The following is a 57,671-nucleotide window of genomic DNA, read 5'->3' on the forward strand; positions in this document are numbered from 1 at the left end:
CGGCATCGTCCGCGCGTGCGGTGCCGCCGGCCGCGGCGGCCGCCGCCAGCGCCGCCGCGCCGGCCGCGCCCACGCTGGCGCAGCAGCTCGCCGGCCGGGTCGCCGAAGGCTGCGCGCTGAACCTGCAGGGCCGCCATGCCCAGGCCCTGGCGGTGCTGGAATCCGCACTGGAATTTCAACGCAGCGAACCGGCGCTGCGCCACAGCGACGACTACCGTGTCGGCGTACTCGCCGCCGCCATCGCCCGCCACGGCGCCGAACCCAGCGCCGATACGCAGGAACGCCTGCAGCACGAACTGACGCGGGAGTCCTGGCTGGGCTCCGACGCCGCCCGCGCCGCCTGGCGCGAACAGGCCGCCGCGGCCGCGCGGCTGGGCGTAAAGCCCGTGCAATGAAGCCGGGGCTGCGCCCGGCAAGGTCGGCGCGGGGGCCGGCGCACGGGGGCGGCCGGCGGAGTTCCCGGCGCGTCTGCCTCAGTGGTAGCCCGCACCTTCGCTCACCTTGCCGCGGAACACGCGGTAGGAATATGCGGTGTAGGCCAGCACCGCCGGCAACATGATCGCGGTGCCGACCAGGGTGAAGTTCAGGCTGGAAACGGGTGCGGCGGCCTGCCAGATGCTCAGGTGCGGCGGCACGATGTTCGGCCATACGCCCAGCACCAGGCCGAGGAAACCCAGGCCGAAGAAACTCAGGCTCAGTACGAAGGGCGCCAGCTCGCGGTTGCGCGTCACCGCGAACCACAGCGCGACGGCATTGGCCGCGGTCAGCAGCGGCACAGGCGAGAGGTATAGAAAGTTCGGCAGGGTGAACCAGCGCTGCATCAGCTGCGAATCCAGGAACGGCAGCGACACGCTGACCAGGAACATGCAGCAAATCACAATCATCATCAGCGGCCGGGTCAGGTCGAAGGCGATGCGCTGTACGCGGCCTTCGGTCTTGAGGATCAGCCAGGTCGCGCCGAGCAGGGCGTAGCCGAAGATCAGGGCCACGCCGGTGAGCATGGCGAAGGGGCTGAACCAGCCCAGTGCGCCTTCCACGTACTTGCCTTCCTTCAGCGGCATGCCTTCGACCAGGGCGCCGAGGATCACGCCCTGGGCGAACGCCGCCGCCAGCGAGCCCAGATGGAAGGCCGCGCCCCAGACCCAGCGCGAACGTTCGGCCTTGAAGCGGAATTCAAACGCGACGCCGCGGAAGATCAGCGCAATCACCATCAGCAGTATCGGCAGGTACAGCGCCGACAGCAGCAGCGAATACGCCTTGGGAAACGCGGCGAACAGGCCCACGCCGCCCAGCACCAGCCAGGTCTCGTTGCCATCCCAGATGGGCGCGGCGGTATTCATCATCAGGTCGCGCTGGTGTTCGTCGTCGGCGAACGGGGAAAGTATGCCCAGGCCCAGCACGAAGCCGTCCAGCAGCACGTACATCAGCACGCCGAAGCCGATGATGAAGAACCACACCACGGGCAGCACTTCCTGCAGGCTCATGCGTTTTCTCCCACCGGCGGCGCGGCGGACAGCGGCCGCGCCGGCGTCGCCTCGGGTTCCACCCGCGGCGGCGCCTGTTTCGGCCCGGCGGCGAACAGACGGTACAAGTACCAGATGCCAAAACCGAACACGATGGCGTAGACCACGACGAAGCTCGTCAGCGAGATCGCCACGCTGACCAGGTCCACGCCGCTGAAGGCGTCGCGGGTGCGCATCAGGCCGTAGATCACCCAGGGCTGGCGGCCGATCTCGGTCACGTACCAGCCGGCCAGCACGGCGACGAAGCCCGCCGGCAGCATGGCGGCGAAGACGCGCAGGAAACCGCGCTGCGTGAACAGGCGGCCGCGCCACCACAGCAGCAGACCCCAGGCGGCCAGGCCCAGCATGGCGAAGCCCAGGCCGACCATGACGCGGAAGGCGAAGAACACCGGCTTCACCGGCGGGCGGTCGCCGGGCGCGAAATCCTTCAGGCCCTTGACCTCGCCGTCCAGCGAATGGGTCAGGATCAGGCTGCCCAGATACGGCACGTCCACGGCGTAGCGATTGGTTTCCGCGGCTTCGTCCGGCCAGGCGAACAGGGTCAGCGGCACGTGCGTCTCGGTTTCCCAGCGTGCTTCGATCGCGGCCAGCTTGGCCGGCTGGTGTTCGCGCACGTTCAGGCCGTGCAGGTCGCCGGCGACGATCTGCAGCGGCACGACGATGGCGATGAAGGCGACCGCGCAGCGCAGCATCACCTGCGCCTTGTCCTGCCATCGACCGCGCAGCAGGTAGATCGCCGCGCTGCCGCCGACCACGAAGGCGGTGGTGATGAAGGCGGCCAGCACCATGTGCGTCAGGCGGTACGGGAAAGACGGATTGAAGATCACCGCCCACCAGTCCACGGGCTGATAGCTGCCGTCGATGAACTGATGTCCGGCCGGCGTATGCATCCAGCTGGAGGCGGAGAGGATCCAGAACGAAGACACCAGCGTGCCCAGCGCAACCATGCAGGTGGCGAGGAAATGGGTGCGGTCGCTGACCTTGCGCCAGCCGAACAGCATCACGCCGAGGAAGGTGGCTTCGAGGAAGAACGCGGTGAGCACTTCATAGCTCAGCAGCGGGCCGAGTATGCCGCCGGCCTGCTCGCTCAGGCGCGCCCAGTTCGTGCCGAACTGGAAGCTCATCACGATGCCCGAGACCACGCCCATGCCGAAGACGACGGCGAAGATCTTGAGCCAGAAGAAGTACAGGTCGCGCCACAGGTCGCTGCGGCTGCGCAGCCACATGGCTTCGATGAAGGCGAGCCAGCTCGCCAGGCCTATGGAAAAGGCCGGAAACAGCACATGAAACGAAATCACGAATCCGAACTGGATGCGTGAGAGGAACTCGGCGTCAGCCATGGCTTGCTCCACTGCGGCATGGTCCGCGCCCGCGGCGGTGCGACTTCGCGCCGCCGCGCCTGCCGCGGAGGGATTCCGCCGGCGGCTACGGGTCCATGTCCTGCCGGCCTCATGCCGGTGTTTTGTCGTTTGCTTGCGCGGCATTATCCTCCCGCCGCAACGCCGACGCAGGCGCTGCGGCAACTTGCCGCGTCGTTCGCGGTCGAGGCAGTCCGCTGCTTTCCAGCCGACGAGATGCAGGCATGACGCTTACGGTCACGGATGAAACCGCCGCTCCCGCTCCCGCGCCCGCGCGCCGCCAGGCGCTGTTGCGCTGGCTGGTGCCGCTGGGCTTCCTCGCCCTCACCGCCTGGCTGGTCTGGCGCGAACTGGCCAGCTTCGACCTGGTGCAGGTGCAGCGCACCCTGGTCGGCGTACCCACCTTGCCCGCGCTGGGCATCGCGCTGTTCGCACTGGCTTCGGTCTGTCTCACCGGCCTGGTCGATCTGCGCATCGCGCGCTGGCTGAAGCTGACGCTGCGCGGCGGCGAGCTGCTGCGCCTGGCCCTGGTCGCCAATGCACTGGCCAATACCATCAGCCTTTCCGGCGCCATGGGCGCCGGCGTGCGCCTGATGGGGCTCAGCGGCCGCGGTGTGGATCTGCCGCGCGCGGCGACCCTGATCGGCATGCAGGCGCTGGCCCTGCCGCTGGGCCTGTCGCTGCTGGTCGCCTTCAGCCTGCTCAGCGGCAACCTGCCACTGATACCGGGCACGGCGGTGCGCTGGCTGGCCATCGCCGTGCTCGTCGCCGCGGCGCTGTATCTGCCGCTGTATTTCGTGCTGACCCAGCAGCGCCGCCTGATGCGCTGGCTGCCGCCGGAGCAGCCGCTGCCGGGCTGGCGCCTGCGCCTGGAGCTGGCGGCGATCTCGCTGCTGGATTGGCTGCTGGCGGCAGCCACTTTGTATATCTGTCTACATGTCAGCGGCGCCGCGGTAGCGCCGGCGGAATTGCTGCTGGCCTTCGCGGCGGCTTCGGTGCTGGGCCTGGTCAGCCTGGTGCCCGGCGGCCTGGGCGTATTCGACGGCCTGCTGCTGATCGCGCTGGGCCAGGCGGGACATGACCAGGCCGCGGTGGTATCGGGACTGTTCCTGTTCCGCCTGGCCTACTACCTGCTGCCCTTGTTCGTCGGCTTGTATCTGGGTTCGGGCCTGCTCACCGACCGCCTGCCGCTGCTCAACCGCCTGCGCGAACGCCTGGCCGGCCATCCGCTGTTCGGCCTGCTGCAGCTGCCGGCAAGCTTGCTGGCAGACCTGGGCATACGCCTGCTCGCCGTGTTCACCTTCGCCGCCGGCGCCCTGCTGCTGGCCTCGGCCGCGATCCCCGCGCTGCACGAACGCCTGCGCGCCGCCGGCCAGTATCTTTCGCTGCTGACGCTGGAAAGCAGCTACTGGCTCAGCGTGGTCACCGGCGTACTGTTGCTGGGCCTGGCCCGCGGCATAGACGGGCGCGTGCGGGTGGCGTACCGGCTGACCCAGTTCGTGCTCGCGCTGAGCGCCCTGCTCGCCCTGGCCAAGGGCCTGCATTACGGCGAGGCGCTGTTCCTGCTCGCCGTCGCGCTGCTGCTGCGTTCGCGCAAGAACGCCTTCAGCCAGCGCGCCATGCACCTGGGCTCGGTCACCACGGCAGGCTGGATCGCCGGCCTGGCGGCGGTCGTCGTGGTGTTCTTCGCCGTGGGCGTGGCCGCGGTGCTCGGCGACGATTCCTTCGATCTGTTCTACGTCGGTTTCGGCGAACATTCCTCGCGCTTGGCCCGCGGCCTGGTCGCGGCCGCGCTGGGCGTGGCGATCTACCTGATCTGGCAGAGCTTCGCCGTGCGCCGGCCGCAGCCGGCATTGCCGCAACGTACAGAACTGGAAGAAGCGCGCGAGCTGTACCAGCACCACGGCGGCGGCGAATTCGGCCATCTCACCCTGATGGGCGACAAATCCCTGTTCTGGGCCGGCGACCGCCAGGCCCTGATCGCCTACGGCACCATACGCGACCGCCTGGTCGCGCTGGGTTCGCCCTGCGGCAAGGACAGCGCGATTTCCCGCGCCATCCTCGATTTCCGCCGCTTCGCCGACAGCCAGGACCGCGTGCCGGTGTTCTACGAAGTGCTGGAGCCGGAGCTGTCGCGCTTCCACGACCACGGCTTCGACCTGTTCAAGCTGGGCGAGCTGGCGACAATACGACTGGCCGAGTTCAACCTGTCCGGCAAGCGCTGGGAAGATCTGCGCCAGGCGGTGAACCGCTCGACCAAGGAACAGCTGCGCTTCGAGCTGCGCACGCCGCCGTTCGACACCGCCCTACTGGCCGATGTGGAGCGCGTCTCCGACGCCTGGCTCGCCGACAAGGGCGCGAGCGAGAAAGGCTATTCGCTGGGCCGCTACGATCCGGCCTATCTGGAATGGGGCCCGCTGGCCCTGGTCTACCACGCTGACCAATTGGTCGCCTTCGCCAACGTGCTGCCGCCCTATGGCGGCAACGGCAATGCCAGCGTCGACCTGATGCGCGTAGTACCCGGCGCGCCGCGTTCGAGCATGGACCTGCTGTTCGCCCGCGTCATGCAATGGGCGCAGGAACAGAACTTCGAGCGTTTCAGCCTGGGCATGGCGCCGCTGTCCAATGTCGGCGCCAATCCGTATGCGCGCATCAACGAGCGGCTGGCGGCGCTGGCATTCCGCTACGGCAACAGCCGCTATAACTACCAGGGCATACGCCGCTACAAGGAGAAGTTCCGGCCGGACTGGACCGGGTCCTATCTGGCGTATCCGCGCGGCGTGTGGGTGCCGGGGCTGCTGGTGGATGTGGCGGCGCTGGTGGCCGGGGGGTACAGGAAGTTGTTGCGCGGATGAGGTGTGGGTCCCGGGCCGTGGCAGGGCGAACGGAGCGAGGCCGGTGTGGGATCCGGGTGGAACCGTTGCAGTGAATTTGTCGACGAAAATTCAGTCGTGCGGCGACGGCTGGACGTCGCCTCCTCACCCCGGTCCGCTCCGCCGAGCGGAGCTTGGCGGAGCGGGAGTGTCGCGTTTTTTAGTTGTTGCGGCGCTGAGAGAAGGCGGTGTCGTGGACGGATGTCCCTGACAGGCAGCGCTGCCGCCCGCTGCAACCGGGACGGAAAGGCCCGGCAGCGCCGGCGGCAGGCAGGGCAGCCAAGGCCCGGCGTTGTTGCGCACCGGGCATACGCCTGGCCGGCTGCTCAAGCTGGCTTCTGGCCGCCCCCGGCAAAGCGCGGTGACTACCCCCTCAGCGCCGCTGCGGCCAGTGCTGCAGCAGCCGCTGTCCTATCGCGGCGTAGTCGCCGTCGTAGTGATGCCCGCCGGGCAGATCCAGCGCACTGACCTTGTTGCCGGTCAGCCCGGAACAGGCGCTGTCGTCCTCGTCCCTGCCGTGCAGGCAGAACGCCGGCACGGTACTCCTGGCCAGTTCGGGCGCGATCGGCAGCGCGCCTTCGTGGTGCGCGCCACCGAACCAGTCGCCGACCTTGATCTCGAACACGGCTTCGTCATCGGGCGAAATCATGAATTGCAGGTCGACCTTGTCGCGCGCGGCCTCGGGCAGGCGGTTGTAGACCACGGGAACGAGGCTGGCGCCGAAGGAGTAGCCGACCAGGGCGAAGCGCGCCCCGGGCTGCTGCGCGGCGTAGTGGCCGATCACGCGCGCGATGGCTTCGGCGGACTGCTCCGGCGTGCGCTGCTGCCAGAAGAATTTCAGCGTGGAAAAACCGATCACCTGCACGCCGTCTGCGGACAGGGCCTCGGCAACACCCTGGTCCAGGCCGGCCCAGCCGCCGTCGCCGGTCAGCAGCACGGCGATGCGACGGCCGTCGCCGCCCGTTGCGGCGACTTCGGTCAGCGGCAGGTCGGCCACGTCCTGCGGCAGCGGTTCGCGCCGGCGCGCCTCGCGCCGGTCCCAGCGCTGCAGGGTGGCGACCAGGGCCGCGGGCGGGCTCGGTGCCGCGCGCGGATGCAGGCCGGCGATCCAGCGATCCAGCGCCGCGAACTGCGCGCCCAGGCCGTTGATGTGCGTGCCCGGCGCATAGGGCCGCGCCAGCCACGGCGTGCCCAGGCGCGCCACGGGCACGATGCGGAAGCCGCCGGCGCCGTCGGCCGCGCTGGCCAGGCCCGCATCGCCGGCGCAGAGCGGCCGCGGCAGGCGCAGGTCGAAGTCATAGCCCAGCGTGGCCAACCCGTCGAAGGTGCCGGCCGGCGCCTGGGCGGCGACGGCATAGGCCAGGGCCGCGCCGCGTTCCAGCCCCACCAGCCACGGTGCGGAATAGTCGGCCAGGTTCTCGTGGCGCTGGACCCAGTGGCTGACTTCCTCGACGTGCGCGGCCGGATAGGCGCAATCGCCGGCGATGCCGGCCAGTTCCTTGAGATAGCCGGGAAGGTCTATGCCCACGACCAGGCTGCCGGCCGCGGCCAGGGCCTCGGCATAGCCGTCTTCGCGCGCGTCCCAGCCGTCGGCGTCGGAAAGGAACAGCAGCGTGCGCGCGGCGCTGCCGGCCGGGCGCGCCAGGTGCAGGTCGCCGAACAGGCCGTAGTGCAGCGGCGAGGTTGCGGCCGCGGCGGGCGCGGCGGCGGCGATGGCGGCGAGCAGCAGGCAGCGGCGCAGGCAGGCCGCCAGTTTCCCGGAATCCACTGATCCAATCCTCCACAAGACACGAAATTCCACGCACCGCGGTGCCGCCGCTAGGCCGCGCCGGCCATATGCGCCTCGATCTCGGCCACCGTGCGCGGCACGCCCAGGGTCAGTATCTCCGGCGCGCCGCGGGTCACCGCCACGTCGTCCTCGATGCGTATGCCCAGGCCGCGCCAGCGCGGCTCCACGTCGGCGGCATCCGGCGCGATGTAGATGCCCGGCTCTACCGTCATGACCATGCCCGGCTCCAGCTGGCGCGGCTCGCCGTCGACGCGGTAGTCGCCGACGTCGTGCACGTCCAGGCCCAGCCAGTGGCCGGTCTTGTGCGGGAAGAAGCGCTTGTACGCGCCGCTGGCGACGGCCGCGGCGGGCTTGCCCGGCAGCAGGCCCAGCTCGCACAGGCCGGCCGCGATCACCGCCACTGCCGCATCGTGCGGCGCGGTCCAGCCCTTGCCGGCGCGCACCTGGGCGATGGCGGCGTCCTGCGCGGCCAGCACGATTTCATACAGCGCGCGCTGGTCGGCGCTGAAGCGGCCGCCGACCGGAAAGGTGCGCGTGATGTCGGAGGCATAGCAGGCGTATTCGGCGCCCGCGTCGATCAGCAGCAGGTCGCCGTCGCGCAGGCGCGCGTTGTTGGCGCGGTAGTGCAGCACGCAGGCATTGGCGCCGCCGCCGACGATGGGCTCGTAGGACGGTACCGCGCCGGCGCTGCGAAAGGCGTGGATCAGCTCGGCCTCGACCTGGTGCTCGAACAGGCCGGGTTTTGCCGCGCGCATCGCCCGGCGATGGCCTTCGCCGGCGATGGCCGCGGCCTGGCGCATCAGCGCCAGTTCGTCGCGCGACTTGAACAGGCGCAGGTCGTGCAGCAGGTGCGACAGGGCGACGAATTCGTGCGGCGCCCGCGCCAGCGGCCCGCGCAGCGTCTGCACGCGCTTGATCCAGCCGATCAGCTTGAGATCGAACTCGCTGTCACGGCCGAAGTGGTAGTAGACGCGGCTGCGGCCTTCGATCAGGCCGGGCAGGATGTCGTCGATGTCCTCGACCGGGAAGGCATCGTCCAGTCCGCAGGCCTCGACCGCGCCCTCCGGGCCCAGGCGCGGCCCGTCCCAGGCTTCGCGCACCGGGTCGCGCTCGCGGCAGAACAGGATGGTCTCGGCCGGCTGGCGCCCGGGCAGCAGGGCGAGCACGGCGTCGGGCTCGGGAAAGCCGCAGAGATAGTGGAAATCGCTGTCCTGGCGGTAGGGATAGGTCGCATCGTTGTTGCGGATGCGCTCCGGCGCCGCCGGTACGATGACGATGGCGTCGTTGCCGGCCAGGCGCATGAGCTGGCGGCGCCGGCGCGCGTATTCGCGGTTGCCGATCACGCGGCGGCGCCCTCAGTGCAGCCGCTGGTCCGCGCCGCCCGGTGCGGGCGCCGCGGCCGCGGCCAGCTCGGCGTGCAGCAGCAGCACGCTGACGCGGATGAATTCCAGCACTTCGGTGAGGGCGCTCTCGTCTTCCTCGGCGTCCTCGTATTCAAAGCTGGAGGAAGCGATGGTGGCGAAATCGCGCAGGATCTCGCCGGCGTCCTCGGACAGGCCGCGCTGGGCGTTGACCCCGGCCAGGCCCAGGCCGCCGAGGAAGCCGCGGCACCACTGCACCAGGGCTTCGGCGCGTTCGGTCAGCGGATCGTCGTCGTCGGGCAGCAGCGGCTCGAAGGTGAAGCCCGCCGCATCGAGCTGGGCGCGGCAGTCGCGGAACAGGCGCTCCAGCAGTTCCATGCGCGCGGCGGTGGTGGCGGCGGGATCGGGTTCCAGCTCCAGCCGCTGCAGCCAGTTGCGCGGCGAGGCGATGCCGCCGCCGCAGAGATAGCCGGTGAGCGAGCCGTGCAGATCGCTGGCGGCGACGCCAAAGCGGAGTTCGTCGAGAACCAGACCCAGCTCGGCGTGGGTGATGGCGGTGGCGGGGGTGTTGCGCATGGCGGCTCCAGGGACGCGGCGGCACCGCCGCGGTCGCGCATCAGTCAAAGCAAGCGGCAAGCCGTCGCCCTGCTCATCACGCCACCACGGGCGCCGTCCGGATGTGGACGATTGTAGCCTTTGGCACGCGGCAGCAGCGCGGCGCCGGTTCCGGGCTAGTTAGCGCGCAGGCAAGTGCCTACACTGGCTGCGCGGCAGGTCGAGGAGGGCGGCTGCGTGGGACTCTGGCGATACCTCGGGGGAGGGCGAAACGCAGTCGCGCCGGCCATGCTGCTGGCGCTGCTGGCGTGCCTCGCCGTCCCGCCGGCCCAGGCCGCGCGGCGCAGCTACTACTTCGACAATCTCGGCAGCGAACAGGGCCTGCAGCAAAACACCGTCAGCGCGCTGATGCAGGACCGCGCCGGTTTCGTCTGGATCGCCACCCAGGGCGGCCTGCACCGCTACGACGGCTACAACTTCCGCGTGTTCGAGCAGGATCCCGAACGCAACGACAGCCTGCCCGACAGTTTCGTCACCGCCATCGGCGAGGATCCGGACGGCCGGCTCTGGGTGGGCACCAATACCAAGGGCCTGGCCAGCCTGGATCCGCGCAGCGGCTCGGTGCTGGAGCTGCAACCCGGCAGCCGCGCCGCCACGCCGCGCGGCAACAGCATCTGCGCGCTGCAGGTGGATGCGCGCAACCGCATCTGGGTCGGCTCGCGCGAAGGCATAGACCTGGTCGATCCAGTCGGCGGCACGCGCCGCGCGCTGTACCGCTTCGATCCGGACAACCTGCCGCTGCGGCCGCAGCGGCGCTTCGTCGAGGGCGCCGGCGGCACCTTGTACGCGCCCACCAGCCAGGGCCTGCTGCGCATCGACCGCAGCGCGGTCAAGGCCGTCAAACTGCCGGCGCCGGCGCTGGCACAGACCTTGTCGGCCCTGGTCGCCCGCGACGGCACGCTGTACGCGGGCACGCCGGCCGGCCTGCTGCGCGTGTCGGCCGACGGCGGGCGCACCGAACAGGTATGGCCGCCCGCCGGGGCGGCGCCGGCCAATGTGTCCGACGTGGTCGAGGATTCCGCCGGCCGGCTGTGGCTGGCGGTGCGCGGCGGCGGCGTGGTGCGGCTGGACCCGCACAGCGGCGAGGCCGACTGGCTGCACCACCAGCGCGACCTGCCCGGCTCGCTGCCCGAGGAATTCATCACCACCCTGCTGATCGACCGTTCCGGCCTGCTCTGGCTGGGCGGCGAGACCCGCGGCGTGGCGACCACGCGGCCGACCAGCGAAACCATCACCTGGCTGGTCGACCTCGACGGCCCGCGCGACCGCGTCACCCGCAACATGGTCAGCGGGCTGTGGGCGCAGGACGACAACTACCTCTGGATCGGTACCGAGGGCGACGGCCTGAAACGCTACGACCGCGCTGCCGACCGCTACGAGAACTGGAGCGAGCCGCTGGCCCGCGCCCTGGGCCTGAAGGGGCCGGCGCAGGAGCTGAGCATCTACGACATCATCGGCGACGGCGAGGGCCGCCTGTGGCTGGCCAGCAGCCACGGCGCGTTCGATTTCGACACGCGCACGCGCCAGGCCACGCTGCTGCCCGTGCCGGCCCTGGCCGGCGCCGGCGCCATCGCCAGCGGCGACCAGGAGGTGCGCAGCCTGCTGCGCGGCCGCGACGGCAGCCTGTGGCTGGGCACGCGCACCAAGGGCCTGCTGCAGCTCAAGGACGGCCGCGTGCAGCGCTGGCGCCACGACGACGCCGATCCCAGCAGCCTGCCGCACAACATGGTGCTGGCCCTGTACGAAGACGGCGCCGGCCGCATCTGGGCCGGCACCCTGGACGGCCTGGCCCTGATCGACCCGGCCAGCGGCCAGCTGCGCCGCCTGACCACCGGCACCGGCGCGCACGGACCGCAGTCGGGCAACCTGGTGCGCAGCATCCACCAGTCCAAGGACGGCACGCTGTGGATAGGCACGCACAGCGGCCTGCTCAGGCTGGAGCGGCTGGACGAGGCCGGCGCCCGCTTCCAGCGCTATTCCACCCAGGACGGCCTGCCCAGCAACACCGTCTACGGCATCCTCGAAGACCAGGCCGGCGCGCTGTGGCTGTCGACCAACCGCGGCATTGCGCGCTTCGAGCCTGGCAGCGGCGCGGCGCGGGTGTTCAACCTCAAGGACGGCCTGCAGGCCTACGAATTCAACGGCGGCTCGGCCTTCGCGCTGAACCCGGGCGAGCTGTTCTTCGGCGGCGTCAACGGCACCAACCTGATCCGCCCCGACACGCTCGCGCGCGAACGCTACGACGCGCCGGTGGTGCTGACCGCACTGACCATCGGCAGCCGGCGCGAGCAGCTGGCCGGCGGCGACAGCCCGCTGTGGAGCATTCCCCAGGCCGAACGCCTGCTGCGCTTTGAATTCGCCGCGCTGGACTACACCGCGCCGGAGGCCAACCGCTTCGCCTGGCGCCTGGACGGCTTCGACGATGCCTGGATCGACGGCGGCGCGCGCCACGACGTGACCTATACCAACCTCGATCCCGGCCGCTACGTGTTCCGCGTGCGCAGCGCGGCCGGCGGCGGGCACGAGGCGGCGCTGAATTTCGAGATCGTGCCGCCGTGGTGGTCGTCGGCCTGGATGAAGCTGGTCTACGCCAGCATCGCCGGCCTGATCGCCTTCGCCATCTGGCGCGAGCGGCGCAGCAAGCGCGCCGAGGAACAGCGCCACCAGGACGAACTGCGCATGCGCGAGGATCGCCTGCGCCTGGCGCTGTGGGGTTCCGGCGACGAATTCTGGGACTACGACATGCGCGCCGGCCGCATCTACCGCTTCGGTGCCGACCAGCTGCTGGGCAGCACGCCGGAGGAAAGCCTCAGCGCCGAGGACTGGCGCAATTTCGCCGTGCACCCGGAAGACCTGCCGCGGGTGGACCGCACCATGTCCGACCATGTCGCCGGGGTGACGGATCATTTCGAGTCCGAACACCGCGTCGCCCATGCCCATGGCGGCTGGATCTGGGTGCTGTCGCGCGGCAAGATCGTCGAGCGCGAGAGCGACGGCCAGCCCGCCCGCATCAGCGGCACCGCACGCAACATCACCGCCACCCGCCTGGCCGAACGCGAGCGCCGCATCGCCGCCGAAGTGATCCGCAACATGACCGAGGCGGTCACGGTGACCGACCTCGACTACCGCTTCACCTCGGTCAACCTCGCCTTCACCCGCATGACCGGCTACCGCGAGGACGAGGTGCTCGGGCTCAACGCCGCCCTGCTCAATTCGCCGCAGCACGCGCCGGAAGTCTACGAGCAGATGCGCGAGACCCTGAGCCAGACCGGCCACTGGCGCGGCGAACTGTGGCAGCGGCGCAAGGACGGCGAGGAATTCCTGAGCTGGCTGGAGCTGGCCGAGGTGCGCGACGCCCAGGGCATGCGCACGCATTTCGTCGGCGTACTGGCCGATATCACCGACCGCAAGCGCGCCGAGCAGGAACTGCGCTATCTGGCCAACTACGACACCCTGACCGGCCTGCCCAACCGCACCTTGCTGGGCGAGCGCCTGGGCCACGCCATCATGCGCGCGCGCCGCAACGGCCGCCGCGTCGCGGTGCTGTTCCTGGACCTGGACCGCTTCAAGCACGTCAACGATTCCATGGGCCATGCCGCCGGCGACCGCATGCTCAAGGCCGCCGGCACGCGGCTGCGCACCCATGTGCGCGACAGCGATACCGTCGCGCGCCTGGGCGGCGACGAATTCACCGTGGTGCTGGAAGACGTGCACGACGGCGGCGAGGCCGAGCACATCGCGCAGAAGCTGCTGCACGCCTTCGCCGAGCCGCTGGAACTGGATGCGGGCCAGGAAGTGGTGATCTCGCCGTCCATCGGCATCAGCCTGTATCCCGACCACGCCCAGGTGCCCACCGACCTGCTCAAGTACGCCGATACCGCCATGTACCAGGCCAAGGAAAGCGGCCGCAACACGTACAAGGTGTACACCTCGGAGATGGACGCCGCTGCACGCCGCCGCGCCACCATGGTCGGCGCGCTGCGCAAGGCGATGGAACGCGGCGAGTTCCGCCTGGTGTTCCAGCCCAAGCTGTCGCTGGCCGAGGCGCGCATCGTCGGTGTGGAGGCGCTGCTGCGCTGGCACAGCGAAGACCTGGGCGAAATCTCCCCGGCCGTATTCATCCCGCTGGCCGAGGAAGCCGGCCTGATTATCGACATGGGCGAATTCGTCATCGACCGCGCCTGCGCTACCCTGGCGCGCTGGCGCGAGCAGGGCGTGGACGACGTGGTCATGGCAGTGAACGTGTCGGTGCTGCAGCTGCTGCGCGGCGAACTGCCGCGGCGCCTGGGCGAGATCCTGGCCGAACACGGCGTCGCCCCGGCGCAGATCGAGCTGGAACTGACCGAAAGCACGATCATGAACAACGCCGAGCAGTCGGTGCGCACGCTGAACGAACTCAAGGCCATCGGCGTGTCGCTGGCCATCGACGATTTCGGCACCGGCTATTCCTCCCTGTCCTATCTCAAGCGCCTGCCCATAGACACGCTCAAGATCGACAAGGAATTCGTCGGCGACATCACCTCCGACCCCGACGACGAAGCCATCACCGCAACCATCATCACCATGGCCCATTCGCTGGGCCTCAACGTGATCGCCGAAGGCGTGGAAACGCACGAGCAGCTGGAATACCTGCGCGAACAGGGCTGCGACGAGATCCAGGGCAACTGGCTGTCGCTGCCGCTGTCGGCCGAACGCTGCCTGGAATTCCTCAAGAGCCGGCGCGGAGTGGTTGCGGCGCTGTGAGCGGGCGGCGGTGCGGCATGGTGGACCGATGTGTCGACCTGACGTGATCGACGCACCGCGATCGAGCCGTACGGCGATTGGGCCGTTGCGGCATGAACCGGATCAGGACAAGCGCGGGGCCGGCGCCCGCCGGGCCGGGCGCAGCGCCTCCTCGCCGCGCCGCGGCCGGACGCAAAGGCCGCATGCACCGTGCCGGCGGCGCCGAACGCCGGCGCCGCCGCGGCCAGCGTCGCCGGCCTGTGACGCGCCGCACCTTGCGCCGGCCGCGGCGCCATTGCGGCGCATCGGCCCTCTGTTATATTCCGGTGCATGTCCGCGGCCCAGAACACATTGGCCGACCTCGCCGAGGTCAGCGCCCGCATCGATCGCCTGGTCGAGCTGTGCCAGCGGCTGTCCGAGGAAAACCGCAGTCTGCGCCAGAGCCAGGAACAGCTGGCCAACGAGCGCGCCCTGCTGCTGCAGAAGAACGAGCAGGCGCGCACCCGGGTCGAGGCCATGATCGCGCGCCTGAAGTCGCTGGAACAGAACGCCTGAGCCCAGGACCCCGATGAGCACTCCCGCGCCGGTTTCCGTCAGCATCCTAGACCGCGAGTTCCTGGTCGCCTGTACCGACGAGGAACGCCCCGGCCTGATCGCCGCGGCGGCCTATCTCGACGGCAAGATGCGCGAAGTCAAGGCCGCGGCCAAGGTCGCCGGCCTGGACCGCGTCGCCGTGCTGGCCGCGCTGAACATCACCCACGAACTGATCGCCGCACGCCAGCAGGGCAGTTCCCAGGCCGATTCCGTGGCACAGCACGTGCAAGCGCTGAAACACAAGCTTGAAGGTGTACTCAGCGCCTCAGTAAAATAGGCGCGTCGTTCTCTGCCGTGTGCGACAGCGCATACAACATTTGCCTTGTTCCTATCGACTACCCCGGGTACGCAGTGCTGAGGTCGGTGTGCATGTCCGCCATGTGCGGAAAGCCTGAGATCTCGCGAGCGGTCCCACCTACACACGGGGTTCAAGGTCGTTTTGTGCGCATCGGCACGGCGGAGGGCGTCTCTCTCCTCACGTAGGTTTTCTTTTCCTTTTTCTTCGCTGTCTCTGCGTGCATGGCATGTGGAGCGAGCGCTCGTGCGCGTGGCTTCGTGTGTTTGCCGGAGCGTTTTTGCGCGATTTCTGCCTGGGCGGCCGGCCGGGATGCATCTTTGGCGCAGATATATCTGATTTAAGGGTGGCCTCGTTCACCTGCCACGCGTAGTTAATTGATCTTGAAGCAGTTTCGTCCGCCTTCGGCGGCCGACCTACTTTCTCTTTGCTTGTGCAAAGAGAAAGTAGGCAAAGAGAAACACACCCCAGAAGCCGCGGCCTACGGGCATCCTGCCCTTCGGCTGCGCGAGGCGGCTACGGGGTCCGCTGAAGGGCCATCCTGGCCCTGCAGCGGACTCGCGCACATCCCTGTGCGCGACCCGCGCTGCGCGCGGGCTGTTCCTACGCCACCTCGCCGCGGCTTATGGGGCCCCGGTAGAGCGGCGCACATCCTTGTGCGCAGAAGCAACGGCAACGGCAACGGCAACGGCAACGGCAACAACGACAGCGGCAACAGCAACTGCAACGGTTGCGGCTGTGGCTTTTGCACGATCACCACCGAAACCTCCACGAATCCCCGCCATCAAGCCCTCTCCCCCAAGCGCGTGAACGCGCTTGGGGGAGAGGGTTGGGTGAGGGGGCAACGCATCCGTCGCGACAGCGCCCAGCTTTAGGCCTCATTGCCAGCGCACACGCTGCAGGCCCACAACAGCACTCCGCCTCCACAACCAGCGCACGCAATCCCAGGAACTCCGCGGCGGCCCGCCACAAGCAAGACCACGGGTGAGCTCCCCAACTCCGGCCATCCGTTCTTAGCCCCTCCCCGCCCTACGCGCTACCATCCCCGCTTTGCCCCACGAGCGACACCGATGAACACTCCCACCGCCCGCCAGGAACTGCGCCAACGCCTGCGAGAACAACGCGCGGCTGTGCCGGCGGCGCAGCGCATCGGGGCTGCGGTCGGCTTGCTGGAGCAGCTGCGGCAGTTGCCGGAGCTGACGGTGGACGAACGCATCGGCGCCTATTTCGCGGTCAACGGCGAACTGTCGCTGCATCTGGTCGTGGCGCATTGCTGGCGCCAGGGCAAGCAGCTGCATCTGCCGGTGGCGGATGCAAAGCGGCAATTGCGGTTCGCGCGCTATACGGCGGATACGCCGGTGCAGCCGAACCGCTTCGGCATTCCCGAGCCGCAGGTGGCGGCAAATCAGCTGGTCGCGCCCGCCAGCCTGGAGCTGGTGCTGGTGCCGCTGCTGGGCTTCGACCGGCGCGGACACCGGCTGGGATACGGCGGCGGATTCTATGATTCCAGCTTCGCCTTCCTGCAGCAGGCCGAGCGGCCGGCGACGCCGCTGCTGGTCGGGATCGGCTACAGCTTCCAGGAAGTGGATACACTCGCGCCCGAATCCTGGGACGTGAAGCTGGACCTGATCGCGACCGAGCGCGAACTGATCGACTGTACCCAGGCCTGACCCTGCTGCACGGAATGCCCATGCGCTACTGGCTGATGAAATCCGAGCCCGAGGAATTCTCCATCGACGCGCTCGCCAAGAAAAAGACCGAACCCTGGAACGGCGTGCGCAATTATCAGGCGCGCAACTACATGCGCGACGACATGAAGATCGGCGACGGCGTGCTGTTCTACCACTCCAACTGCGACGAACCCGGCGTGGTCGGCCTGGCCGAGATCCGCAGCGAAGCCTATCCGGATCCGACCCAGTTCGACCCCAAGAGCGACTACTACGACGCCGGCAGCAAGCGCGAGGAACCGCGCTGGCTGCTGGTCGAGGTTGGCTATAAACGCAAGCTCAAGCGCACCATCACCCTGGCCGAACTCAAGGGCAAACCCGAGCTGGAAGACCTGGCCCTGGTCAAGAAAGGCAACCGCCTCTCGATCATGCCGGTGTCGAAGAAAGAATGGGATTTCATCCTCTCGCTGGAATGAGCCGGCCATACCGCTCATTCCGACCCCGAATCTCCAATCCCGAACAGCGAAACCCGGCACACCATGGACCGCGAACAACAGAAACGCCTGGCCGCCCAGCGCGCCATCAGCTATGTGGAAAAAGGCAGCGTCGTCGGCGTAGGCACCGGCTCCACCGTGGCCTATTTCATCGATGAACTGGGCAAGATGCGCGACGAGATCGACTGCGCCGTGTCCAGCTCGGAGCGCTCCACCGAATTGCTGCGCGAACGCGGCATCCGCGTGGTCGATCTCAACAGCGTGGGCACGGTGCCGCTGTATGTGGACGGTGCCGACGAATGCGACGGGCACAAGCGCCTGATCAAGGGCGGCGGCGCGGCACTGACGCGGGAGAAGATCATCGCCGCGGCCTCCGAACGCTTCGTCTGCATGATCGATCCGGCCAAGCGTGTCGATGTGCTGGGCAAGTTCCCGCTGCCGGTGGAAGTGATCCCGATGGCACGCTCCTATGTCGCGCGCGAGATCGTCAAGCGCGGCGGCCAGCCGGTCTGGCGCGAAGGCGTCACCACCGACAACGGCAACTGGGTGCTGGATGTGCACAACCTGTCCATCGTCGATCCGGTCGGGCTGGAGCGCGAGTTCAACCAGATCGTCGGCGTGGTCTGCGTAGGCCTGTTTGCGGCGCGGCCGGCGGATATCGTGCTGATCGGCGATCAGCTGATGGCGTGAACACGGCGAGCCTGCTGCCGCGCGCCGCCGCGTTCGCTTCGGCCCTGCTGCTGGCGGGCTGCGCCGCCGCGCCAGCGTCGCCGCGCGGCCTGCGCCTGCAGCTGAACCAGAGCGACTATGCCGTCTACCGCATCGAAGCCGATGCCCTGGGCAGCTACGAGGTGCGCGATTACGACGAGACGGTCTATCTGACCCGGCGCCTGCCGCTGGACGAGGAAAAGTTGCAGGCACTGGCGCATCTGGCCCAGCGCAGCGGCTTCTACACGCTGCCCGCGGACTTGGCCGACCTGCCGCAGGAGGGCGACTGCAGTGCAGAACAGGCGCCGTCCGCGGCCTGCCCGGCGCTGGAGCATATCGTCATCACTTCCGACTGCGGGCCCGACTGGCGACTGCGCATCAGCGACGGCAACCGCAGCCACGAAGTGCACTGGGAATGCGGCCTGCTCGACGCGGCACAGCGCAAGGCCCTGCAACCCCTGCTCGCGGCGATCGACGCACTGTTCGCCGAACATCCGACCGTGGCCAACGCGCCGCCGCCGCGGCGCTGGCGGCGCTGATTGCGAGCGGCGCTCAGGTCTTCCTGTCGATCTGCTTGATCATCCCCGAGATGCCGCCCTGCAGCGCATACACCTCGAAGCCCATCTTGGCCATGATGAAGGCCGCCGCGGCGCTGCGCTCGCCGGTATTGCAGTAGACCACGTACTTCTTGCCGCGGTCGTAGGTGCTGACGGTCTCGCGAAACGTATACAAAGGCGTATTCAGCGCGCCCTTGATCGCACGCTGCTCGAATTCCTCGGGCATGCGCACGTCCAGCACCACGGCGCCCTGGCGCGCGAAGATCGAGGCCTTGCCCGGGGTGAGCCAGTCCACCGCCGGCGGCTTCATCACTTCGTCGAAGGCGCGCTTGGCCAGGCGCATGAGCTTGCCGTCCTTGATCATGGCGACGGTGGCATTGCGCACGGTGTTGGCGAGCAGGGCGTCCTCGCCGAAGCTGTCGCCGCGGACCAGGTAGGCGACGACCGAGTCGCCGGTTTCCAGGCTTTTGGAAACGCTGGCCGTGCCGTCCTTGATGACGTAGAAATAATCCGCCGCCTCGCCTTCGCGCACGATCACCTCGCCGGCGCGCACGTCGACCTGCTCGAAGCGCTGGAACATGCGCTCTATGCCGGCGGTGGGCAGCTTGTGCATCACGCGCGACTGCAGTAGGCGGAACACCCAGCGGTTGGCTTCCGGCGAAGGGTCCCAGTGGCGGAAGTTCTCGGTGCGCGAGAGCTGGTCCCAGCAGATGATCTTTTCCATGTAGCGCCGGTCGATGCGCGCGACGGTGGCGCTGATCGAATTGACCGTGGCGGTGAAGCGGCGCGGCTGGATATCGCCCAGGGCGTAGCGGCCCTGCAGGGTGGCGGCGTCGGTTTCCTTGACCTTGCCGTCGGGGTATTCGCCGCGTACCCGGCCGGACAGTACGAAGATGGTGTGCTCGTCCGTGTCGCCGGCGCTGAACAGCACGGCGCCGCGCCCCAGTTCCTCGGTGCTGGCCTCGCGCGCGAGCTGCTCCAGGTTCTCCGGCCGCAGCGAATCCAGCGGGTACAGCTTGGCCAGATCGGCGCTGTTGACGCTCATTGCCTACCCCTAAGAAAAGGTCCCGACAGTTGTCCGCAGTGCGGCTCTTGCCCGGCTGCCTGCTCCGACACCCGGCCCGGCGCCCCCTTGACCCCAGGCGGATGCAGCAGCCCCCGCGCACCCAGACCGAGTTTAGCGGCGCCCCCGCAGCCCGGGAATAGCGCCGTTTTGGGCTGCCCGGCCCGGGACGCTACAATCGGCCCATCCCTTTCGCACAACCGCCCTGGCGTCCCCGCCCGGGCCGAGGTCATTCACGCCATGGACAAGAGTTTCGAACCCGGCCAGATCGAATCCCGTTGGTATGCCCAGTGGGAGGCCAACGGCTGGTTCAAGCCCTCCGGCCAGGGCGAGCCGTATTCCATCCTGCTGCCGCCGCCGAACGTGACCGGCACCCTGCACATGGGCCACGCGTTCCAGCACACCATCATGGACACGCTGATCCGCTACCACCGCATGCGCGGCTGCGACACGCTGTGGCAGCTGGGCACGGACCACGCCGGCATCGCCACCGAGATGGTGGTCAACCGCCTGCTCGCGCCCGAAGGCAAGACCCGCAACGATCTCGGCCGCGACGCTTTCATCGAGCGCGTGTGGGAATGGAAGCAGCAGTCCGGCGATACCATCGAGCGGCAGATGCGCCGCATGGGCGTGTCCGGCGACTGGAGCCGGACCATGTTCACCATGGACGAAATTCCCTCCGAAGCCGTGCGCGAGACCTTCGTGCGCCTGTTCGAGCAGGGCCTGATCTACCGCGGCCAGAAGCTGGTCAACTGGGATCCGGTGCTCAAGACCGCCATCTCCGACCTCGAAGTGGTCAGCGAGGAAGAGGACGGCAAGCTCTGGTCCATCCGCTACCCGCTGGCCGACGGCAGCGACTCGCTGGTCGTCGCCACCACGCGCCCGGAAACCATGCTCGGCGACGTGGCCGTGGCGGTGCATCCGGAGGACGAGCGTTACGCCCACCTGGTCGGCAAGCGGCTGAAGCTGCCGCTGACGGAGCGTGAAATTCCCATCATTGCCGACACCTATGTCGAGCGCGAATTCGGCACCGGCTGCGTCAAGATCACGCCGGCGCACGATTTCAACGACTACGCCATCGGCCAGCGCCACAACCTCGCGCCGATCAACATTTTCACCGACGAGGCGAAGATCAACGACAGCGCGCCGGAAAAATACCGCGGCCAGGACCGCTACGCCGCACGCAAGAGCGTGCTGGCCGACCTGGAAGCCGCCGGCCTGCTGGTCGAGGAAAAGAAGCACAAGCTGCAGGTGCCGCGCGGCGACCGCACCGGCCAGGTGATCGAGCCCTACCTGACCTGGCAGTGGTTCGTGAAGATGGACGGCCTGGCCGCGCGCGGTCTGGAACTTGTGGAAACCGGAAAAGTTCGCTTTGTACCGGAAAACTGGATCAGCACCTACCGCCACTGGCTGGGCAATATCCAGGACTGGTGCATCAGCCGCCAGCTGTGGTGGGGCCACCGCATCCCGGCCTGGTACGATGAGGCCGGCAATGCCTATGTCGCGCGCAGCGAGGAAGACGCCATCGCCCAGGCCACGGCGAAACACGGCGGCGCGGCGGTCACGCTGCGGCGCGAGGACGATGTGCTGGAAACCTGGTTCTCCTCGGCGCTGTGGGCGCATTCCACCCTGGGCTGGCCCAACGAGAAGGCCATGGCCGAGCGCGGCTTCGACCGCTACCTGCCGACCTCGGTGCTGGTCACGGGCTTCGACATCATCTTCTTCTGGGTCGCGCGCATGATCATGCTCACCGACCACTTCACCGGCCAGGTGCCGTTCAAGGACGTCTACATCACCGGCCTGGTGCGCGACAAGGACGGCCAGAAGATGTCCAAGTCCAAGGGCAACGTGCTCGATCCCATCGACATCATCGACGGCATCGAACTCGATGCGCTGGTGCAGAAACGCACCACCGGCCTGATGAAGCCGCAGGACGCGCCCAAGATCGAGAAGGCCACGCGCAAGGATTATCCGCAGGGCATCGCCGCCTACGGCGCCGACGCGCTGCGCTTCACCTTCGCTTCGCTGGCCAGCCACGGCCGCGACATCAAGTTCGACCTGGACCGCTGCGGCGGCTACAAGAACTTCTGCAACAAGCTGTGGAATGCCGCGCGCTTCGCCCTGATGAACTGCGAAGGCTTCAGCGTCGCTGCCGGCACCGCGCCGGCGTTCCAGACCGAGGCCGAACGCTGGATCGTCGCGCGCCTGCAGCGCTGCCTGGCCGAGGTCGAGGCCCAGTTCACCGCCTATCGCTTCGACCTGATTTCCCAGGCCCTGTACGAGTTCACCTGGAACGAGTTCTGCGACTGGTTCCTGGAACTGGCCAAGCCCGCGCTCAACGGCGACGACGCGGCGGCGGTGGCCTCCACCCGCCATACCGTGCTCTACGTGCTGGAAACCCTGCTGCGCGCGCTGCATCCGCTGGTGCCGTTCATCACCGAGGAAATCTGGCAGAACATCGCGCCGCGCCTGGGCATCGCCACGCCCAGCGTGTCGCTGCGGCCGTACCCGCAATCCACTGACCTGGCCGTCGATGCCGCCGCCGAAGGCGAGATCGAATGGCTCAAGGCAGTGATCTCGCAGCTGCGCCGCATCCGCAGCGAAATGAACCTGGCCCCGGCGAAGACCATTCCGCTGCTGCTCGCCGGCGGCAGCGCGAGCGACCGCGCGCGTGCCGGCAAATTCGCCGCCGCCATCGCCTTCCTCGCCCGCGTCGAATCGCAGCAGTGGCTGCAGCCCGGCCAAGCCGAGCCGGCCGCCTCGGCCGCGATCATCGGCGAACTCAAGCTGCTGATCCCGCTCGCCGGCCTGATCGACGTGGGCGCGGAAAAGGCCCGCCTGGCCAAGGAAATCGCACGCCTGGAAGGCGAGATCGCCAAGAGCAACGCCAAGCTCGGCACCGAGACCTTCGTCGCCAACGCGCCGGCCGCCGTGGTCGAACAGGAGCGCCAGCGCCTGGCCGATCACAGCCAGATCCTGGCCGGCCTGCGCGAGCAGGCGCAGCGGCTGGCCGCACTCTGACCCGGCGCGGCCATGCCGTCATTCCTGTACTCGGCACTGGATCAGGACAGCCTGCCCCAGACCGGCCGCGTACAGGCGCCGACACTGGCCGCGGCGCGGCACAAGCTGGAGGCGCAGTCGTATTCGCAGATCTAGCTTTTTCACGGATGAACAGTCGGAACAGGCGGCGGCAACGCACGGGCATCACTTCGAGGGCGTGACGCCCGCGCAGGAACTGGCCGCGCGCCGCGAACGCTTCGGCTGGAGGACGCTGCGCAAGGCCTATATCGACTGCAGCCTGCTATGGCTGCCGCCGGCGCTGTGGCGGCCTGGTCGCTTTACGCGGGCCGGCCCTACGGCTTCTGGGATTGGCTGTCCTTCGTGCTGGCCGCGCTGGCGCTGCTGTTCCCGCCCTGGGCCTTGGCTCCGGCACTGCTCTACAACCGCCTGCAGGAAGCCGTGGCCTGGAAGCGCGCGGATGAAGTCCTGCGTCTGTGCAGCGCGATAGTGCGCCTGCGCCACGTATTTCCCATGGGGCCGCTGCTGCTGGAGGCCCGCCTGTATCGCGCCACCGTCAGCGCAGCCCGCGGCGACCTCGCCGGTGCCCTGGCGAGTGTCGCCGACCTGGAACAGCTGCTGCAGCTGCGCACTATCTACCTGGGCCGGCTGGCCTCCATCTACACCGCGGCGCAGGCCTGGCCGCAGCTGGCCGAAGTCCAGGCCGAAGCGATGGAACTGTCGCAGCACAACAGCAGCGCCGTCATCGACCTCGCCACGACACTGGCCTGGCGCCTGCAGCGCATCGAAGAGGCCGAGACGCTGATGCAGCGCATCGCCGGCTGCGAACTGGCGCTGCCCGCCCAGGCCTATGCCGATTTCGTCAACGGCCTCATCGCCCGCAGCCGCGGGGCCAGAACGGCCGTGCTGAATCGCTGCTGCGCCGCAGTGTGGAGCAGCTGGCGGATTTCAGCGACAACCCGCTGACCCGGCTGGTGATCGACCTGTTCAACGCCGAACGCGTGATCACGCCGGCCGCCCTGGGCAAGACCGCGAAGGCAGCAGAGCTGCTGCGCCAGGTGCTGCCGCGGCTGCAGGCCCACGGCGAACTGGAGACGATCAGGCGCTGCGCGGCGGCGACACTGGCGCGGCCGCCCGGCGGAAAACCTCACGCAGTTGCGCATTCGCAAGCGGAGCGCGGCGCCGCCTCATGACCCTGCATTCACCGGCGTCGCACAGCACGCGCAACCCAGCTCCGCTCGGACACGCTCGCCGTCCGCCGGATTCGCACAACGGAAATCGCGACGTACTGCTGCCCGTAGGATTCGCGCACGGGAAATCACGGCGCACAGTCGCCCGCTTGCATCGAACCGGTCCGCATCCAGACACTGCGCGCCGCCATCGCCTGCAGTCAGCGCCGCTTCCACGTACCGGTCGACGCGCGCCTCACAGACTCAAGGCTGCGGCTTCTGCGTCAACGCCTGTCCCTTCGACGCCGCATAGAACACCACCAGCTTGACCGGCCCCTGCCCCACGTTGCGGCCGTTGTGCAGTACGCCGACGACTTCGGCCAGGGCCTGGCCGGGCTGCAGACGGTTCTTGCGGCCGTCCTGCAGCGAGACTTCCAGTTCGCCTTCCAGCACATAGGCGAAAGACGGCACGGGATGGCTGTGCCAGCCGGTTTCCGCACCGGGCGCGATCTCGATCAGGAGCATGCTGCCTTCGGCCTCGCCAGCGGGCCAGGCCAGGGCCTTGCCGTCCCAGCTGGTGGTGGACTTGAGCAGCGGCGTTGCCTTGACGCCGGCGCTGCCGTCCAGGGCCAGGGCCGGCGTTACTGCGGCGACGAACAACAGGGCAAGCAGGAAACGCATGGTTCTACACCTTGGCGACAGGAAGGGCTTGCAGCATAGCGGCAGCGGCGCGCCCCGCTGCGAGCGGCGCTTATGGCGAAAGGTGTTGCGAGTGTCGCGGCGCGGGCGATGCGGCAGCTTGCGCAGCTGGGCGACGAGGCAGATACAACGTTCGCTGTCCGCAGCACTCCAGCGCACACGCAGGCGAGCGCCCCCGTCCGGATCAGAGGAAATCGAGGATTCCCGTCCAGCGCTCGCCATCGAAATACGCAGCACCGCTGCCGCCGGCGGCCAGCAGGATGCCGTCCCTGGCCGACAGCACGCCGGCCGGGACATCAAGGTCCGCCGGCAATCCGGCCTTGGCGACGCGATCGCCGTCGATAGTCCAGAGACCGTAGTCCGAAGAACCCCAGACCCGGCCACGATAGGCGACCAGGCTGCGGCAGGAGCGCATCGTTCCGCCTTCGCCGATCTGCTTCCACGCATCGCCGCTGCCGCGGTAGATGCTGCCGTCCTGGCTGGCGATACAGACCTCGTCGGCAGCGGCGCAGCGGAGCTGTGCGACAGCGCTGTCACCGGGAAAACGCAGCTCGGTCCAGCGCCCGCCATCGAAATACCAGAGATCGCCGTCGCCACCGGCGCAGTAGATATTGCTCGCCGAAGTCGCCGCCGCGCAGGTGAAACCGAGGCTGTCGCGCTGCTTCCACCAACCGGATACCGGCAAGTCCGCACACAGCGATTCCCAGCGTCCCGGGCCGCTGCGGCGGCACAGCCCGCGATTGCCCTGCACGGCGTAGACCAGCCCGTCGATCGCCAGCACCTGGCGCACCGAGCCGCGCAGCGGGCCGTGCCTGTCCTCGGTGATCCTCGGTTCGAACTCCGACACACCGTTGCCCAGCGCGTAGACCTGGCCGTCCAGGCTGACACCGATCAGTTGTGCCGCCGGCGCATCGGCAACCGCGCATCGCATGAATTCGATATTGCGCAGGGTGCGCAGCGCCCACTGCTTCTCCGCTGGGCGCTGCGGGAAATACACGGCGACGCGGATCGCTGCGCGCAGGTCGGCTTCCGGATCCGCTGGCGCGGCAGGCGCGCCGTCCGGATCGTCGGAATCTTCGTCCAGCGCATAGACATGCGTGGCCATCAGGTAGAAATGCCCGGCACTGCGCACAGCGCAGTCGACGAAGGCGAAATGGCGCAGTTTCTGCTTGATTTCCGGGGTCACCAGCGATTGCCTCTGCGCCCGCCCATGCCGCCGGGCGGTGGCGGTTCGATCACGCCATGGATGCCGTCAGCGACGGCGGGCTGGCCGCGGCCAGGCTGGCGCGCCGTGCTGCACCGGCGCGGTTCCGCCGATCGCACTACGCAGCGGATTGAACCAGCACCCGGACGGCGCTGCATGCTGCCGACCCGGCGCTACCAACGGGGCTGGGCCAGCTCGCACAGTGGCCCGGATTCGCCACGCAGCGTGCGCAGCAGCGCCAGTTGCCAAAGCTGTGGCAAGGAGAACTCCGCCGTATCCGCCGCCAGTGCATTGGCCAGCGGCAGTCCGGCAAGATAGCGCTGCCCGGCCAGGAAGCGCCCGGCGTTCATCTGCAGCCACTGGCGCAGTCGCGGTACGTCGGGCGGCAGCAGGCCGGCATCTTCGTCGTGCTCGTCGTCGTCCTCGTCGGCGTCATGGTCGTGCTGATCGTGCGCGTGTTCGGCTTCGTCGTCCTCGCGCTCGGGAACGCGCTTGTGCGGCTGCGGCGGATCCTGCAGCCACAGCTCGTCGGCCTCCATGTCGGCGCCGGTGATGTGGCAGATCGCATACGCCGCCAGGCGCGCGTATTCCGGCACCTGCAGCCATTGGGAAAGCTGCAGCAGGCCGGCCGGGTCACCGCGCCAGGCCAGCGCCCAGATCAACTCGCGGTGCCACGCGCCGACCTTGGCCAATTGGTTGAAAATGGCAGCAAAATTTTCACTCGGCGCTGCCACTGCCCAGGCCAGTATCGCCCGGCGCAGCGTGCTGCCTTCCAGTTGCTCCAGCCCGGCGCCCAGCCGCGCCGCACCGGCTGCATCGCCGAGCAGGCTGAGGGCGTAGGCCGCCTCAAAGCGGCACAGCGGTACCGTGTCCTCCAGCCCGTCCAGCAGGCGCTCGCGATGCTGCGCCAGCCGCCACTCGCCGACCGCACGGAACACCCGCGCGCGCAAAGACGCATCGGCTTCCTCGACGCCGTCCAGCACTACGGTGTCGCGCTTGACCCGCGGATGGCGCATCGCCGCAGGCACCGCCGCCCGGCGCAGTGCCGGCACCCGCGAAGTCCACCAACGCTGCAGCAGCGGCAGTGCCTCGTCCGGCTGCGCCCACAGCAGGGCCGCTGCCGCACCGCGCGCCAGCTCGGGCGATGCCTGCAGCTGCGCCTCGAGCTGGGCAAGGCCCGCCTCGTCGCGGCTGTGCAACAGCACGTAGGTACTCGCGAAAGCCTCGTCGGCCGTCTTCCAGCGCTGCAGGCTCTCCAGCACCAGCGGCGCAGCCGCGGCGCCGGCCACGCGCAGGCCTTCCAGATGAGCGTCCAGCAATTGGTCCACCCGCGCGAGGTGCTCGCGCCGGTAGACCGGGCTCCACAGGCCGTCCTGGCGGCGCAACCAGCAGAAGGCTGCCTCTTCGCAATGCTGCTGCACTATCGCCAGGACAGGGGATCGGTTCGGATTCATGAATGACGGATTGGCGATATTTGAAGATTACCGGAGAATTTCATTCCGCCGCAGCGGGGTTGTGTTACCGCAGGAACTGGACTGGCGAACATCCGCCGGCAAAACCGCGGCGGCACCCGTCCGGCACCGGCAGGCCGGGCCGGACGCAGCAGCGTGCGTAGCGGCAATGCCTCGACCGCGCGTGCCGGTCAGGAATAAGGTGCCACCAGCGTCTTCCACGATTTGCCGTCGTAGGCATTGACGTCGTACAGGCTGGCGATGACCAGCAGGCCGTCGTAGGCGTCCATATGGCCGGTGTAGACGACATCGACGCCGTTGTGCTGCGGCCTGCGCACCTCCTTGCCGTCCCAGACGCGCAACTGGTAGTCCGAACACAGCCACAGCTGATTCTCGAACCACACGGAGCTGTTGTTCAGCAGGCTGGACTCGCCCTTGTACACCTGCTTCCAGGTGTCCTTGGAACCGATCCAGAGATTGCCGCCTTCGCCGCTGATATAGACCTTGCCGTCAGGACCGACGGTGACCGTACCCAGCTGTTCATTGCTGGGGAAATCACAGCGTGTCCATTTTTTTCCCTCGTAGCGCCAGACATCACCGCCAGCACCGACGGCGTACAGTTCTTTCTCGCTGAGACCGTCCATGTCGTTGAAACCAACATCGCTGATTTCACCCTCGCCCGGCTTGGGCAGGCCTTCCAGGCGCTCCCAGCGCCCTACAGCCACGCGCTTGAAAATCTTGCGATTGCGGCCTACCGAGTAGGCATAGCCGTCTATGCACTTGACCCGCTGGGTAATCGGATTGAGATCGGTGCCGATGCGCTCCATGGCGCCGGGCTTGCCGCCGCCTATGGAATAGACGCTGCCTTCGTTATTGCGCGCGACGACCAAAGCCTGTGCGATGGGCTTGCGCGACACGCCGCAACGCGGCCGGTTGAAGCCGTCCAGTTCGCTCCAGCCATGCCGCTTCTCCACGTTCTGTTCGTCCAGGTAGATCGACAGCAGGCGCGTGCCGATGTCGTGATCCCACGTACTGGACTGCTTTTCCACGTCCAGGTCGGGACGCGCAACCAGGTATACGATGTTCCGGTCGCGCACGGCGCAGTCGACGATATGCCAGCCCTTGTAGTGCTTCTCCCACTGCGGGCGCGCGATGAACGGAGTATTGCTGTCTTTCGCCACGTCGTATTACCTCGTCTGGTTGCCGGAGCTTATCGCTGCGCCCGTCTTGTCCTTGGCGTCGAGCTGCGCGTTGGGGCAAAGCTTGTCGAAATAGTCCTTCAGCTGGGCGCGCATGCAAGCCTCGTCGCACAGCGACAACGGGAATGCCTCCTTGTGCGCCTTCACCGAGGCTTTGATAGCATCCTGTATGCTGATCTTGCCGTTCCTGATCTTGCCGTCGTCGAACATGCCGCGCATCTGCGAGTCCGTCGCATCGTGGATGCGCCCATGGCTGCCGGCATCCTTGAGCGCCGACTCCACGCAGACAGTCGGCGCATCGCCGTGCTTGTAGCCCGGGCAGACGGTGTCGTTGAGCATGGTGTCGGGCACGAGATGGTGTCCCGTCTGGCCGGGACAGCAGCCGCCATTGTTGGACGTCTCGACGTTGGTGGACTTCGTACTCTGCTTCTTGTGATGTCCCTTGGTGCTGTACGGCACAAGGTTGCATTTGCGCATGCGCAGGCAGGCATTCATCTGCGCGATGGCGTCCTGGATGTCGCCCATCAAGGTCGGCAGTTTTTCCGCGGTCACCTTGCCGGTCACCGGATCACGATAGCGATCCAGCACGTCCTTCATCTTGCCCAGCTGGCCGGTGACCGAGCGGAACTGGTTGGCGTACTCCTTGACCACGCGATTGATCTCGCGCACATCGCCAATACCGCTGACCACGTCCCAGGCCGTCCACAGGCCCATGGCGATATTGCCGGCCAGCGGGACGGAGCTGCCCGCCGCCTGCTTCACGCCGGCCTTGAGCAGGATCTTGCCGGCGACCTTCAGACCAGCGCTCTGCGCATACTCCAGCATCAAGCCGCCCAGCCCTTCCAGGCTGAGGAGTTCGTCCTTGGCCGTCTGGAAGGCATCCTCGGCCTGCTTCATGAACTCTTCGGCCTTGCCCGTGTTGTTGGGGAACTGCAGGCCGTCGCAATGATCGTCAGTCCAGTGCCAGGCACCGCCTTCGCCGTTCTTCTTTTTCTGCCCTAGCTTGGGGAATTTCTTTTTCTTGGCCCGCAGCGGCTTCTTGTATTCCGAATCGTCCTCTTCTTTGCCGCATTCGCGTTCGATGCGCTTGGTTTCGTCCTTGCAGGGGTTCTTGTCGAAGAAACCCTGGGAAATGTAGGGGAAAAGCGCTGTGTTGGCCGGATTGCCGTGATTGTGCGTGGTGTTGTCGAAATTCCGGTCCACGCAGAGACCTTCGACCTTCACATTCGGCGACCAGCCGGTGAAATAGCAGCGCCCCTTGATCTTGGTCGAGACGATGCCTTTCTTCAGCCCCGGAGTGGCCGGCTCGTCGCCGTAGCTGGTGCGGAAATAGGACTTGTCCTGCAGCGAGATCTGCTTGCGCTGGATATAGACCGAACGGCTGCCGTTGCTGATGTCCTTGGCAAAACAGGAGTTCGGATACGGTATGGGCACGCCGGGCGGCGGCGGTGTCGGCGGCGAGAAACACACATCCGGGAAAGCTGCCGAGTAGCCGATGGTGGCCTTCGAGGCGATCTCATGACCGTTGGCGAATACGTTGCTTCTAGGCATGGTCGTCACCCTGGCAGTGCAAAGACGTCGGCAGGACAGCGCAGACCGCGGCAGGGCCCGTCGCTGCGAAGTAGGTAGTCGAACTCATAAGCGTCCTTGTCCCGCTCAATGTGTACGATGGGACAGCACCAGCGCGCCGCGCGCCGGTTGCACCGAGGACAGGTGCACCAGGGCGTTCGGCCCGCACAGGCGATTCACTCGCGCCAGATGCCACAGATAGCCGATCAGCAGCGGCCCGAAAGCGGCACCGACATGGCCGACACGGGTCGCCGGCTGCAGGTACTGGTAGCCCGGCGGCAGCGGCTGGCGCAGCACCCGCGCCCAGGCATAGGCGGCCTCGTCGAAGAAATACTCTTCGCCGGCGGCATCGGTAAGGCGGGCGTGCATCTCGTGCGCCTGCATGCCGGCATCGCGCAGCGCACGCTGGATGGCCTGGGCCAGGCCCTTGCCCGAGCAGGGCTCGTCCGCCAGCAGCGTCGCGCTTTCCTCGGCCATGCCAAGCCCGCGCAGCAGCAGGGCGGCCCCCTTCGACGCCGCCGTCTCCGCCTGCACCAGGATCGCGGCAGCGGCCTCGCCGGGAATGAAGCCTGCCGACTGCGCCGTCGACAACAGCCGATCGTGCTTCAGACCACTGTGCACGTCAGGGACATTCAGCCAGGAATCCACCCCGGCAATCAGCACGCAGGGCGCCCCGCCGCCGATGAACGCGCGCGCCGCCTCCAGTGCGGCAATGCACGACGACTCACCGCCGGTGAATGCCTGCATGTGCAGGCGCTCCGGCTGGGCGAAGAATCCCGCGCACTGGCGGTGCATGGCATAGGCGGTTTCGAGCATGGGGCCGGAACGGGTGTCATCGCCCAGCATCAGCAGCGGCACGGAAGCCGGCAGGGGCAGCTTGACCTGGGCATTCGCCAGGCACTCCTCGATCGCCAGGGTCAGGGCCAGGGCAAAGCGTTCGCTGCCGCCGGTGCGGCTGCCGTCGGCATCGCCGGGCAGGACCAGCGGCATGGCCGCTCCCAGCAGCGGTTCGCCAAAACGGTCCAGGAAGCGGGTTTCCTGGAAGTTGTCCACTGCGGCGCGGATCGCTGCCGCGCTGGAGGCAAGATCCAGGCCGACGCTGGTGGTCGCACCGGCTCCCGCCACGCGCAGAACAAGTGCGCAGCTCATGCCTCGTCTCCGTCGTGCAGCGGCGCATTGACCGGAGCCAGGTCCTCGTCGTTGGTTTCGAAGCCGCCGCAGCCGCAGTCCTCGGTGCCCAGCACCCGGGATTTCCACCAGCGTTTACATACGCTGCCGGCGGCAACCATGTCGATCTCGCGCAGACTGCGCCGCAGCGGATGCTGCGCGCGCCAGAGCACGATCAACTGCTCGTTGTGTACATCCAGCGTCACACTGTCGACCACCGCCTGCAGCAGATGCAGCTTGCGTGTCGCATCCAGCACCGCCACCGGCATTTCCAGCGGCGGCAGCGAGAAAAAGATATGCGACCGCTGCGGATGCAGGTTCAGCAGCCGCACTTCCTCGCCGCCCTGCGGATAGTCAATCTGCTGATCTTCCGGCGCCGCCTGGAAATAGCGTTCGTCGAAATCCTCCGGCAGCAGCGGAAACACTTCCTCTTTCCAGCGCTCGTCATAGGTGCCGGCAAGCGGCTGGCGCGGCTGCCAGCTCCGCCCTATGGGCCCGAACGACCAGGGCCGGTACCTGCCGTTGCTCAGACTGATCGGTTCGCCGGGCTGTTCGATATTCGGCAGCGGCTGGCCGTGCAGGTCCGCTTCGCCGTGCGGACCGGCATAACCGCGCCCCACGGGATTGGCCGGATGTGCATGCACCTGGCCGCCCAGCTCGCAGCTGCCGCCGAAGGCACGGCCGTAGGTGATAGGCATGCTGGTGAACGGCTCCGGCGCCGACGGGCTGAGCCCGACCACGCCGTAGCGCCAGGTACGGTCACCGACCACATGCGCCCATTTCTCACAGGCACCCAGACGGAATGCCACATCAAGCTCGCGCACCGGCAGTTGCCCGGGAGCCTGCGCGCTCGCATGCACGATCACATCGCAGCGCGGCTTGCGGGTCGCATAGTCCGACTCGAACAGCGGCGTGGACAGGCCGGGCTCACCGTCGAAGACGTCACTGACCAGCACCGGCACCTGCTTCGCTGCAGGCTGCGCAACCTCGCCGTCGCGCGCGGGAAAGGCATAGGTTCCCTTGACCAGCACCACCAGCAGGCGCCGGCCGGATTTCTCGATGGCCTGTTGCGCCTCCAGCAGGAAGGGAGAGCCGTTGATGATTTCCATATCGCTCAATTCAACTTGATGGAGGCGCCGCGGATGCGGTTCAGACCGGTCGCGTGGCTCACCACGGTGGTGCCGCGCAGCTCGATGCGGCCATCGCTGCTCAGGCGCAACGAAGCCTTGCCGCAACGCAATTCGATGGCCCGCTCGGCTTCCACGCTGAAAGACTCGGCTTCCTGCGTGGTCGTCGCCGCGCCAACGGCATGCAAGGTAATCACCGGGTCCTGCAGCACGCCCATGATCAGCGGCCGTACTGGATCGCCGCCCTCGAACAGCAGCGCGCACTGGCGTCCTTCCTGGCCCGGACTGAGGGCGCAGATCGCGCGCGCTACGCGCGGCGTCTCCATGCGGCCGGGCACTACGATGCGCGGCTGACCGGCGGCATCGAAATCATGCAGCACGCCAACGAGCACACCGTGGATCAGCGCTTCGTCGGCCACGGTGGCCAGCGGCCGCCCGCCAAGCAGGTTCTGCATCAGCTCCGAAGCGTCAGCGCCGGACACAGTGCGCGCTGTCGCGCGGGTTTCAGTGCGGGTCTTCTTGGCGGCCACGCTCAGTTCTCCATGATCTTCTTGCCCTTCATGCTGATGTTCTTTTTCGCCGTATAGCGCTGGTCCTTGGTTGAATCGACGTCGATGGTCACGCCGCTGAGCTTGATGCTGCCGTCCTTCTTCATCTTCAGCGTCGCCTTGCCCACGGTCAGCGTGATGCTGTCGCCGTCCATGGTGATGTTGGAGCCACCACCCACCGACAAGGAGTAGGTATCGCCGACGGTGGAGCTGTGATTCTGGCCGATGGTGTCGCTGCGGCTGAAGCCGACAACGCTGTACATCATCGCTCCCACGTTGCGGTTGTAGCCCAGGCCGACGTTGGTCATCTTGCCCAGCCCGACGTTCTGCATCGAAGCCATGCCGATGGTCTCGGTCTTGAACTTCGACACCTTGATCGACCAGCTCTTGCCGATACGGTCGGACTCGTTCTTGTCGACCTTCTTGGTGCGGTTCTTATGCACGGACACCGTCTCGTTGCCGTCGACGGTGCGCGTGCGGTTCTCATGCACGGTGATGGTTTCGTTCTTGTCCACGGTCTCGGTGCGGTTCTTGTGCACCGTGATGGTCTCGTTGCCGTCCACCGTCTCGGTGCGGTTGTTATGCACCGTGATGGTTTCGTCGTTGTCGACGGTTTCGGTGCGATTGTGCTTCACATGCACGGTTTCATCGTGGTCGATGGTCTTGGTGCGGTCGTGGCCGACCCAGTGGGTCTCGTCGTTCTCGACTTCGATGTCCTGGTTCTTCTCGGCGTGCAGCCAGACCTGTTCCTCGCCCTTCTTGTCCTCGAAGCGCAGTGCGTTGGCGTTCTGCCAGGTCGCGCCCATGGAACTGCGGGTGAGGAAGCCCGACTGCGTGGCATTGGCCGGCAGGCCCCACGGATGCGGGTTGTTCGTGTTGTAGACGCGGCCGACGATGATGGGCTGGTCCGGATCGCCGTTCAGATGATCGACCAGCACTTCCTGCCCGATGCGCGGGATATGCACGCCGCCGAAGCCCGTGCCGGCCCAGGGATGCGATACGCGGATCCAGCAGGACGAATTCTCATCCTTCTTGCCGTAGCGGTCCCAGTGGAACTGCACCTTCACTTGGCCGTGTTCGTTGGTGTAGATCTCCTGGCCCGCAGGGCCGGTGACCACGGCGGATTCCGGGCCCATGGTGTGCGGCTTGGGCGTGCGCCGTTCCGGCCGGTACGGCTGGTCGGTCGGATGCACTTCCGCCGCAATCGTCAGGCGGTGCTCGCCGCTGTCCTCGGTCGCCTCGTAGTCGTTGTCGCTGAAATCGTATTCGGCGCCGACGACCAGGTATTCCTTGTTGTAATCGCCGACGGCATGCTTCTCCAGCGTGAACAGCCGGCCCGGCGCGACGCCGCGTGCGCGGCCCTGGGAGAAGCTGCGCAGATGGCTGGATTGCAGTTCTTCCAGGCGCACGCGGGCGTACGGGTCGCCTTCGCCGAGCGTCGGGTAGCTGCCGGGGTAATCAAAAATGTCGTAGCTCGCGTGCGGATGGCCCGCGGGCTGTGCGCGCTGGGTCGTGAGATCCGCACTCGGCATCACGAAGTTGTAGTCGCGTGCGGCGTACTTGCCGCTCTGCACATTGCCGCCGGCGGCCCAGCCGTTGAAATGATCCTTGTCGGGGACCGACACATCCTGCGGATAGAACGGAATCGTGGCATAGCCCGGATACGGCGTGGCCAGGCCGATGTCGTCCGTCATCACCAGCGTATGTTCGCCGGCCGAATGCTCGAACCAGTACCAGATGCCTTCGTGTTCCAGCAGGCGCTGCACGAAATTCGCATCCGTCTCGCGGTACTGCACGCAGTAGTTCCACTTGCGGTAGCTGCGCGACAGCAGCCACTTGGTCTGGAACGGGTACATCGCCAGCACCTGCTTGACGATGTCGGGCGTCGTCATCTGCTGGAAGATGCGGTAGTCGCTGCGCCGCGTCGCGTACCACAGCCAGGGTTTGAGCTGCGCCACGTACAGATGCCGCCGCCCGGCTCTGCCGGCCGAGCGGAAATGCACGCACTGGCCGTTGAGATAGCGCCGCGCGCCGCCTTCCAACTCGAAATCCACCGTGATCGGCTGGCCCAGCAGCGCGGGCGCCGCCAGACCCTTTTCCTCGCTCGTCAGCGTGAGCTGGAAATCGAACAGCTGCGACAGCGATTCCCGTCCCTGCAGGCTGTCGAAGCGCAATACTTCGGGGCCCAGGGGCGTGGTGACGTTCAGGGTGCGGTTCATGGCGAGTCCTCGATCAGGGCATCGATGCGGCGGGCAGGCGGACGGGCGCGCGGCGGCGCAGGAACACGGGCGGGGAAAAGACGCGGTGACGCGGCGCAGGCGCGAGCGACGGCGGGATTGAACAGGGCCGATACGACCATGACGGCATACTTTCCATTGCCTGGTGTCCGGATAGTGCCAGTTCCGCGGCTGCCAAAGCGGGAGCGAAACCGCACTGACTGCCGGCGTTTCCAATTCGTTTCCGCCCCGGGACTGTCGGCAGGACCGACTGCAGCACGGGGCACGAGGAATTTTCCCAGCCCGGACACTGGCTAGCAACTGGAAAAACACCAATTGGCGCGCTATTCGCGTAATACGCAAGCCTCGCCCACGCGACCTGGATCACAGTCTTGGCCGACCCGGCGACACGTTGATGACAAGCGGACTTTGACGAAAACCTAACGCCGTTCCGGCAAATTCCGCGGTCCGGCCCGGCATCAGCTGCAGGTGACGGCGCGCTATGGTGTTTTTTGCCGGGGTGCCGACGCAAAAGCTGCGATCCGGCAGCGACTGCGCGCCGGCAAGCGGCGCAGGAATTTGCGCGGCGCAGACGAACTCAGCAGACCAGGCCCGATTACCGGGCGCGGCGCGGAAACCGCCTCAGCAGGCAGCCGGAGACATATCTGCACCACAAGCCGCCGTGCGCTAGCGCCCGTCTTTTCGGCAGCGGATCGCCGCTCTGCCACTCGTTGGACGCTTTCGCGGCGTGGTCAGCCGCCCCCGATCGCCCCGCCTTTCCGCATCATCTTGAAACGGCCAGATAGGGAAAATACCGCGCGCCCCGCGATTCAGGACGCGCAGATAAGGCGCGTGTGATGCATCACGTTCAACAGCTGTTTGGCGTAGCGAGTGCGCTCCTTCACGGCGGCGGGTACCTGCAGCAGATAGAGCGTTTCGCTGACCGGCGCATTGGCGCAATGCTGCTGGTGTACGGCCAGCAGCGGTTCGGCGCCGTCTTCGCAGACGGTCCAGCTCTGGCCTTCGTCGACCAGTTCGCGCACGCCGCCGGTGCAGCCGTTGCGCGCGAGCAATTTGGCCGCTGCACCTTCCTCGCCCTGGCCGGCTTCGGCGCTGAACACGACGACGCCGCCGGCAGTGGCACAGTCCTGCTCCACCGGCACCAGCCAGAACGCATTCGCTGGCGGCCGCGTGCACAATTTCAGGGACGGCGGCAGTTGCAGTTCGCTGCGCCAGTGGCTGCCGCCGGCGCTGGCGGAGGTGAAGCCCAAGCCCTGCTCCTGCAGCGCCTTGTTCTGCGCCGGCTTGAGGATTTCGGGCCGCTGCATCTGTTCCAGCGCGCGCCGCAGGCCGGGCTTGCCGCCCCAGGCCTTGATATAGCGGGCCACGGCGTCGCGCGTCAGCGCGGTGGCGAGGCGTTCGTCCACCGGCGCCTGTTCGGTGAACAGGTTGTCGGGCACGCCAAGCACGCTGACCTCCTTGCCGCATTCGCGCACGACCGAGCCGAAGTCGGGTTCGTAGTCGCCCAGCGTGCCCTTGCCGTCATCGAGTTCGGGCCGCACCAGGGCGGAAAGGATGTAGTAGCTGCAGCCGCCTTCGTCGACGCGGGCGTTGATCCATTGCCGGTACTTGCCCAGCGCTTCGGTGCGCTGCGGCGTGCTGGCCAGGGTTTCGAGCTTGACCACGCGCGTATCGTAGTCGAGCGCGAACAGCGGTTCGGCCATGCGCTGGCCGCCGCGGGCCGCCTGGGTGGCCTTGACCGGTGCCGTCGCGAGCAGGGCAAGGCCCGCCGCAGCGGCGCAGCCCAGCCAGGTGCGGATTTTTGCGGCTGACGACATGGCTTTCCTCACGGTCGCGTCGATGACGCCGGCGCCCCCGGCTCAGGGGCGGAAGATCTCGTAGGCGGTCTTTTCCGAGCGGTAGGTCTGGCCCGGATAGATGTCGGTTCCCTGGCGGAAATCGGAAACCCATTCGGTACCATTCCACATTTGTGCATGGCCGTGCTTGGAACGGCTGTTGCCCTGGAAGATGACCACGTCGCCGCGCTGCGGTGCATAGGCTTCGCTGGGCACCTTGCTGAAACCCAGCTTGCTCAGCACCGGGCCGTAATCCTTGGCGCTGCCGGGATACGGCTGCGGGAAATTCGCGCCGCCCTTGGCGATGGCCAGGCGCACGTACTTGCCGCACTGCTGCTGGCTCTTGCTGTGGGCGTTGGCGTTGATGTGCTTGACCGCCGCATCGACGCTGTAGCCCGGCACGCCGGCCGCGGCGGCCACCGGCTTTGCGGCTTCCTGCGGCGGCAGCTCCGGCAGCATGGTCGGACACGGCGTGACCACGCGCATCAGCGTGCCGAAGTCGATCATGCAGTTGTTGCTGTCGAGCCCCAGCGGTCCGGGGCGATTGGGCGAAGGCATGGCGGCTCCTCAGGTGGCCGGATCAGGCGGCGTCTGCCGCGGCAGCGTCCGCGGCGTCTTCGTGGCAAGCGTGGGTGCAGGCGAAATCATGATGCGGCGGCGTGCTCAGTGCGGCGCGGATGGGCAACGCAGCTTCACGCTTTCCAGCACGCGCCCGAACAGGGCCGCAGCGGCGGCGTCCCCGCCGCTGCGCTGCAGCGTGAAAATCACGGCGTCATTGGGATTTTCGCCGCAGGCCTGCACATGCAGCGCGGTTTCCCCTTGGCTGGCATCGCGGCAGACGTTCCAGCCCCGGCCGCCGATCTCGACGGCCTTGCTCCCGGCACTGCAGCCCGCCTGCTGCTGCAGTGCCGTCAAATCGGGCAGCGCGTCGTCGAGATTGTTCTCGACCAGGAAGCGCAGCACCGCCGCCGCGCAGGAACCGTCGCGCGGCGCAAGGGCGAAACCATGGTTGGGCGCCGGCGCCGGGGCCGTACAGGATTTCCAGCCCGCCGGCAGATCCAGGCGGATCTCCCAGTAGTCGCCCTGCGCCACGAACGGCCTGGCCGCGGGCGCCGCGGCGAAAAGGACGGCCAGCGGCAGCGCGAGCCAGTTCACGTGCGCTTTTCCTTCTCGGCCAGCCAGATCGCCTTGCGCTTGACCACGCTGGCGTACTGCGCCTTGACCTTGGCGCCCCATTGCGGATTGACCGTGTTGTAGACGCGCGGCGGCGACAGCAGGCCCTTGACGAAAGCGTCGATGGTCTTCACGCCGCGCACCTGGTTGCCGAAGGTGCGGTGCCAGGCGTCGGCCGCCGCCTTGGCGCTGGCGAACTTGAGGTTGTTGCCGCCGCCCTGGGTCATGCCGAAGGGATTGTTGAGACCGCGGTTGTGCGCGTTGTACCAGCCGCTTTCGTAGGAGGACAGCGCGAGTATGAAATCCTCGTGGATGGCCAGTTCTTCGGCCAGCTTCTTCAGCGTCGGATACAAGTCGTTGAAGAAGTCGTTCACGTGGCGCGGATTGCCGCTCTGCGGCTCGATCTGCGCCGGCTTCTTCACCTGGGCGAGCAAGGTGGGCTGGGGCGTGGCGACACGGGCCAGCGTGCCGAAATCGACCCGGCTGCGCGGTATTGCGCTGTCCAGGCCCAGTGGTCCGGGAGAAATCTGCGCAGGCATGGCGGACTCCTGTCAGGTGTCGGAAGGCTCAAAGCGGTAGTGGAAGTCGTCGTTCGCCACGCCGAGGTCGATCTTCTGCAGCGGCCGCCCCTCGGCCAGGCGGCCGAGGAATTCGCGGCTCACGGTCGGCAGCACGGTATGGGTGAGGATGGCGTCGATCATGCGGCCGCCGGATTCGACTTCGGTGCAGCGCTTGATTACCAGCTGCACCGCGTCCTCGCCGTAGGAGAACTCGATGCCGTGCTGCTCGGCAATGCGCTTCTGTATGCGGCCCAGCTGCAGCTTGACGATGCGCGCGAGCGTGTCGTTGGACAGCGGGTAGTAAGGAATCGTGACCAGGCGGCCGAGGAAGGCCGGCGGGAATTTCTGCAGCAGCGGCTCGCGCAGGGCCGTGGCCAGGGCTTCGGGCTCGGGCGAGAGTTCCGGATCGGCCGTCAGCTTCATCACCAGGTCGGTGCCGACGTTGGAGGTCAGCAGGATGATGGTGTTGCGGAAGTCGATGTCGCGGCCTTCGCCGTCTTCCATCCAGCCCTTGTCGAACACCTGGAAGAACAGCTCATGCACATCGGAGTGGGCTTTTTCCACTTCGTCCAGAAGTACGACCGAATACGGCTTGCGCCGCACCGCCTCGGTCAGCACGCCGCCTTCGCCGTAGCCGACATAGCCCGGAGGCGCGCCCTTGAGCGTGGAGACGGTATGCGCCTCCTGGAATTCGCTCATGTTGATGGTGATGAGGTTCTGTTCGCCGCCGTAGAGGCTTTCGGCCAGGGCCAGCGCGGTCTCGGTCTTGCCCACGCCGGAGGGGCCTACCAGCATGAACACGCCGATGGGCTTGTTCGGGTTGTCCAGCCGCGCGCGCGAGGTCTGGATGCGCTTGGTGATGAGTTCCAGCGCGTGGCGCTGGCCGACCACGCGGCGGTCCAGGGTATCGACCAGCTGCAGCACGGCAGTGATCTCGTCGCGCACCATGCGGCCGACCGGGATGCCGGTCCAGTCGGCCACGACCGAGGCCACGGCGGTCTCGTCCACGGCCGGCAGGATCAGCGGCGATTCGCCCTGCAGGGCTTCGAGTTCGGCCTGGACGGCGGCGTGCTCGGCGAGCAGGAAGGCGCGGTCGGGCTTGGGTTCGGCCAGGCCGGCCTCGCCGCCGGCCACGGCGACGTCGCCCTGGGCCTGGGCCTGGGCCTGCAATACCGGCGCGGCGGCATCGCCGCCTTCGGCTTCGGCCTTTTCCTTCGCTGCCTTGGCTGCGGCGGCCAGTTCGCGCAGGCGCGCGCGCAGGTCGAGCAGGCGCGTGGCCAGGTCGTTTTCCTGCTGCCAGCGCTGTTGCAGGCTTTGCTGGCGCGCGAGTTCGGCGGCCAGGCGCGTATCGCAGCGCTGGCGGCGTTCCTCCACGTCCACGCCCACGGCTTCCTCGCGCTCGATGATGGCCTGCTCGGTGCGCAGAATCTCGATCAGGCGGTTGCAGTCTTCCAGTTCGGCCGGCGAGGTGTGCTGGCTCACGGCGACGCGGGCGCAGGCGGTGTCGAGCAGGCTGATGGCCTTGTCCGGCAGCTGGCGCGCGGGGATGTAGCGGTGCGACAGGCGCACGGCGGCGGTGACGGCCTCGTCCAGCAAGGTGATCCGGTGGTGCTTTTCCAGGATGCCGACGATGCCGCGGACCATGTTGATGGCCTTGTCCTCGTCGGGCTCGCCCACCTGCACAACCTGGAAGCGGCGGGTCAGCGCCGGATCCTTCTCGATGTGCTTCTTGTATTCGCTCCAGGTGGTCGCGCCGATGGTGCGCAAGGTGCCGCGCGCGAGCGCGGGCTTGAGCAGGTTGGCCGCGTCGCCCGTGCCGGCGGCGCCGCCGGCGCCGATCAGGGTATGCACTTCGTCGATGAACAGGATGATGGGCTTGGGGCTGGCCTGCACTTCGTCGATGATCTGGCGCAGGCGCTGCTCGAATTCGCCCTTCATGCTGGCGCCGGCCTGGAGCAGGCCGATGTCGAGCATCAGCAGGGAGACTTCCTGCAGCTGCGGCGGGACGTCGCCGCTGGCGATGCGCAGGGCGAAGCCCTCGACGACCGCCGTCTTGCCGACGCCGGCCTCGCCGGTGAGCAGCGGGTTGTTCTGGCGCCGGCGCATGAGGATGTCGACGATCTGGCGGATCTCGTCCTCGCGCCCGGTGATGGGATCGATCTCGCCGTTGCGCGCGCGTTCGGTCAGGTCTACCGCGAACTTGCGCAGCGCTTCCTGCTTGCCCATGGCGGCCGGCGCCATCGCGCCGCTGACTTCGCCGGGACCGCCGCTGGCGTCCAGGCCGCTGCCGTCGGTGGCGGTCTGCTGGTCCTCGGGCGAGCCGGCCACGACCTTGGGCAGTTCGGAGGAGAACTTGTCCGGGTCGATGTTGGCGAATTCCTTGGACATCGCATGCAGCACGGTGCGCAGGCTGGTGGTCTTGAGTATGCCCAGCAGCAGGGTGCCACCGCGCACCTGGCTCTGGTTGTACATCAGCGTGGCGTAGACCCAGCCGCGCTCGACGGCGTTCTGCAGCTGGTCGGAGAGATCGCTGATCGCGGTCGCGCCGCTGGGCAGGCGGTCCAGCGCGCGCACCATGTCGGCGGCCAGCTTGGCCGCGTCCAGCTTGTAGTGGCGGATGATGCGATGCAGGTCGGAATCGTTGTTCTGCAGCAGCTGGTGCAGCCAGTGCACCAGTTCCACATAGGGATTTCCGCGCAGTTTGCAGAATACGGCCGCGCCTTCGACCGCCTTGTACAGGGTCGGGTTGAGCTTGCCGAACAGGGCGGTGCGACTGATCTCACTCATGGGGCGGGCGTTCCTTCACCGGATGGAGGGAATGGCTTTCTTGGCGGCTTCGGACGCGGCCTCGGAAGCGGCGTCCTTGGCGGCATCCTTGGCGATTTCGCTGGCGGCGTCCTTGACCTCTTTCTTGCGCCGGTCGTTGCGCTCTTTCTTCGCCGCCTTCTTGGCCGCGGCGGGATCGTTCGCCGGCTCGGCTCCCTGCGCGGTGGTCTGCGCCGCGCCATCGGCGGCGGCGGGAGCGGCAGCCGTGGCGGCGGCGGCGCTGCCGGCCGGCGGCGCGGCCGGCGGCAGCGCGTTCTTCATTGGCGGCGCGCTGAAGGCGCGGTTGGCCTCGTCGCGCACATTGGCCACCGGCGTGGCCGGCGTGCGCTGCAAGGTCCACGGGCCGTCGGCGGTGTCGCGCGTGACGGTATAGGACAGCGGCCGGCCGTCGTCGCCGATGACGCGCTCGGGGCCGCGCGGCAGCAGCGAATAGATCAGCACTTCATAGCCGTTGACCTGGGTGTTGGTGGCCCAGCGCGAAGGCACCAGGCGGGCGTAGTTGAGCACGCTCGAATTGGGCAGCTTGCCCAGCACCTTGTCGCGCAGGCCGGCTTCGGCGAACAGCGGGAAGTACACCGGCGCGCCGCGCTGGCTCACATCGATCACGTGCAGGAAGCCGAAGCGCTGCCAGTCGCCGATGCCGTAGAGGCCGGCGCCGACGGCGGAAATCACCAGATAGCGCTTCTTCGGCAGCACCACTTCGAGCAGCTGGGCGTCGTCGGTGTTGATCAGCGGGAACGGTCCCCAGGGCGATTCGCTGGCCGGGAACACCTTGCGGCCCAGTTCGATCTCGGCGTGCTCGGCATCGACGGCGATATAGGCCGGCGAATCCTTCACCGGCACGGTATAGCGCGGCGGATCGACCGAGGGATCGCGGGTGAAGGCATCGCTGAGCGGCGACACGGCCAGGCGCTGGCCCTGCCAGATGCCTTCGATGGCCTGCACCAGGCCGGCGTCCGGCGGCGGCACGGCCTGGGCGAGGCCGCCGGCCAGGCCCAGCAGCAGCGCGGCGGCCAGGCGGAACGGGGAACGGGGGAAGCGTGCTGCGAGCCTGCTCATGATCGGGATTCCGTAATGCACTCGATTTTTTCAGGGTAACCGGTCCAGGGGGTGACCGGCACGGCGGAACGGCGGCGTCAGGCCGCCGCGGCGACTCCGCCGGGGTCGTGGCGCTCGGCGCGGATGCGTTCCGGATCCAGTACCAGGTCGCCGCGGTCGCGCGGCTCGCCGCGGCCCAGCCAGGTGGTCCAGCCCAGCCGCGTGTCGCCGCCCAGGCGTGCCTGCGGCACATCGGCGCGGCGCAGCACCAGGCGCACGTCCCAGTCCAGTTCTATGCCGATATAGCTGCGCACCCAGTCCAGCAGCTGACGATGGGCCGTGCCCGGCGGCAGCAGGTCTTCATAGGACGCCCGCGTCATCGGCCCCAGGCGGATGCGGAAGCGGTGCTGGCGGTCCCACACCGCGTTGCCGGCGACCAGATCGACGCCGAGCTGGCTGCCGCGGTTGGCGCCCAGGCGCGAGCGCTGGTCGCGCGGCAGCGGCAGCCAGCGGCCGACGAATTCCTCGATCGCCGCCGGCACGCGGAAGAAGTTGGCCAGGATGCGTGCCAGGCCTTCCGCATTGCGCGTCTGCCGCACCAGATGGCCGGCATGGTTGAGGCGGGCGTGGTCGGGCACGCTGTCGCGGCCGCGCGTGGCGTTGAGGCCGTAGGCGATGGTGCTGGCGGCGTGGCGGGTGAATTTCTCGTCGCCGGGGCGATCCAGGCTGACGCAGGACTGGGCATCGGCCCAGGCGCGGTAGAACAGCAGGATCAGCCGGTGGTGGAAGATGTCGGCGAACTCGATCAGGGTGCGGTCGCCGTGGTGGATGGCGCGCTCGTAGGCGTGCTCGGTCAGCACCAGCGGCAGCGGACCGTTGGGCCCGAACAGGCCCAGGCTGCGGATCACCAGCTTGCGCCCGCCTTTTTTCTTGGGCGGATCCAGCCGCGCGATGGTCGAGGGCGCGAAAAAGGACGAAGGCTCCTGGCCCAGGCGCAGCGGCTCCTGCGACGGCCGCTTGGCGCGGCCCAGGCGCGGCAGCTGCGGATGCAGCGATTCGATCCGGCGCAGCAGCGCGAACAGGTCGAATTCGTAGGGTTTCTCTTCCAGCGCCTGCCACAGCGCCGCCAGCGCGCGCGCGTCCTGCTGGCTGGGCGCGGACGGATCGGACGCCGCGGCACCGGCCAGCAGTTGGTCCAGCGCGGAGCCGGGCGCGGTTTCTTCGCTCATGCCACCGGCCTCTTGCCGAAGCGCGGCGCCCACTGGCCGAGCTGACCGCGCTGGGCGCTGATCAGGCGGGTTTCGGTGAAGGTGTTGAGCGCGACGTGGCGCGCCAGGAACTGCTCCAGCACGGCACCGAACAGGTACGGGCTGGTGCCGGCGAAGTGGCTTTCGTCGATGGTGATGTCGATGCCGACGCCGCGGCCGAAGGTGATGGGCCCGGCGCCGGGCAGGCGCCGCGTCACCGGCTGCAGCCGGGTCTTGAGCACCGCGTTCGCATGCCGCGCCACGGCGGCATCGCCCAGTGCGGTATACAAGGCGAGCAGTTCGCGCAGCGCCAGGGCGCCCTGCTCCGGACTGAGGTCGGTGAGGGTCTGGTAGTTTAGCCCCAGGTGGCTGATGAGGCGCCAGGTGATCTCGCCCTCGGGCGCGGCCGGCACCGGCCGGGTCGGCCCCTGCAGCACGCGCACGCCGGTCACCGGCACCGAATCCACCGGCACCAGGTCGTGCTGGCCGCCCACGCTCATGAGCATGGCCAGGTCGCGGTTGGTCACGGTCATGTCCACGCCGAGCTGGCGCAGGTTGGAGCCGTACGGCGCCTCGTGCTGGTTGACCAGGGACAGGAACACTTCCGAGCCGAGATACGTGGTGCGCGCGCCGTGGCGGGCGACCGAGGCCGAGGCCAGGCGCGGCTCGCGCCGCACGGTGAAATAGGCGCCGTGGTTGCCGCGGTCGCCGACCTGGCTGGCGTAGAACGGACGGAATTTGGCCTCGACGGCGTTGTCGCGGCCGAAACCCTCGACCTGCTCCACGCTGTAGACCTCGTAGTTCAGCGGGTGCGTGCGGTCGGGCACGACATGGAATTCGTAGCGGCTGTCGCCGACCTGGATGCGGTCCGAGCGCATTGTGATCAGGTTGATCGCCGGCGTGCAGAACAGCGCGAAATGCGTGGCGTCGACGATGGTTTCCAGCTCGCTGACATCCTGGTCGAGCAGGATGCTGACCTCGAAGCCGTCCAGCGCCTCTATGCCCTGCAGCGCGCCGCGCAGGTTTTCCAGCGCGACGAAATGGAAACGGCTGGGAAAGGCGAAGTATTCGTGCAGCAGGCGATAGCCCTGGAAGCCGCGGCCGTTGTACGGCAGCAGGGCCTGGGTGTCGTTGAAGCCTTCCGGCTGCAGCGCCGCGGCGCCGAGCTGGCGCCATTCGCCGGGCTTCTTGCCGCGGCCGCGCACGGACACGCCGAGCACATGGCCGCACAATAGCTCGTGCAGGCGCGAAGTGATGTGGGCGCTGCCGGTCAGGTGCAGTGAGATGCGGTCCGGCGGCGGGCTCTTGCCGCTCAGCGGCGCGTTGAAGCTGAAATTCAGGCGCAGCGAGGATTTGACCGGCAGATCCTGGCGCAGGCGGTTGATGCGCACATCGGTGGGCACGCCTTCAAAGCGGGCCTGGCTCAGGCGCAAAGGCCACAGGTCCACGTCGTGCGCGGTGCGGAATTCGCAACCGCTCTGCCCTTCCACCAGCGCCGGCGCGCGCAGGCGCTCGCCGCGGGCGATACGGAAGGAATCGCCCTGGTTGCCGGTCATCTCGCCCGGCGTGAACTGGACTATGCACATCGCCGGCGTCGGCGCGAGATAGTTCGGATAGATCACTTCCAGCAGGCGCTGGGAGAACCGCGGGAACTCCGCATCCATCTTGAGCTGGATGCGCGCAGTGAGGAAGCTGAAGCCTTCCAGCAGGCGCTCGACATAAGGGTCGGCGACCTCGATATCGTGCATGCCCAGGCGCGCGGCGATCTTGGGATAGTTCGCGGCGAATTCCGCGCCCAGTTCGCGCAGGTAGTTCAGTTCGCTGTTGTAGTAGCCGAGCAGGCGCGGATCCATGGTCCTATCCGAGCAGGTCTTCGAGCACGATCTGGCCGCTTTCCAGGTCGACGCGCGAGCGCAGCAGCAGGTCGATGGGATACGGCTCGGACCAGAGCTGGCCGCGGATCTCCATGGTCAGCTGGTTGTGCGTGTGATAGCCGTTTTCCGACGGCAGTATGCGCACGGCCAGGGTTTCCGGCAGTACGCGCGGCTCGAACATCTTGATCGCGTTGCTGATCGCGGTCTGCACTTCGGTCAGGTCGTCGTCGACCAGCTGGCGGCCGGAAAGCGCGAGCACGCCGAAATTCACCACCGAGCGGCGCACGGCGTCGATGCCGGCCATGCTGGTCTCGGACTCGGCGTTGGTGGTGTTGAGCAGCCAGGAGATATCGCGCAGCACGCACTGGCGGAACACCGCCTTGGTCATCACGCGCTCGTGCACGGTCTCGTTGCGGTTTTCCGGGTGGAGATCGGTCAGCCGGTCCAGCAGCACCGGCAGCAGCCGGGTGGAACGGGCGCCCTGCAGTGGATTGCTCTTACTCATCGCCGTCCGCGGCGCCGTCGTCTGCCGCGTCTTCGGCGCGCTCCAGGCGGCGCACGGACAGGAAGGCGTGGTCGTCCACGTCGCTGACCCAGCTGCGCTGGCCCAGGCCGGCGTAGGCGTCCTCGCCGATGGTTTCCCAGGTGGTCAGCGAAGCCAGCGCCAGGCGTTCGTCGGCCTGGCCGTAGCTGCGCGGGTAGCGGCTGGGCACCAGCACCACGTGCTGGCCGCCGTTGCGCAGGGTGAGCCGGCCGGGCAGCCAGACCAGGTCGCGCAGATCGGTCGGCGGCTCCAGCTCCAGCAGCTGGATATGGTCGAAGGGCAGCCAGTAGTACTGGCCCTTGAGAATGATTTCGCAGACCGGGCCCAGGCGCGAATCCGCATCGGCCAGCCACTCGACCGGGGTTTCGTCGAGCAGGAAGGCGGTGGCGGGCGCCGCCTCGAAGGCCTGCTGCATGAGTTCGTCGGCCAGGGCCTTGTCGCGCGGACGGCTGGCCAGGGACTGGCTCAGCGTGGCGAACCAGGGCTCGGGCTGGCCTATGGTCTGCGGCGCGAGTTCGCCGGCGAAGACTTTCTCGCGCTGCAGCTCGCAGCGGATCGCCTCGCGGTACATCTGCGCCATGGGAATGGCCGCGGCGCTGAGCGTGGCCGCAGTCTGCAGCTGGGTGACGGCGCGCGACCAGTTGCCCGTGAGCATGCTGAGCTGGGCCAGGTGCACGCGCAGCGGCAGGCTTTCGGGTTTGGCGCGGATCGCCGCAACGAGTTCGGCCTGTTGTTCGGCCAGGGACTGGTCACGGCGCAAGGTGGCAGACAAGGTGGCATCCATGCGCAACGGGTTCCTGCTGGGCTGCAAACACAACGCCGGTGACGGAGAGCGGCTGGCGCCGGTCTCCGCACCGGGAACGGACAGTCGACGCCGGCGCTTGCGCGCTGGCGCCGCGATGTTGCTTAGGCCGCCTTGTTCTGCTTGACGTCCCAGGCGCCCGTAACGGCGGCACCCATGGAGCCGTCGCTGTTCTGCTCCTTCACCTCGACCTTGATCTTGGAGTAGGACATGCCGACTTCCTCGATCACGCGCGGGCTGTTGGTGGCGCCGACCGGGCGGACGTGGGTGATGAGCACGTCGCTCAGGGTGACCTTCATGTATTCCTGCTGGCCGTCACCGACCTTGCACGCCGACAGCTCGACGCTGCTGATGTGCTTGCCGCTGGCGCAGTACTTGATGAGGTTGGCCGTGGCCTTGTCGACGTAGTGCGTGAAGACGAACTCGCTGAAATTGGCCTTGCCGACGCCGCCGCCGCCGCCCGTGTGGGTGGAGGAGGACTGGCTGACCGCGTAGCCCCAGCTCAGGACATCGAGCTGGCCGGAGTGCTTGGAATCCTTGGATTCGCCGGAGATGCCGTCGATCTTCAGGAAGAAGTCCTGCAGCGAGTCTTTGGGAGCGGTATCGACCGAGACGCTCGGCGCCGCCATGATGCTGCCCATTCCGAGAGATGCCATACGTTTAATCCTTAACTTCGATGGAAAAAGAGAACCGGATCTTTCACCAGGGGGGCATTCCGGTTCGGTCCTTGCCAGGCTCCGTTCAGGCGGAGACTAGCCTTCACTGCCCGCCGGACTTGACGGACGGAAGCTTGGAAACCAGGCGCAGGGACACGGTCAGCCCTTCGAGCTGATAGTGCGGGCGCAGGAAGAATTTCGAGGTATAGAAGCCGGGATTGCCTTCCACCTCTTCGACCTGGACCTCGGCGGCCGCGAGCGGCTTCATCGCCTTGGTCTCCTGGGAAGAATTGGCCGGATCACCGTCGACGTAGTTCATGATCCAGTCGTTGAGCCAGCGCTCCATGTCGTCGCGTTCCATGAACGAGCCGATCTTGTCGCGCACGATGCACTTCAGATAGTGGGCGAAGCGGCAGCAGGCGAACAGGTACGGCAGGCGCGCGGCGAGGTTGGCGTTCGCGGTCGCGTCCGGGTCGTAGTATTCGGCCGGCTTCTGCAGCGACTGGGCGCCGATGAAGGCGGCCACGTCGGTGTTCTTGCGGTGCACCAGCGGCATGAAGCCGTTCTTGGCCAGTTCGGCCTCGCGCCGGTCGGAGATCGCGATTTCGGTCGGGCACTTCATATCCACGCCGCCGTCGTCGGACGGGAAGGTGTGCGTGGGCAGGCCTTCGACCGCACCGCCGGATTCCACGCCGCGGATCGAGGTACACCAGCCGTAGTACTTGAACGAACGGTTGATGTTCACCGCCATGGCATAGGCCGAGTTGGCCCAGCAGTACGCGGTGTGGCTGGTGCCGTCGGTGGATTCCTCGAAATTGAATTCGTCGATCGGGTTGGTGCGCACGCCGTAGGGCAGGCGCGCCAGGAAGCGCGGCATGGTCAGGCCCAGGTAGCGCGAGTCCTCGGAATTGCGCAGGCTGCGCCAGGCGACGTATTCGGTGTTCTCGAAGATCTTGGTCAGGTCGCGCGGGTTGGCCAGTTCCTGCCAGGATTCCATCTGCATCGTGCTCGGCGCCGCGCCGGTGATGAACGGGCAGTGCGAGGCGGCCGAGATCTTGGCCATCTCGGTGAGCAGTTCCACGTCCGGCGGCGAGTGGTCGAAGTGGTAGTCGCCGACGATGCAGCCGTAGGGCACGCCGCCGAGCTGGTCGTACTCGGCTTCGTAGATCTTCTTGAAGATCGGGCTCTGATCCCAGCCTATGCCCTTGTGCCGGCGCAGCGTGCGGTGCAGGTCGCGCTTGGAGATAGGCATGAACTTGATCTTGAGCATCTCGTCGACTTCGGTGTTGTTGACGAGGTAGTGCAGGCCGCGCCAGGCGCTTTCCAGCTGCTGGTAGTCGGCGTGGTGGATGATCGCGTTGATCTGCTCGGACATCTTGCGGTCGATCTCGGCGATGATGGCCTCGATCGCCTTGTACGAATCCGCGCCGATGGTGACCGTGTTGGAAAGCGCCTGCTCCGCGAGCGTGCGCACGGCGACCTGTACGGCCTCCTTGGCCTCGTCGGTCTTGGGCTTGAATTCCTTTTGCAGCAGCGCCGAGAAATCGTCGCTTTCCGCAAATCCGGTCTGCTTTTCGAGTAGGGCTTGGTTCTGCGCCATGAGTGGATTCCCCGTGTTCGGTCGCGCGGCGCTCAGGCGTCGCTGTTTTCGGTATCGGCGGGCTTGGCGGCCTGCGGCGCCGCGGCGAGCGACTTGAGCAGGGCCGGGTCATTGAGCACCTTGCCGATCAGTTCCTCGGCGCCGGTCTTGCCGTCCATGTAGGTAAGCAGGTTGTTGAGCTGGGTGCGCGCATCCAGCAGCTTGGACAGCGCATCGACCTTCTTGGCGATGGCGCCGGGCGAGAAGTCGTCCATGCTCTCGAAGGTGATGTCCACCGCCATGTTGCCTTCGCCGGTCAGGGTGTTGGGCACGGCGAAGGCGACGCGCGGCTTGATCGCCTTCATGCGCTCGTCGAAGTTGTCGATGTCGATTTCGAGGAACTTGCGGTCCGCCACGGCGGGCAGGTCCTGCACCGGCTTGCCGGCCAGGTCGGCCATGACGCCCATGACAAAGGGAATCTGTACCTTTTTCTCGGAACCGTAGATTTCCACGTCGTATTCGATCTGCACGCGCGGAGCCCGGTTGCGCCCGATGAATTTCTGGGCGCTGCTCTTGTTGGTGCGGGTGTACTTGGAACCGCTCATCTGCGCAATCTCCTGAAAATCGCCTCGGGGCTACCGGCTATGCGGGCAAACAACGGCAGGCGTGGTACGGCCTGGAACGGGGCCTGCCGGCGCCGCCAGGGCGACCGGATAAGGCTTGGTGGCTAGTGTGTATCGAAATTCCCCGCGGGTCATGCTCAGTTCCTGTTGGTGCCGGCGAGAAGCTCCGCCTGGGCCAGGCCGTCGGGAGCAAGCTCGCGCAGGATGGCGAGGAAATCCAGCCCGATCAGGCCGCGCGCGCGGCGGATCAGCAGCGGCGCCGGATTGGCGGGCTCGGTTTCTTCGAGGAATTTGCAGACCGCGTCCAGCATGAGCACGGCATCCTGGCGCGACATGGCCTTGCGCGGCACGCCCGCGGCAGACACCGCCGCGGCCGGCGCATCGTCGTAGGCGGCGGCCTCGTCGGTGCTGTCCGCACTGGCGGCCTCGGCCTTGTCGCGCTGCAGGTGCAGCGGGAATACCTGGTCGATGAAGGCGATCAGCGGCGGCAGGTCGGGCGCGTCGCTGGAACCCATCTGCTCGCGGCAGTGCTGGTCCAGTTCCTTGGCCAGCGCGCGCAGTTCGCGCAGCGCGGCAAGGCCGCGGCTGCCGTTGGCGAGTTCTTCCTGCAGCAGCGGTTCGATCTGGTGGCGCTGGATGGGACCGGAGCCGCTGCTGTCGCGGCCGCTGGCGACGCGCTCGATCGCACCGAGTTCCAGCGGACCCAGCTGGCGCGTGGGCAGCGGCGTGGCGCGCAGGTCGCCGATCAGGCCTTCGGCCGCGGCCAGGCTGTTGAGCGCATTGCAGCGCGGCAGCGGATCGTCCTCGCCGTCGACGGTCAGCGCGGGATAGGCCTCGAACCAATGGCGCCTGGCCAGCTCCAGCGTAAGGTTGAGCCCGGCGACGGCACCGTCCAGGCCGTGCTTGCGCGTGAGCGCGCGGGTGACGAACACGGTGAGGCGGAAATCCTTGCTGCGGGCGAGCAGGCCGGTGGCCTGGGCCAGCACGCGCGACCAGTCCGGTCCTTCGGCCGGGATCACCGTATCGCCGTACTGGCGCTCGGGCTGGCCTTCGATGCTGCGTTCCAGCGCAAGGTAGTCTGCGTCGTAGTCGAGCTCGACTCCGCAGGCGCGCTCGGCGTCCACGGGTGCCAGCAGCGAATCGACATCGATCAACGTCATTTGAACCCCTGTTGCCTGTGCGGCGGCCGGCCCGGGGGCCGGCGGCGCTCAACGTGCATTTTTCGCGTTCTTGAATTCCGGCCCCCACAGCGGATGGTTGTGTTCCGCCGGGGTGAGGTCGAAGTTCGGATCCAGCTGCAGCGCGCGTTCAAACGATTGCCGGCAGAGCGCCGGGCGTTCGCTCACGCAGTAGGTGAAAGCCAGGTTCTTCAGTGCCGCGATCTTTATCGTATCGCTGGCGGCCCAGATATCCTGTGACAGGAAGGTCGCTTCCGCCTGGGCGTAGGATCCGGCCTCGTATTCGGCGATGCCCTTGGCCAGCACTTCCTTGCCGCGGGCTTCGGCCTGCTGGCGCGCGACTTCCTCGGCGCTGGGCTGCGGCGGCGGCTCCACCTTGGGCTTGGCCGGGGCGCAGGCGCCCAGCACGGCGGCGAGCAGCAAAACGAACGCCGGTTTGACGGCGGAACGGAGCGGGTGGATCGACGGCGTCGTGGTCAACTTGATTTGCCCCTGTACGTGTATTGTCAGCCGGTTTCACGCCGCTGCGCGGCGTACGGCCGCCGCGGCGCGACAGCCCTACCGGTTGCAGGCCGCCCCCCCCGACGACCCCGCGATGCGCCGCTTTCCGGCGGCACGGTCCAGCTTACTGCGCGGCTCCCGACCCGGCGGGCTGGAAGCGGTGTTCGATCGACGTGGGCTGGCCGGCGGTCACGGTGAGCTGACGGCGCAGCGACTGCAATCCCGGATTGCGCAGTTCCACGTTGTAGGTGCCTGGCTCCAGCTGCAGGAAACGCAGGGGTGGACTGACGCCGCGCAGGCTGCCGTTGATCCACACCTCGCCCCAGGGCTGGATGCTGAGTTTCACATTTCCGACGCTGGCCGCGGCGGGCTTGGCGTCACGCCGCGAGCGTGCCGTGCTCGCCGTTTCGCGCGGCCGGCTGCTGCTTTCGCTGTCGCGGCGCGGATTGGCGCCGGTCACGTCGACGGTCTTGACGGTATCGGCCGAGGCTACGGCCGGAGCGGGCTCTGCCGGCGCCGCAGGCTGCGCCGCCACCGCGGCGGGCGGCGGCTCGGCGGCAGGCGGCGGCGTCACGGGCAAGGTCTGGCCCGGCGATTCCAGCGCGGCGGACGTGACTTCCGCCGGCGGCGGCTGCGTGCCCAGCACCTGCGAAGCATCGGCCAGCGGCGGCGCGGACGGATCCGCAGCGGCGGGCGCGACGGCACCGGCCCCGGTGCCGGGCGCGGGCGCATTCGGATCGGCTGCGACTGCGTTGGGATCGGGCGCGGCGGAGGCCACGGCGTTCGTATCGGCGGCGGCAGGCGCTGCGCCGGTATCGGCGACACCGGCCTGGCTGCCCGCATCGGCAGACGGCGCCGAAGCGGCCGGGTCGGTGCCGGCCGTCACCGCGGGCACGGCGGGCGTGGTCTCGGCAGCCACCGGCGGCGGCACCGGCGCTTCGCTGGGCCCCGACAGCAGACGCCAGGCCGCGAACGAAAGCACGGCAACGACGGCGAGGCAGGCGGCGATGACGGTCGGAATCACCCAGCCGCGATTCGGCGCGGCAGCGCCGGCAGCGGCGGTCTCGGTTGCAGCGCCGGCCGGCGGCGTGCGTATGGCGGGCACGGCCACGGGACGCGCTTCGGGCGCAAGGCGACCGGAAAGCAACTCTTCCATTTCCGGAAAACTGTTGCTTTCCACCTTGGGCTGCTGCGTAGGTGCGGCCAGCGGATCCAGGTCCAGCGCAGAGGCGGAATCCTTGGCCGCCGGCGTGCCCGAACCCAGCGCGCGCGCCAGCGCCTGCGCATCCGGCGCCGACAGCACCACGGTCGCATCGTTGGCCGGTGCGGCCGGACGCGGCGCGGAAGCCGGCGGCGGCGTGGCCGCCTGGGGCCGCGATGCGAGCTGGGCCGGGGCGACCGGTGGCGGCGTGCGGCGGGCCTCGGGCTTGGGCGTTTCGGGCTTCGGTGTTTCGTGCCTGGCTGCTTCGGACCTGGCGGCGTTCTGTGCGGCCTCGACCAGCTGGCGCGGCAGCGGCATGGCCATCGTCGCATCCGGATCGGCGGCGGGCGTTGCGGCCGGCGGCGTTGCGGCGGACGCTGACGGCGCCGCGGCAGCGGACGCGGCCGTCGGCGGCACAGCCGGCGCCGCCTTGGAAGCCAGCTCGGCCTCGAAGCGGAATTCGGAGACGACCTGCGGCTCGGCCGATGCCGGTTCCTCGGCGACGACCATGGGTTCCAGCGTGAATTCGGGCACCGGCACCGGCGCGGCGGCAACAGCCGGCGGCGGCGCCAGCGGCGCGGGCTCGGCCAGCGACAGCGCGGCGGCGTCGATAACGAAGGCGCGCGCCGGCTCGGGCGCGGCTGCCACTGCCGCCACAGCGGGAACTGCCGGCACCTCGGCTACGGGCGCGGCAAACACCGTTGGCGCGACGGATTCGGCGAACCCCGCAACGGGTTCCGCAATCGCCGGCGGAGCCAACGGAGCGACAGGCTCCGGGATGGCCGGCGCAACAAATGCAGCAAGCGGTTCCGGGGTGGCCGGCGGCGCCACTGCAGCGACCGGCTCAGGCAGGGCCGGCTGCGCGGGCGCAGCGACGGCCGGCGCCGGGGCAAGCAGCGACGAGGCGGCGGATACCGCAGCAAGCGCGGCGGCATCGGCCGGCGCCGCAGCGAACGCCGCCTGGCCGAACGCAGCGGACGGACCGGCCGCGGACGCACCGCCCGGCAACCCGGACGAGGCTTCCACCGAAGCGAGCACATCATCCAGCGGCGGCAGATCCGCCAGCAAGGCGGCCACACCGGCGTCCGGCGCGGTTGCCGGAGACGGCGGAATGGAAACGGGTTCCACGGCGGCCGGCGGCACCGCAGCCGCGGCGGCAACAGCGATCAGCGATGGGGCCGGCGAAACCGGGGCGGCATTCGATGCAACCGCCGGCGCGCCAGCCGGTACGGCGCCGGCCGGCGCAATCTGGGACGCCGCGGCAGCCGGTACACCAGTAGAAGTTGCGGCAGCCGGCACATTGTTCGGTGCCGCGGGCGGCGGTGCGACATTCGCCGTGCCGGCGGCCGGCGTCGTCGGTCCGGCGGCGGCCGCCGCAGCGGCAGCCGCGGCCTTGGCGCCGGCCAGCTGCTTTACCAGCTCGGCCACTTCCTGGGCGGAGACGATGACGGTGCGCTCGTCCTCGGGCTCGCGCGGCGCCGGCGGCTCGGGCAGCACGGCTTCGATTTCGATGGCCGGGGGCGCCTCGGGCACGACCAGCGGCTCGGCCACGGCCAGGGCGATGACAGTCTTGTCGTCCTTGGTGACGCGCAGTAGCTCGCGCAACTCGGCGATGGACTGGGGCCGGTCGTTGGGCTGCAGCGCCAGGGCGCGGTCCACCGCGGTGAGGAATTCGCGCGAATAGCCGCTGAGGCCGGCGCTGGCCAGCGGCTGCAGGCTGTCCTTCATGATGCGCGAGATCGACGCCGGCGGCGGGCTGCCGGTCAGCGCGAAATGCAGCAGTGCGCCTACGGCGTAGACGTCGGTCCACGGCCCCTGCGGCAGGGCGAAGTCGCTGGAGTATTGCTCGATCGGCGCGTAGCCCGGCTTGACCACGACCGTGATTGCCTTCTGCAGGCCGGTCACCACTTCGCGCGCGGAGCCCAGGTCCAGCAGCACCGGCGTGCCGTCGTTCTTGATGAGGATGTTGTCGGGCGCAATGTCGCGATGGAAAACATTTCGCGAATGCAGCAGTTCCAGCACATCCAGCACCGGCGCGACGATGCCGCGCAGCCAGGGCTCATCGCCGCGGCCGCCCATTTCCTTCAGCACCGAGCGCAAGGTTTTCCCGGTGTAGCGCGGCATGACCATGTAGGCCGTGCCGTTCTCCTCCCAGAACTGCAGCACCTCGACCAGGCCGGGATGCTTGAACTGCGCGAGCAGGCGGGCTTCGTTGATGAAACCGTTGAGGCCGGCTTCAAACGTCTCGCGGTTGTGTTCCGAACGGATGCGCACCGTGGTGGAGGCGACGCGGCCGGCCAGCGAGATGGGAATGTATTCCTTGATCGCGACATCGCGCATGAGCTGCAGGTCGCGCGCACCGTAGACGATGCTGAACCCGCCCTCGCCCAGGGTTTCGATGATTTCGAACTCGCGTAGCCGCATTCCCGCGACCAGCGCGTTCCCCGGCGCGAGATCCCCGGCCTGCGGTGTCTTGCCGGAAATGATCGGAGCGACGCGGGCGTTTACAGTTGCGTCCATGCCTGCGAATCGGAGAGGGAGGGCGTCGTATGCAATTTAGGCTAAATGATTGCGCAGTGCAAAGAGGAGGTTTGGCCTTTGTGACCGGCATCCGTATTTCACGCTGCACGCTCCCTAATATTACGTCAACGATTTGTGATGCAGTCGTTGTTTCATCCGCCTGCAAGAATGCGCCGCTAGCAATGCAAAGATGACACGCTGCCAGCAGTCATCCGACGGCTGCGTGCGGCGCCGGAGCGGCCGGCCCAGCGTAGCGCCGCGGCGCTACCGGCCAATGACAACGGCAGCCCGTCTCAGGGCGCGCGATGCAGTGCACACACAGTGATTTCGGCGTACCCTGACAGCCGCCGCAGGCCGTTTGCGTACCCCGATAGGTTTTGATAGCTTCAAAATTTTCAGGGCTTGGCCTGTGTGCGGACAGGTCGATACCGCAGCGGCGTGAGCGCGACCATACTGCGCTGCAGGCTCCGCTACGCTAGCGGACGCGCACGAGGGAGCGTGAATGGCGGTCAGGCTGGAACTGGTGGTGTTGTCTTATAACGGCCAGGCATTGGCTGCGCCGTTGTGCCGCGCGCTGGATACGCCGGTGAGCGTCGGCCGCGGCAGCGACAACGACCTCGCGCTCAACGATCCCGAACGGCTGATCTCCCGCCACCAGGCGCGCCTGAGCATGGGCGCCGGCGGCAGCGTCGACATCACCAACCTCAGCAGCAGCAGCTCGCTCTTCATCAACGGCACGGAACTGGCGCCCGGCCGCATCTGCACCATGAATCCGACGGACCAGCTGCTGATGGGCCGCTACGTCCTGGGCCTGCGCCCGGCCGCTGCCGCAGCACCGCTGAGCACGCCCGCGCCGGCGCACACGCCGTCGCCGGCCGCACAGATCATCCCGCCGCCGCAATCCGCTGCGCCGCCGCAGCCGGCGCAGATCATTCCGCCGCCGGCGTCGTATGCGCCGCCCTCGTATGCAGCGCCGGCCCAGGCCGCGCCCGCACCGCCGCCGCGTCCCGCACCCGTGCCGGTGCCGCCGGCCAGCCCTATGGCGACGCGGCCCAAGCCGGTGCAGATGATCCCGGACGATTTCGACGTGTTCTCGCCGCCCTCGGCGCCGCCGCTGCCCTTCAGCACACCGCTGCTGGAAGACGTGGTGATCGAGGACGCCAATGAAAAAGCCGCCGTGCGCGAGGTGTTCGCCGAGCTGCAGACGCTTGGCAACGATGTCATCGCCGAGCCGCTGGAGGAAGCGCGCCAGCGTTCGCGCGTGCTCGATCTGAACCGCAACGGCCAGATCGATCCGCTGCAGCTGTTCGACAGCGGCATGGAAACCGCCGCCCCCAGCGCCTCGCTGGATCACGGCCTGGAAATCGATTCGCTGTTCGTGGTTCCCTCGCTGATTCCCGAGGCCGGCTTCGCACCGCCGCCGGGCGCGCCGCAAGCGGCCGCCGGCATGCCCGCCGCGCCGCCCGCGGCCGGCCCGTTGATTCCGCCCGGCGCGCCGAAACCCGCCGCGGTGCCGTCCGCGCCAGCCTATGCCGCGCCGCCGCCGGCCGGATCGGTCGCCGCGGCCGAACTCATGATGGCCGAGTTGCTGCAATCCGGCCCGGCGCTGGATCCGGCCACCGCCATCACCAGCTTCGACAATCTTTTACTGGATACGCCGCCCGGCGCGGCGCCGGCGCAGATTCCGCAAGCGCCGCCTGTTCCACAAGCGCCGCCTGTACAAACTGCACCGTCTGTACAGGCTGCGCCGGCCTATCCAGGCGCCGCGCCGCCGCATGCGTCGCCCGCGCTGCCGCCGCGTCCCGCACCACCGCCGGCCGCGGCAATGCCGCCTGCGCCGGTCGCGATGCCGCCCGCGGCGATGCCATCGGCCGCCGCGCCGGCCGCCGCCGCAGCACCCGCGCCCCCGGCCCATTTCGACACCGATGCCGCCGCCATCCTGCGCGCCGCCTTTGCGCGCGGCTGCGGCATCGATGTCAACCATGTGGCCGAATTCACGCCGCAGGCGCTGGAGGTGCTGGGCCGCCTGTTCGCGGCGATGACCAGCGGCACCATCCGCCTCATGCACGGCCGCTCCTCCACCAAGCACGAGATGCGCGCCAACGTCACCATCATCGCCACCGACGGCAACAACCCGCTCAAGTTCGCGCCGGACAGCGCCTCGGCGCTGATGCAGCTGCTGGGCCGCGGCTCGCCCGCCTTCATGCCGCCGCTGCGGGCGATCGACGATGCCTTCGACGACCTTTCCGCCCACCAGGTCGGCCTGCTCGCCGGCTCGCGCGCGGCCATGTACGACGTCGCCGCCCTGCTCGGGCCGGACCGCTTCCTCGCCCTGGCCGGCGAACGCAGCGGGCTGGAGGCTATGATGCCGGCCAAGCACAAGGCGCGGCTGTGGGATCTGTACGCGACGGGCTACCAGGAGATGGTGGGCGCGGCGCGCGAAGAGTTCGAGAACCTGTTCCAGCGCGCGTTCGCCCGCGCCTACGAGCAGGAAATCGATCGCATCA

At 68.0% G+C, this 57,671-nt stretch carries 45 protein-coding genes and 1 other RNA gene (1 of these 46 running past the window's edge); 15 read left to right on the forward strand and 31 right to left on the reverse strand.

All coding sequences use genetic code 11. The features are described 5' to 3' along the window. A partial coding sequence (locus NM961_RS21210) for a hypothetical protein (protein ID WP_255916429.1) occupies positions 1–395 on the forward strand: 395 nt, incomplete at its 5' end. A 78-nt stretch (positions 396–473) separates the two neighbouring features. Here NM961_RS21210 and cydB read toward each other — a convergent pair. Both cydB and NM961_RS21220 read right to left on the reverse strand, forming a co-directional pair. Beyond that, positions 474–1,484, reverse strand: coding sequence for a cytochrome d ubiquinol oxidase subunit II (gene cydB / locus NM961_RS21215; protein ID WP_255916430.1), 1,011 nt, complete (start codon positions 1,482–1,484; stop codon positions 474–476). After that, positions 1,481–2,863 (reverse strand): cytochrome ubiquinol oxidase subunit I, encoded by a 1,383-nt coding sequence (locus NM961_RS21220; RefSeq protein ID WP_255916431.1) that lies wholly within the window; start codon positions 2,861–2,863, stop codon positions 1,481–1,483. Before NM961_RS21220 ends, cydB begins: the two co-directional genes overlap by 4 nt. Positions 2,864–3,105: 242 nt before the next feature. Here NM961_RS21220 and mprF point away from each other — a divergent pair, with 242 nt between their 5' ends. Further along, complete coding sequence (mprF, locus tag NM961_RS21225; RefSeq protein WP_255916432.1) at positions 3,106–5,736, forward strand: bifunctional lysylphosphatidylglycerol flippase/synthetase MprF; 2,631 nt, start codon at positions 3,106–3,108, stop codon at positions 5,734–5,736. A gap of 391 nt (positions 5,737–6,127) precedes the next feature. Here the strand turns inward: mprF and NM961_RS21230 are convergent, their stop codons facing one another. From NM961_RS21230 to NM961_RS21240, 3 genes are read right to left on the reverse strand one after another with little or no spacing between them, the layout of a single operon-like run. Then, complete coding sequence (locus NM961_RS21230) at positions 6,128–7,522, reverse strand: AcvB/VirJ family lysyl-phosphatidylglycerol hydrolase (RefSeq protein ID WP_255916433.1); 1,395 nt, start codon at positions 7,520–7,522, stop codon at positions 6,128–6,130. Between the two features lie 50 nt (positions 7,523–7,572). Further along, positions 7,573–8,886 carry an aminopeptidase P N-terminal domain-containing protein gene (locus tag NM961_RS21235; RefSeq protein WP_255916434.1) on the reverse strand — a complete coding sequence of 438 codons (1,314 nt, stop codon included), beginning with the start codon at positions 8,884–8,886 and terminating at the stop codon, positions 7,573–7,575. Between the two features lie 12 nt (positions 8,887–8,898). Next, positions 8,899–9,480 carry a UPF0149 family protein gene (locus NM961_RS21240; protein ID WP_255916435.1) on the reverse strand — a complete coding sequence of 194 codons (582 nt, stop codon included), beginning with the start codon at positions 9,478–9,480 and terminating at the stop codon, positions 8,899–8,901. 267 nt (positions 9,481–9,747) lie between these two features. Here NM961_RS21240 and NM961_RS21245 point away from each other — a divergent pair, with 267 nt between their 5' ends. The 8 genes from NM961_RS21245 to NM961_RS21280 all read left to right on the forward strand — a co-directional run bounded on the left by NM961_RS21245 (position 9,748) and on the right by NM961_RS21280 (position 18,538). Continuing rightward, a complete protein-coding gene (locus NM961_RS21245) occupies positions 9,748–14,262 on the forward strand; it encodes an EAL domain-containing protein (RefSeq protein WP_255916436.1) in 4,515 nt (1,504 codons plus the stop codon). Positions 14,263–14,571: 309 nt separating this feature from the next. Next, positions 14,572–14,796, forward strand: coding sequence for a TIGR02449 family protein (locus NM961_RS21250; RefSeq protein ID WP_255916437.1), 225 nt, complete (start codon positions 14,572–14,574; stop codon positions 14,794–14,796). Between the two features lie 13 nt (positions 14,797–14,809). Next, positions 14,810–15,112 carry a cell division protein ZapA gene (locus NM961_RS21255; protein ID WP_255916438.1) on the forward strand — a complete coding sequence of 101 codons (303 nt, stop codon included), beginning with the start codon at positions 14,810–14,812 and terminating at the stop codon, positions 15,110–15,112. 6 nt (positions 15,113–15,118) lie between these two features. Then, positions 15,119–15,302, forward strand: a non-coding RNA gene (ssrS, locus tag NM961_RS21260) — 6S RNA. Between the two features lie 898 nt (positions 15,303–16,200). Beyond that, positions 16,201–16,800: a 5-formyltetrahydrofolate cyclo-ligase gene (locus tag NM961_RS21265; RefSeq protein ID WP_255916439.1), complete on the forward strand. Its 600-nt coding sequence runs from the start codon at positions 16,201–16,203 to the stop codon at positions 16,798–16,800. 20 nt (positions 16,801–16,820) lie between these two features. Continuing rightward, positions 16,821–17,273, forward strand: coding sequence for an EVE domain-containing protein (locus NM961_RS21270; RefSeq protein ID WP_255916440.1), 453 nt, complete (start codon positions 16,821–16,823; stop codon positions 17,271–17,273). Between the two features lie 63 nt (positions 17,274–17,336). Then, positions 17,337–17,981 (forward strand): ribose-5-phosphate isomerase RpiA, encoded by a 645-nt coding sequence (gene rpiA / locus NM961_RS21275; RefSeq protein ID WP_255916441.1) that lies wholly within the window; start codon positions 17,337–17,339, stop codon positions 17,979–17,981. Then, complete coding sequence (locus NM961_RS21280; RefSeq protein WP_255916442.1) at positions 17,978–18,538, forward strand: hypothetical protein; 561 nt, start codon at positions 17,978–17,980, stop codon at positions 18,536–18,538. The genes rpiA and NM961_RS21280 overlap by 4 nt, the downstream gene beginning before the upstream one ends. Positions 18,539–18,551: 13 nt before the next feature. On the opposite strand, the gene NM961_RS21285 is transcribed toward NM961_RS21280, so the two are convergent. Next, positions 18,552–19,601, reverse strand: a complete 1,050-nt coding sequence (locus tag NM961_RS21285; protein ID WP_255916443.1) for a cyclic nucleotide-binding domain-containing protein — start codon at positions 19,599–19,601, stop codon at positions 18,552–18,554. Between the two features lie 249 nt (positions 19,602–19,850). Between NM961_RS21285 and NM961_RS21290 the strand changes: the two genes are divergently transcribed. The 4 genes from NM961_RS21290 to NM961_RS21305 all read left to right on the forward strand — a co-directional run bounded on the left by NM961_RS21290 (position 19,851) and on the right by NM961_RS21305 (position 23,830). Beyond that, positions 19,851–22,640, forward strand: coding sequence for a valine--tRNA ligase (locus NM961_RS21290; RefSeq protein WP_439334235.1), 2,790 nt, complete (start codon positions 19,851–19,853; stop codon positions 22,638–22,640). Positions 22,641–22,652: 12 nt separating this feature from the next. Next, complete coding sequence (locus NM961_RS21295) at positions 22,653–22,775, forward strand: hypothetical protein (RefSeq protein WP_255916445.1); 123 nt, start codon at positions 22,653–22,655, stop codon at positions 22,773–22,775. 147 nt (positions 22,776–22,922) lie between these two features. After that, positions 22,923–23,603 (forward strand): tetratricopeptide repeat protein, encoded by a 681-nt coding sequence (locus NM961_RS21300; RefSeq protein WP_255916446.1) that lies wholly within the window; start codon positions 22,923–22,925, stop codon positions 23,601–23,603. 8 nt (positions 23,604–23,611) lie between these two features. Then, positions 23,612–23,830 (forward strand): hypothetical protein, encoded by a 219-nt coding sequence (locus tag NM961_RS21305; protein WP_255916447.1) that lies wholly within the window; start codon positions 23,612–23,614, stop codon positions 23,828–23,830. A 240-nt stretch (positions 23,831–24,070) separates the two neighbouring features. Here the strand turns inward: NM961_RS21305 and NM961_RS21310 are convergent, their stop codons facing one another. From NM961_RS21310 to NM961_RS21430, 25 genes are all read right to left on the reverse strand, one after another. Beyond that, complete coding sequence (locus tag NM961_RS21310) at positions 24,071–24,487, reverse strand: cupin domain-containing protein (RefSeq protein ID WP_255916448.1); 417 nt, start codon at positions 24,485–24,487, stop codon at positions 24,071–24,073. Positions 24,488–24,689: 202 nt separating this feature from the next. Then, positions 24,690–25,691 (reverse strand): hypothetical protein, encoded by a 1,002-nt coding sequence (locus NM961_RS21315; protein ID WP_255916449.1) that lies wholly within the window; start codon positions 25,689–25,691, stop codon positions 24,690–24,692. A gap of 191 nt (positions 25,692–25,882) precedes the next feature. Then, complete coding sequence (locus NM961_RS21320) at positions 25,883–27,163, reverse strand: hypothetical protein (protein WP_255916450.1); 1,281 nt, start codon at positions 27,161–27,163, stop codon at positions 25,883–25,885. 188 nt (positions 27,164–27,351) lie between these two features. Continuing rightward, on the reverse strand, positions 27,352–28,341 hold the full coding sequence (locus tag NM961_RS21325; protein ID WP_255916451.1) for a beta propeller repeat protein: 990 nt from the start codon (positions 28,339–28,341) through the stop codon (positions 27,352–27,354). A gap of 6 nt (positions 28,342–28,347) precedes the next feature. After that, positions 28,348–29,910 (reverse strand): PAAR-like domain-containing protein, encoded by a 1,563-nt coding sequence (locus NM961_RS21330; protein WP_255916452.1) that lies wholly within the window; start codon positions 29,908–29,910, stop codon positions 28,348–28,350. A 105-nt stretch (positions 29,911–30,015) separates the two neighbouring features. Continuing rightward, positions 30,016–31,077: a hypothetical protein gene (locus tag NM961_RS21335; protein ID WP_255916453.1), complete on the reverse strand. Its 1,062-nt coding sequence runs from the start codon at positions 31,075–31,077 to the stop codon at positions 30,016–30,018. Next, entirely contained in the window at positions 31,074–32,204 is a 1,131-nt protein-coding gene (locus NM961_RS21340; protein WP_255916492.1) for a DUF2169 family type VI secretion system accessory protein, read from the reverse strand. Before NM961_RS21340 ends, NM961_RS21335 begins: the two co-directional genes overlap by 4 nt. Positions 32,205–32,209: 5 nt before the next feature. Continuing rightward, the gene (locus tag NM961_RS21345) at positions 32,210–32,677 is read right to left on the reverse strand and encodes a DUF6484 domain-containing protein (RefSeq protein WP_255916454.1); all 468 of its coding nucleotides are present in this window, start codon (positions 32,675–32,677) and stop codon (positions 32,210–32,212) included. A gap of 77 nt (positions 32,678–32,754) precedes the next feature. Then, the gene (locus tag NM961_RS21350; protein ID WP_255916455.1) at positions 32,755–34,989 is read right to left on the reverse strand and encodes a type VI secretion system Vgr family protein; all 2,235 of its coding nucleotides are present in this window, start codon (positions 34,987–34,989) and stop codon (positions 32,755–32,757) included. Between the two features lie 827 nt (positions 34,990–35,816). Then, entirely contained in the window at positions 35,817–36,824 is a 1,008-nt protein-coding gene (locus NM961_RS21355; RefSeq protein WP_255916456.1) for a hypothetical protein, read from the reverse strand. Positions 36,825–36,866: 42 nt separating this feature from the next. Then, positions 36,867–37,400: a hypothetical protein gene (locus NM961_RS21360; RefSeq protein ID WP_255916457.1), complete on the reverse strand. Its 534-nt coding sequence runs from the start codon at positions 37,398–37,400 to the stop codon at positions 36,867–36,869. A gap of 105 nt (positions 37,401–37,505) precedes the next feature. Beyond that, positions 37,506–37,997 (reverse strand): hypothetical protein, encoded by a 492-nt coding sequence (locus tag NM961_RS21365; protein WP_255916458.1) that lies wholly within the window; start codon positions 37,995–37,997, stop codon positions 37,506–37,508. Beyond that, on the reverse strand, positions 37,994–38,554 hold the full coding sequence (locus NM961_RS21370) for a hypothetical protein (protein WP_255916459.1): 561 nt from the start codon (positions 38,552–38,554) through the stop codon (positions 37,994–37,996). Before NM961_RS21370 ends, NM961_RS21365 begins: the two co-directional genes overlap by 4 nt. A 12-nt stretch (positions 38,555–38,566) precedes the next feature. Then, positions 38,567–41,362: a type VI secretion system ATPase TssH gene (tssH, locus tag NM961_RS21375; RefSeq protein ID WP_255916460.1), complete on the reverse strand. Its 2,796-nt coding sequence runs from the start codon at positions 41,360–41,362 to the stop codon at positions 38,567–38,569. Positions 41,363–41,377: 15 nt separating this feature from the next. Beyond that, a complete protein-coding gene (locus tag NM961_RS21380; RefSeq protein WP_255916461.1) occupies positions 41,378–42,460 on the reverse strand; it encodes a hypothetical protein in 1,083 nt (360 codons plus the stop codon). A 77-nt stretch (positions 42,461–42,537) separates the two neighbouring features. After that, positions 42,538–43,668, reverse strand: coding sequence for a type VI secretion system baseplate subunit TssG (gene tssG, locus NM961_RS21385; protein ID WP_255916462.1), 1,131 nt, complete (start codon positions 43,666–43,668; stop codon positions 42,538–42,540). Next, a complete protein-coding gene (tssF, locus tag NM961_RS21390) occupies positions 43,665–45,539 on the reverse strand; it encodes a type VI secretion system baseplate subunit TssF (RefSeq protein ID WP_255916463.1) in 1,875 nt (624 codons plus the stop codon). The genes tssG and tssF overlap by 4 nt, the downstream gene beginning before the upstream one ends. Before the next feature lie 4 nt (positions 45,540–45,543). After that, positions 45,544–46,065, reverse strand: a complete 522-nt coding sequence (tssE, locus tag NM961_RS21395) for a type VI secretion system baseplate subunit TssE (protein WP_255916464.1) — start codon at positions 46,063–46,065, stop codon at positions 45,544–45,546. After that, positions 46,058–46,888, reverse strand: coding sequence for a type VI secretion system accessory protein TagJ (locus NM961_RS21400; protein WP_255916465.1), 831 nt, complete (start codon positions 46,886–46,888; stop codon positions 46,058–46,060). The genes tssE and NM961_RS21400 overlap by 8 nt, the downstream gene beginning before the upstream one ends. 122 nt (positions 46,889–47,010) lie before the next feature. Further along, the gene (locus tag NM961_RS21405) at positions 47,011–47,562 is read right to left on the reverse strand and encodes an Hcp family type VI secretion system effector (protein ID WP_255916466.1); all 552 of its coding nucleotides are present in this window, start codon (positions 47,560–47,562) and stop codon (positions 47,011–47,013) included. Positions 47,563–47,665: 103 nt separating this feature from the next. Then, positions 47,666–49,162 (reverse strand): type VI secretion system contractile sheath large subunit, encoded by a 1,497-nt coding sequence (gene tssC, locus NM961_RS21410; protein ID WP_255916467.1) that lies wholly within the window; start codon positions 49,160–49,162, stop codon positions 47,666–47,668. A 32-nt stretch (positions 49,163–49,194) separates the two neighbouring features. Then, positions 49,195–49,746: a type VI secretion system contractile sheath small subunit gene (tssB, locus tag NM961_RS21415; protein ID WP_255916468.1), complete on the reverse strand. Its 552-nt coding sequence runs from the start codon at positions 49,744–49,746 to the stop codon at positions 49,195–49,197. Positions 49,747–49,901: 155 nt separating this feature from the next. Next, a complete protein-coding gene (gene tssA, locus NM961_RS21420) occupies positions 49,902–50,924 on the reverse strand; it encodes a type VI secretion system protein TssA (protein WP_255916469.1) in 1,023 nt (340 codons plus the stop codon). Between the two features lie 48 nt (positions 50,925–50,972). Next, complete coding sequence (locus NM961_RS21425) at positions 50,973–51,422, reverse strand: TssQ family T6SS-associated lipoprotein (RefSeq protein WP_255916470.1); 450 nt, start codon at positions 51,420–51,422, stop codon at positions 50,973–50,975. Positions 51,423–51,567: 145 nt separating this feature from the next. Then, the gene (locus NM961_RS21430) at positions 51,568–55,164 is read right to left on the reverse strand and encodes a serine/threonine-protein kinase (protein ID WP_255916471.1); all 3,597 of its coding nucleotides are present in this window, start codon (positions 55,162–55,164) and stop codon (positions 51,568–51,570) included. Positions 55,165–55,666: 502 nt separating this feature from the next. On the opposite strand from NM961_RS21430, the gene tagH reads away from it, so the two are divergent. Further along, positions 55,667–57,671 carry the 5' portion of a type VI secretion system-associated FHA domain protein TagH gene (gene tagH / locus NM961_RS21435; RefSeq protein ID WP_255916472.1) on the forward strand. It continues 20 nt past the right edge of the window, so the window shows 2,005 of its 2,025 coding nt (coding positions 1–2,005); the start codon lies at positions 55,667–55,669; the stop codon falls past the right edge of the window.

It is taken from the genome of Tahibacter harae, from assembly GCF_024437735.1.
In the GTDB taxonomy this organism is placed as follows: Bacteria; Pseudomonadota; Gammaproteobacteria; order Xanthomonadales; family Rhodanobacteraceae; genus Tahibacter; species Tahibacter harae.

Bases quoted from the DNA above. Each gene is read 5' to 3' on its own strand.
- cydB (WP_255916430.1), bottom strand. From the start codon at position 1,484: ATGAGCCTGCAGGAAGTGCTGCCCGTGGTGTGGTTCTTCATCATCGGC.
- NM961_RS21220 (WP_255916431.1), bottom strand. From the start codon at position 2,863: ATGGCTGACGCCGAGTTCCTCTCACGCATCCAGTTCGGATTCGTGATT.
- mprF (WP_255916432.1), top strand. From the start codon at position 3,106: ATGACGCTTACGGTCACGGATGAAACCGCCGCTCCCGCTCCCGCGCCC.
- NM961_RS21240 (WP_255916435.1), bottom strand. From the start codon at position 9,480: ATGCGCAACACCCCCGCCACCGCCATCACCCACGCCGAGCTGGGTCTG.
- NM961_RS21245 (WP_255916436.1), top strand. From the start codon at position 9,748: ATGCTGCTGGCGCTGCTGGCGTGCCTCGCCGTCCCGCCGGCCCAGGCC.
- NM961_RS21250 (WP_255916437.1), top strand. From the start codon at position 14,572: ATGTCCGCGGCCCAGAACACATTGGCCGACCTCGCCGAGGTCAGCGCC.
- NM961_RS21255 (WP_255916438.1), top strand. From the start codon at position 14,810: ATGAGCACTCCCGCGCCGGTTTCCGTCAGCATCCTAGACCGCGAGTTC.
- NM961_RS21265 (WP_255916439.1), top strand. From the start codon at position 16,201: ATGAACACTCCCACCGCCCGCCAGGAACTGCGCCAACGCCTGCGAGAA.
- NM961_RS21270 (WP_255916440.1), top strand. From the start codon at position 16,821: ATGCGCTACTGGCTGATGAAATCCGAGCCCGAGGAATTCTCCATCGAC.
- rpiA (WP_255916441.1), top strand. From the start codon at position 17,337: ATGGACCGCGAACAACAGAAACGCCTGGCCGCCCAGCGCGCCATCAGC.
- NM961_RS21285 (WP_255916443.1), bottom strand. From the start codon at position 19,601: ATGAGCGTCAACAGCGCCGATCTGGCCAAGCTGTACCCGCTGGATTCG.
- NM961_RS21295 (WP_255916445.1), top strand. From the start codon at position 22,653: ATGCCGTCATTCCTGTACTCGGCACTGGATCAGGACAGCCTGCCCCAG.
- NM961_RS21300 (WP_255916446.1), top strand. From the start codon at position 22,923: ATGGCTGCCGCCGGCGCTGTGGCGGCCTGGTCGCTTTACGCGGGCCGG.
- NM961_RS21310 (WP_255916448.1), bottom strand. From the start codon at position 24,487: ATGCGTTTCCTGCTTGCCCTGTTGTTCGTCGCCGCAGTAACGCCGGCC.
- NM961_RS21320 (WP_255916450.1), bottom strand. From the start codon at position 27,163: ATGAATCCGAACCGATCCCCTGTCCTGGCGATAGTGCAGCAGCATTGC.
- NM961_RS21330 (WP_255916452.1), bottom strand. From the start codon at position 29,910: ATGCCTAGAAGCAACGTATTCGCCAACGGTCATGAGATCGCCTCGAAG.
- NM961_RS21335 (WP_255916453.1), bottom strand. From the start codon at position 31,077: ATGAGCTGCGCACTTGTTCTGCGCGTGGCGGGAGCCGGTGCGACCACC.
- NM961_RS21340 (WP_255916492.1), bottom strand. From the start codon at position 32,204: ATGGAAATCATCAACGGCTCTCCCTTCCTGCTGGAGGCGCAACAGGCC.
- NM961_RS21345 (WP_255916454.1), bottom strand. From the start codon at position 32,677: ATGCAGAACCTGCTTGGCGGGCGGCCGCTGGCCACCGTGGCCGACGAA.
- NM961_RS21350 (WP_255916455.1), bottom strand. From the start codon at position 34,989: ATGAACCGCACCCTGAACGTCACCACGCCCCTGGGCCCCGAAGTATTG.
- NM961_RS21355 (WP_255916456.1), bottom strand. From the start codon at position 36,824: ATGTCGTCAGCCGCAAAAATCCGCACCTGGCTGGGCTGCGCCGCTGCG.
- NM961_RS21360 (WP_255916457.1), bottom strand. From the start codon at position 37,400: ATGCCTTCGCCCAATCGCCCCGGACCGCTGGGGCTCGACAGCAACAAC.
- NM961_RS21370 (WP_255916459.1), bottom strand. From the start codon at position 38,554: ATGCCTGCGCAGATTTCTCCCGGACCACTGGGCCTGGACAGCGCAATA.
- tssH (WP_255916460.1), bottom strand. From the start codon at position 41,362: ATGAGTGAGATCAGTCGCACCGCCCTGTTCGGCAAGCTCAACCCGACC.
- NM961_RS21380 (WP_255916461.1), bottom strand. From the start codon at position 42,460: ATGAGCAGGCTCGCAGCACGCTTCCCCCGTTCCCCGTTCCGCCTGGCC.
- tssG (WP_255916462.1), bottom strand. From the start codon at position 43,668: ATGAGCGAAGAAACCGCGCCCGGCTCCGCGCTGGACCAACTGCTGGCC.
- tssF (WP_255916463.1), bottom strand. From the start codon at position 45,539: ATGGATCCGCGCCTGCTCGGCTACTACAACAGCGAACTGAACTACCTG.
- tssE (WP_255916464.1), bottom strand. From the start codon at position 46,065: ATGAGTAAGAGCAATCCACTGCAGGGCGCCCGTTCCACCCGGCTGCTG.
- NM961_RS21400 (WP_255916465.1), bottom strand. From the start codon at position 46,888: ATGGATGCCACCTTGTCTGCCACCTTGCGCCGTGACCAGTCCCTGGCC.
- NM961_RS21405 (WP_255916466.1), bottom strand. From the start codon at position 47,562: ATGGCATCTCTCGGAATGGGCAGCATCATGGCGGCGCCGAGCGTCTCG.
- tssC (WP_255916467.1), bottom strand. From the start codon at position 49,162: ATGGCGCAGAACCAAGCCCTACTCGAAAAGCAGACCGGATTTGCGGAA.
- tssB (WP_255916468.1), bottom strand. From the start codon at position 49,746: ATGAGCGGTTCCAAGTACACCCGCACCAACAAGAGCAGCGCCCAGAAA.
- tssA (WP_255916469.1), bottom strand. From the start codon at position 50,924: ATGACGTTGATCGATGTCGATTCGCTGCTGGCACCCGTGGACGCCGAG.
- NM961_RS21430 (WP_255916471.1), bottom strand. From the start codon at position 55,164: ATGGACGCAACTGTAAACGCCCGCGTCGCTCCGATCATTTCCGGCAAG.